Origin of the sequence: Streptomyces orinoci (assembly GCF_003121295.1) — a bacterium.
GTDB lineage: Bacteria > Actinomycetota > Actinomycetes > Streptomycetales > Streptomycetaceae > Streptomyces > Streptomyces orinoci.
Window position 1 is genome coordinate 1 of the sequence record NZ_PHNC01000042.1, and the last position, 56,454, is coordinate 56,454.

The 56,454-nt window shown below is 68.7% G+C and carries 52 protein-coding genes and 7 pseudogenes; 18 read left to right on the forward strand and 41 right to left on the reverse strand.

Going from position 1 to position 56,454, the window contains the following annotated elements:
- A pseudogene (locus CV755_RS33005) lies at window positions 1-432 on the reverse strand (hypothetical protein); the annotation flags it as partial.
- A gap of 826 nt (window positions 433-1,258) precedes the next feature.
- Here CV755_RS33005 and CV755_RS33015 point away from each other — a divergent pair.
- Window positions 1,259-2,101 (forward strand): glycine-rich domain-containing protein, encoded by an 843-nt coding sequence (locus CV755_RS33015; RefSeq protein WP_109284548.1) that lies wholly within the window; start codon window positions 1,259-1,261, stop codon window positions 2,099-2,101.
- A gap of 236 nt (window positions 2,102-2,337) precedes the next feature.
- On the opposite strand, the gene CV755_RS33020 is transcribed toward CV755_RS33015, so the two are convergent.
- Complete coding sequence (locus tag CV755_RS33020) at window positions 2,338-2,784, reverse strand: MarR family winged helix-turn-helix transcriptional regulator (RefSeq protein ID WP_109284545.1); 447 nt, start codon at window positions 2,782-2,784, stop codon at window positions 2,338-2,340.
- Window positions 2,785-2,883: 99 nt separating this feature from the next.
- Between CV755_RS33020 and CV755_RS33025 the strand changes: the two genes are divergently transcribed.
- Window positions 2,884-3,423, forward strand: coding sequence for a phenolic acid decarboxylase (locus CV755_RS33025; RefSeq protein WP_109284550.1), 540 nt, complete (start codon window positions 2,884-2,886; stop codon window positions 3,421-3,423).
- Between the two features lie 1,153 nt (window positions 3,424-4,576).
- A complete protein-coding gene (locus CV755_RS33035) occupies window positions 4,577-5,509 on the forward strand; it encodes a Tat pathway signal protein (RefSeq protein ID WP_109280276.1) in 933 nt (310 codons plus the stop codon).
- Window positions 5,510-5,542: 33 nt separating this feature from the next.
- Here CV755_RS33035 and CV755_RS33040 read toward each other — a convergent pair whose 3' ends face one another.
- From CV755_RS33040 to CV755_RS33065, 4 genes and pseudogenes are all read right to left on the reverse strand, one after another.
- Window positions 5,543-6,850, reverse strand: a complete 1,308-nt coding sequence (locus tag CV755_RS33040) for an MFS transporter (protein WP_109280275.1) — start codon at window positions 6,848-6,850, stop codon at window positions 5,543-5,545.
- Window positions 6,851-7,673: 823 nt separating this feature from the next.
- Entirely contained in the window at window positions 7,674-8,561 is an 888-nt protein-coding gene (locus CV755_RS33050) for a TIGR03619 family F420-dependent LLM class oxidoreductase (RefSeq protein ID WP_109284552.1), read from the reverse strand.
- A 193-nt stretch (window positions 8,562-8,754) separates the two neighbouring features.
- Window positions 8,755-9,596, reverse strand: a pseudogene (locus CV755_RS36495) (IS5 family transposase); the annotation flags it as partial.
- Between the two features lie 73 nt (window positions 9,597-9,669).
- The gene (locus tag CV755_RS33065; protein WP_109284558.1) at window positions 9,670-10,248 is read right to left on the reverse strand and encodes a TetR/AcrR family transcriptional regulator; all 579 of its coding nucleotides are present in this window, start codon (window positions 10,246-10,248) and stop codon (window positions 9,670-9,672) included.
- Window positions 10,249-10,391: 143 nt separating this feature from the next.
- Here CV755_RS33065 and CV755_RS33070 point away from each other — a divergent pair, with 143 nt between their 5' ends.
- Window positions 10,392-11,153, forward strand: a complete 762-nt coding sequence (locus tag CV755_RS33070; RefSeq protein WP_109284560.1) for an SDR family NAD(P)-dependent oxidoreductase — start codon at window positions 10,392-10,394, stop codon at window positions 11,151-11,153.
- Window positions 11,154-11,623: 470 nt separating this feature from the next.
- Here CV755_RS33070 and CV755_RS33075 read toward each other — a convergent pair whose 3' ends face one another.
- Entirely contained in the window at window positions 11,624-13,096 is a 1,473-nt protein-coding gene (locus tag CV755_RS33075; protein ID WP_109284814.1) for an FAD-dependent monooxygenase, read from the reverse strand.
- A gap of 101 nt (window positions 13,097-13,197) precedes the next feature.
- Window positions 13,198-13,590 carry a nuclear transport factor 2 family protein gene (locus CV755_RS33080; RefSeq protein ID WP_109284562.1) on the reverse strand — a complete coding sequence of 131 codons (393 nt, stop codon included), beginning with the start codon at window positions 13,588-13,590 and terminating at the stop codon, window positions 13,198-13,200.
- 119 nt (window positions 13,591-13,709) lie between these two features.
- On the opposite strand from CV755_RS33080, the gene CV755_RS33085 reads away from it, so the two are divergent.
- On the forward strand, window positions 13,710-14,165 hold the full coding sequence (locus tag CV755_RS33085) for a MarR family winged helix-turn-helix transcriptional regulator (RefSeq protein ID WP_109284564.1): 456 nt from the start codon (window positions 13,710-13,712) through the stop codon (window positions 14,163-14,165).
- A gap of 169 nt (window positions 14,166-14,334) precedes the next feature.
- Here CV755_RS33085 and CV755_RS37300 read toward each other — a convergent pair whose 3' ends face one another.
- From CV755_RS37300 to CV755_RS33150, 11 genes and pseudogenes are all read right to left on the reverse strand, one after another.
- The gene (locus CV755_RS37300; RefSeq protein WP_422070631.1) at window positions 14,335-14,916 is read right to left on the reverse strand and encodes a Vgb family protein; all 582 of its coding nucleotides are present in this window, start codon (window positions 14,914-14,916) and stop codon (window positions 14,335-14,337) included.
- 77 nt (window positions 14,917-14,993) lie between these two features.
- Window positions 14,994-15,183, reverse strand: a pseudogene (locus CV755_RS37305) (DapH/DapD/GlmU-related protein); the annotation flags it as partial.
- Window positions 15,184-15,558: 375 nt separating this feature from the next.
- Window positions 15,559-15,834: an ArsR/SmtB family transcription factor gene (locus tag CV755_RS33105; protein ID WP_109284565.1), complete on the reverse strand. Its 276-nt coding sequence runs from the start codon at window positions 15,832-15,834 to the stop codon at window positions 15,559-15,561.
- A gap of 108 nt (window positions 15,835-15,942) precedes the next feature.
- Window positions 15,943-16,812, reverse strand: a complete 870-nt coding sequence (locus CV755_RS33110; RefSeq protein ID WP_161968788.1) for an IS3 family transposase — start codon at window positions 16,810-16,812, stop codon at window positions 15,943-15,945.
- A complete protein-coding gene (locus CV755_RS33115) occupies window positions 16,809-17,108 on the reverse strand; it encodes a transposase (protein WP_161968789.1) in 300 nt (99 codons plus the stop codon). Before CV755_RS33115 ends, CV755_RS33110 begins: the two co-directional genes overlap by 4 nt.
- A 135-nt stretch (window positions 17,109-17,243) precedes the next feature.
- Entirely contained in the window at window positions 17,244-17,816 is a 573-nt protein-coding gene (locus tag CV755_RS33120; RefSeq protein WP_109284569.1) for a transcriptional regulator, read from the reverse strand.
- Window positions 17,816-19,468, reverse strand: a complete 1,653-nt coding sequence (locus tag CV755_RS33125; protein ID WP_109284571.1) for a helix-turn-helix domain-containing protein — start codon at window positions 19,466-19,468, stop codon at window positions 17,816-17,818. The genes CV755_RS33120 and CV755_RS33125 overlap by 1 nt, the downstream gene beginning before the upstream one ends.
- Window positions 19,465-19,749 (reverse strand): helix-turn-helix domain-containing protein, encoded by a 285-nt coding sequence (locus tag CV755_RS33130; protein WP_109284818.1) that lies wholly within the window; start codon window positions 19,747-19,749, stop codon window positions 19,465-19,467. Before CV755_RS33130 ends, CV755_RS33125 begins: the two co-directional genes overlap by 4 nt.
- A gap of 819 nt (window positions 19,750-20,568) precedes the next feature.
- A complete protein-coding gene (locus tag CV755_RS33135; protein ID WP_109284573.1) occupies window positions 20,569-21,384 on the reverse strand; it encodes an SDR family NAD(P)-dependent oxidoreductase in 816 nt (271 codons plus the stop codon).
- A 473-nt stretch (window positions 21,385-21,857) separates the two neighbouring features.
- Window positions 21,858-22,052, reverse strand: a pseudogene (locus CV755_RS37310) (hypothetical protein); the annotation flags it as partial.
- Window positions 22,053-22,656: 604 nt separating this feature from the next.
- Window positions 22,657-23,193 carry a winged helix-turn-helix domain-containing protein gene (locus CV755_RS33150; RefSeq protein ID WP_277751891.1) on the reverse strand — a complete coding sequence of 179 codons (537 nt, stop codon included), beginning with the start codon at window positions 23,191-23,193 and terminating at the stop codon, window positions 22,657-22,659.
- Window positions 23,194-23,497: 304 nt separating this feature from the next.
- Between CV755_RS33150 and CV755_RS33155 the strand changes: the two genes are divergently transcribed.
- On the forward strand, window positions 23,498-24,211 hold the full coding sequence (locus tag CV755_RS33155) for a DUF6215 domain-containing protein (RefSeq protein WP_109284575.1): 714 nt from the start codon (window positions 23,498-23,500) through the stop codon (window positions 24,209-24,211).
- Between the two features lie 631 nt (window positions 24,212-24,842).
- On the opposite strand, the gene CV755_RS33160 is transcribed toward CV755_RS33155, so the two are convergent.
- Complete coding sequence (locus tag CV755_RS33160; protein ID WP_109284577.1) at window positions 24,843-25,487, reverse strand: LysE family translocator; 645 nt, start codon at window positions 25,485-25,487, stop codon at window positions 24,843-24,845.
- A gap of 324 nt (window positions 25,488-25,811) precedes the next feature.
- Here CV755_RS33160 and CV755_RS33165 point away from each other — a divergent pair, with 324 nt between their 5' ends.
- Window positions 25,812-26,261, forward strand: coding sequence for a nuclear transport factor 2 family protein (locus CV755_RS33165; protein ID WP_161968790.1), 450 nt, complete (start codon window positions 25,812-25,814; stop codon window positions 26,259-26,261).
- A gap of 6 nt (window positions 26,262-26,267) precedes the next feature.
- Here CV755_RS33165 and CV755_RS33170 read toward each other — a convergent pair.
- Window positions 26,268-27,154, reverse strand: a pseudogene (locus CV755_RS33170) (IS5 family transposase); the annotation flags it as partial.
- Window positions 27,136-27,267: a hypothetical protein gene (locus CV755_RS36840; RefSeq protein WP_277751892.1), complete on the reverse strand. Its 132-nt coding sequence runs from the start codon at window positions 27,265-27,267 to the stop codon at window positions 27,136-27,138. The pseudogene CV755_RS33170 and the gene CV755_RS36840, both read right to left, overlap by 19 nt.
- A gap of 175 nt (window positions 27,268-27,442) precedes the next feature.
- Here CV755_RS36840 and CV755_RS33175 point away from each other — a divergent pair, with 175 nt between their 5' ends.
- Window positions 27,443-30,511, forward strand: coding sequence for a spherulation-specific family 4 protein (locus tag CV755_RS33175; protein ID WP_153068787.1), 3,069 nt, complete (start codon window positions 27,443-27,445; stop codon window positions 30,509-30,511).
- 474 nt (window positions 30,512-30,985) lie between these two features.
- On the opposite strand, the gene CV755_RS33180 is transcribed toward CV755_RS33175, so the two are convergent.
- Window positions 30,986-31,189 carry a hypothetical protein gene (locus CV755_RS33180; protein WP_241561569.1) on the reverse strand — a complete coding sequence of 68 codons (204 nt, stop codon included), beginning with the start codon at window positions 31,187-31,189 and terminating at the stop codon, window positions 30,986-30,988.
- Between the two features lie 592 nt (window positions 31,190-31,781).
- Here CV755_RS33180 and CV755_RS33185 point away from each other — a divergent pair.
- The gene (locus CV755_RS33185; protein ID WP_109284580.1) at window positions 31,782-32,570 is read left to right on the forward strand and encodes a calcium-binding protein; all 789 of its coding nucleotides are present in this window, start codon (window positions 31,782-31,784) and stop codon (window positions 32,568-32,570) included.
- A gap of 337 nt (window positions 32,571-32,907) precedes the next feature.
- Here CV755_RS33185 and CV755_RS33190 read toward each other — a convergent pair whose 3' ends face one another.
- From CV755_RS33190 to CV755_RS37015, 3 genes and pseudogenes are all read right to left on the reverse strand, one after another.
- On the reverse strand, window positions 32,908-33,339 hold the full coding sequence (locus CV755_RS33190; RefSeq protein ID WP_109284582.1) for a hypothetical protein: 432 nt from the start codon (window positions 33,337-33,339) through the stop codon (window positions 32,908-32,910).
- Between the two features lie 180 nt (window positions 33,340-33,519).
- Window positions 33,520-34,026, reverse strand: a complete 507-nt coding sequence (locus CV755_RS33195; RefSeq protein WP_109284584.1) for an HD domain-containing protein — start codon at window positions 34,024-34,026, stop codon at window positions 33,520-33,522.
- Window positions 34,027-34,152: 126 nt separating this feature from the next.
- A pseudogene (locus CV755_RS37015) lies at window positions 34,153-34,281 on the reverse strand (SOS response-associated peptidase family protein); the annotation flags it as partial.
- 218 nt (window positions 34,282-34,499) lie between these two features.
- Between CV755_RS37015 and CV755_RS33200 the strand changes: the two are divergent.
- A complete protein-coding gene (locus tag CV755_RS33200) occupies window positions 34,500-35,624 on the forward strand; it encodes a hypothetical protein (RefSeq protein WP_109284586.1) in 1,125 nt (374 codons plus the stop codon).
- A 148-nt stretch (window positions 35,625-35,772) separates the two neighbouring features.
- On the opposite strand, the pseudogene CV755_RS33205 reads toward CV755_RS33200, so the two are convergent.
- Window positions 35,773-36,423: pseudogene (locus tag CV755_RS33205) on the reverse strand (G1 family glutamic endopeptidase); the annotation flags it as partial.
- A 1,182-nt stretch (window positions 36,424-37,605) separates the two neighbouring features.
- On the opposite strand from CV755_RS33205, the gene CV755_RS33215 reads away from it, so the two are divergent.
- Window positions 37,606-38,184, forward strand: coding sequence for a hypothetical protein (locus CV755_RS33215; RefSeq protein ID WP_109284592.1), 579 nt, complete (start codon window positions 37,606-37,608; stop codon window positions 38,182-38,184).
- 340 nt (window positions 38,185-38,524) lie between these two features.
- On the opposite strand, the gene CV755_RS37315 is transcribed toward CV755_RS33215, so the two are convergent.
- Window positions 38,525-38,968, reverse strand: a complete 444-nt coding sequence (locus CV755_RS37315; RefSeq protein ID WP_109284594.1) for an RDD family protein — start codon at window positions 38,966-38,968, stop codon at window positions 38,525-38,527.
- Between the two features lie 222 nt (window positions 38,969-39,190).
- Window positions 39,191-40,582, reverse strand: coding sequence for an MFS transporter (locus CV755_RS33230; RefSeq protein WP_109284596.1), 1,392 nt, complete (start codon window positions 40,580-40,582; stop codon window positions 39,191-39,193).
- 141 nt (window positions 40,583-40,723) lie between these two features.
- Between CV755_RS33230 and CV755_RS33235 the strand changes: the two genes are divergently transcribed.
- Window positions 40,724-41,905 (forward strand): class I SAM-dependent methyltransferase, encoded by a 1,182-nt coding sequence (locus tag CV755_RS33235; protein ID WP_241561549.1) that lies wholly within the window; start codon window positions 40,724-40,726, stop codon window positions 41,903-41,905.
- A 100-nt stretch (window positions 41,906-42,005) separates the two neighbouring features.
- Here CV755_RS33235 and CV755_RS33240 read toward each other — a convergent pair whose 3' ends face one another.
- Both CV755_RS33240 and CV755_RS33250 read right to left on the reverse strand, forming a co-directional pair.
- The gene (locus CV755_RS33240) at window positions 42,006-42,698 is read right to left on the reverse strand and encodes an integrase core domain-containing protein (RefSeq protein ID WP_153068788.1); all 693 of its coding nucleotides are present in this window, start codon (window positions 42,696-42,698) and stop codon (window positions 42,006-42,008) included.
- Between the two features lie 352 nt (window positions 42,699-43,050).
- The gene (locus CV755_RS33250; RefSeq protein WP_153068789.1) at window positions 43,051-43,650 is read right to left on the reverse strand and encodes a hypothetical protein; all 600 of its coding nucleotides are present in this window, start codon (window positions 43,648-43,650) and stop codon (window positions 43,051-43,053) included.
- 426 nt (window positions 43,651-44,076) lie between these two features.
- On the opposite strand from CV755_RS33250, the gene CV755_RS36845 reads away from it, so the two are divergent.
- The gene (locus CV755_RS36845) at window positions 44,077-44,775 is read left to right on the forward strand and encodes an HNH endonuclease family protein (RefSeq protein ID WP_422070632.1); all 699 of its coding nucleotides are present in this window, start codon (window positions 44,077-44,079) and stop codon (window positions 44,773-44,775) included.
- 133 nt (window positions 44,776-44,908) lie between these two features.
- Here the strand turns inward: CV755_RS36845 and CV755_RS34855 are convergent, their stop codons facing one another.
- From CV755_RS34855 to CV755_RS33285, 7 genes are all read right to left on the reverse strand, one after another.
- Window positions 44,909-45,397 carry a protease inhibitor I42 family protein gene (locus CV755_RS34855; RefSeq protein WP_161968791.1) on the reverse strand — a complete coding sequence of 163 codons (489 nt, stop codon included), beginning with the start codon at window positions 45,395-45,397 and terminating at the stop codon, window positions 44,909-44,911.
- A gap of 13 nt (window positions 45,398-45,410) precedes the next feature.
- Complete coding sequence (locus CV755_RS34860) at window positions 45,411-46,946, reverse strand: cysteine peptidase family C39 domain-containing protein (protein ID WP_161968792.1); 1,536 nt, start codon at window positions 46,944-46,946, stop codon at window positions 45,411-45,413.
- Between the two features lie 198 nt (window positions 46,947-47,144).
- Window positions 47,145-47,534 (reverse strand): hypothetical protein, encoded by a 390-nt coding sequence (locus CV755_RS33265; RefSeq protein WP_109284605.1) that lies wholly within the window; start codon window positions 47,532-47,534, stop codon window positions 47,145-47,147.
- A gap of 1 nt (window position 47,535) precedes the next feature.
- Window positions 47,536-47,931 (reverse strand): WXG100 family type VII secretion target, encoded by a 396-nt coding sequence (locus tag CV755_RS33270; protein ID WP_153068790.1) that lies wholly within the window; start codon window positions 47,929-47,931, stop codon window positions 47,536-47,538.
- Between the two features lie 133 nt (window positions 47,932-48,064).
- The gene (locus CV755_RS36530) at window positions 48,065-48,274 is read right to left on the reverse strand and encodes a hypothetical protein (protein WP_241561550.1); all 210 of its coding nucleotides are present in this window, start codon (window positions 48,272-48,274) and stop codon (window positions 48,065-48,067) included.
- Between the two features lie 437 nt (window positions 48,275-48,711).
- Entirely contained in the window at window positions 48,712-49,560 is an 849-nt protein-coding gene (locus tag CV755_RS33280) for an ABC transporter permease (protein ID WP_109284609.1), read from the reverse strand.
- The gene (locus tag CV755_RS33285; RefSeq protein ID WP_109284611.1) at window positions 49,557-50,468 is read right to left on the reverse strand and encodes an ABC transporter ATP-binding protein; all 912 of its coding nucleotides are present in this window, start codon (window positions 50,466-50,468) and stop codon (window positions 49,557-49,559) included. The genes CV755_RS33280 and CV755_RS33285 overlap by 4 nt, the downstream gene beginning before the upstream one ends.
- Before the next feature lie 132 nt (window positions 50,469-50,600).
- Between CV755_RS33285 and CV755_RS33290 the strand changes: the two genes are divergently transcribed.
- From CV755_RS33290 to CV755_RS34865, 3 genes are all read left to right on the forward strand, one after another.
- Entirely contained in the window at window positions 50,601-51,809 is a 1,209-nt protein-coding gene (locus tag CV755_RS33290; protein WP_193553532.1) for a sensor histidine kinase, read from the forward strand.
- On the forward strand, window positions 51,806-52,462 hold the full coding sequence (locus CV755_RS33295; RefSeq protein ID WP_109284613.1) for a response regulator: 657 nt from the start codon (window positions 51,806-51,808) through the stop codon (window positions 52,460-52,462). The genes CV755_RS33290 and CV755_RS33295 overlap by 4 nt, the downstream gene beginning before the upstream one ends.
- Before the next feature lie 167 nt (window positions 52,463-52,629).
- A complete protein-coding gene (locus tag CV755_RS34865; protein ID WP_161968793.1) occupies window positions 52,630-52,995 on the forward strand; it encodes a hypothetical protein in 366 nt (121 codons plus the stop codon).
- Between the two features lie 407 nt (window positions 52,996-53,402).
- Here the strand turns inward: CV755_RS34865 and CV755_RS33305 are convergent, their stop codons facing one another.
- Window positions 53,403-53,732: a hypothetical protein gene (locus tag CV755_RS33305; protein WP_153068791.1), complete on the reverse strand. Its 330-nt coding sequence runs from the start codon at window positions 53,730-53,732 to the stop codon at window positions 53,403-53,405.
- A gap of 59 nt (window positions 53,733-53,791) precedes the next feature.
- On the opposite strand from CV755_RS33305, the gene CV755_RS37320 reads away from it, so the two are divergent.
- Window positions 53,792-54,271 (forward strand): hypothetical protein, encoded by a 480-nt coding sequence (locus CV755_RS37320; protein ID WP_161968794.1) that lies wholly within the window; start codon window positions 53,792-53,794, stop codon window positions 54,269-54,271.
- Between the two features lie 354 nt (window positions 54,272-54,625).
- Entirely contained in the window at window positions 54,626-54,865 is a 240-nt protein-coding gene (locus CV755_RS33315) for a hypothetical protein (RefSeq protein ID WP_153068792.1), read from the forward strand.
- A gap of 112 nt (window positions 54,866-54,977) precedes the next feature.
- Here the strand turns inward: CV755_RS33315 and CV755_RS33320 are convergent, their stop codons facing one another.
- The gene (locus CV755_RS33320) at window positions 54,978-55,856 is read right to left on the reverse strand and encodes a hypothetical protein (protein ID WP_109284621.1); all 879 of its coding nucleotides are present in this window, start codon (window positions 55,854-55,856) and stop codon (window positions 54,978-54,980) included.
- The gene (locus tag CV755_RS33325; RefSeq protein WP_153068793.1) at window positions 55,853-56,359 is read right to left on the reverse strand and encodes a hypothetical protein; all 507 of its coding nucleotides are present in this window, start codon (window positions 56,357-56,359) and stop codon (window positions 55,853-55,855) included. Before CV755_RS33325 ends, CV755_RS33320 begins: the two co-directional genes overlap by 4 nt.
- Window positions 56,360-56,454: the final 95 nt, after the last annotated feature.

The window sequence follows — 56,454 nt, forward strand, 5'->3', positions numbered from 1 at the left end:
GCCGTTGATGTCGAGCGCGGTCACCTCGTGACGGCCGGGCGGGAGTTCGTGCGGCGGTGACACCGCCCGGCCAACGATGAACGCTGGAGAACCCTCGTCTTGATGTGCCGTCAGGCTGACTCGTCCGCGCCGATGCCGCTCAGACGGACGCTCCGCCCGCCGCACCCCAGCCTCCAAGGAAGTCGGCCAAGGCGCGGCGCTGTTCTTCTTCGCGGGCGATCTGCTGTGCGAGGACCTGGCGGTCGATGTACGGGCGACGGCGGCGAGGACCAGGCGCTGCAGCTCGTCCGGCTCCAGGGCTTCGACTCCCACTGCACAGGGTGGCGGGTCGAAGTCGTAACGGCGTGCGAAGGCCTGCCACCGAGGGTCGCCGCGCTTGCCCTCGGCCGCCGGCAGCTCGTACTCGACGGTCTGCTCGCGGGTCAGGAGCACCCGGCGCACCTCGCCCCAGCAGTCCCGGTGCGCCGGACCCAGTCCCGTTCGATCTCGGCACCGCTCGCGTCGAAGTCCGCGGCGGTTCTCCCGGGCCCGGCCAGGGTGCGGGTTGGTGTTTCGGAGGCCAGGAGCGGGCCCGAGCGGTGTAGGCGATGCAGCACATGTGGTGCACGGGCCTACTGGTTCTCGTGGTCTTCGGTGGTCGGCTCGCCTGTGTGCGCGACGAACGGTCTTCTTCGGCGTCTCTTACAACGGGGCTGAGCAGTCCAGGTACAGGAAGTCCCGGTGAAATTGATCTTGCTGGGTTTCGCCTGCTTCGCGGGGCTTCGAGTGGGGCGGGGATGCGGCCGGCCCGCTCACGGACGTCGTGTGAGCCGCTCCGCCGCCGGTGATCACAGGCCAACGCTTCACCCCGGGCCGCATGTCGCGTGGTTCGCTGTTCGCTTCCGGCAGCAATCCCGGGTCGGACGGCGTGCGTGTGTCCTTGAGCGCCTGGCCTGGCTCTTGTGCGTCCCCGGGCGCGTGTATCAACGGATGACCGGAAGAGCAGCTTCCCGGGCACAGCGCGGCCGCCCGGGCCGCCGTCTTTCTCGGAGGTCACCATCAACAGCATCCGTCGTGCCGCCGCTGCCGCCGCTGCGGGCATCGTCCTGGCTCTGGCCGGGGTCGCTCTGGCCGCCCCGGCCCATGCCGCCGGGCCCGTCCAGACGCTGGTCTGCGACACGGTCGGGGAGGTCAGTGACCAGCTCGTCCCGCCCGTGTGCGGGAACTAGCGGGCGGAAGGGACAGGAAACCTGACCAGCGGATACCCGGGAGGTCGTTGATGGGACTGCTCGCCCCCTTGCGGTCGTGGCGCGCGGTGCTGGTGTGCGCGGCGGCTGTGCCACTTGTTGCGGTGCCGGGCCCGGCGTCGGCGGCGCCGGAACCGGTTGTCAAGGCGTACACCACCGGCGGCCGGTACGAATTCACCGTGCCGGCCGGTGTCACCCGTATCCACGTGACCGCCGTGGGCTCCGGTGGCGGAGGCGGAGGCGGGGGCGGCAACAACGACGGCCCGCTGAGCGGTGCCGGCGGCGGAGGCGGCTCCAGCGGAGCGGTGGAGGCGTGCACCATCAAGGTCGATCCCGGGGAGAGGATCGTCATGGTTGTCGGCCGGGGCGGCGAGGGTGGCGCGGGCGGCTCGGGCAAGGGCCACAACGGCAAGCCCCGCAACGACGGGCACGGCACCGGGGTCGCCGTGTTCCCCGCCGGCGAGGGGAGATGGCCGAGGCTGGGGGCCAATGTCCAGCACGGCCGGGGCGGGCGGGGCGGCGAAGCGTCAGGAACCTGGGGAAGCGGCACCGCGGGCGCCGGCGGTCACGGCACCACCGGCGGGAGGAACCTCTGCAAGGGCTCCGACCACGTCCGCCAAGAGGGCTCCGCCGGCTACCGCGGAGTCGACGGCGTCCGCGCGCGCCGCGGRGCGGGCGGAGCAGGAGCAGCGAGCGCGGCCCCACCGGAATGCTCCCCCGCGCAGGGCGGCCCCCCAGGGCCCCGCCTTCCCGCCGGGAAGGGCGGCGAGGGAGGCATCGGCGCCGGCCGCGACCTGTGGACCAACGACCAGTACCCCTCCGCGGCCGGCGAGAACGGCGCCGACGGCTGCGTGGCACTGACCTACACCCCATAAACAGCGGTCACCTGAGATTCCCCGGGTACGGCCACTTACCGGGTGGCCATGGGTAACCATCTTCGGCATGGAGGTCTGAGGATGCGCCCCTCGCCCGAGAGCTCGTACCCGTGGGTTTGGCCAGGTGAGACGGAATATCCGCCCCGCTGGTCCATGAGCTGCTCGCCGGCAGGCCCCTTGCGTACCCGAGGCGGGGACCGTGCCGGCACGGCGACGGTGCCGGCGGCCCGCAGGAGTCAGGGCTTTGGTGTGTGTGATTCCAGTGCGGTGAGGAGCCGGGCGAGGACGGGGAGCGAGGCGGTGAGGGTGTCGCGGTCGTTCGCGGGCAACTCGCCGATGGCGTGGGCCAATGCGGCCGAACTGGTGCGGTCGTAGCGGTCGAGCAGTTCGAGGGCGGCGGGGGAGGCGGTGAGGACGGCCGCGCGCTGGTCGCCCGGTGCGGGCTCGCGGTTCACCAGGCCCGCTGCCTTCATGCTTTTGACGAGGTTGCTGACCGTGGAGGTTGCGACGCCGATCCGGCGGGCGGCGGCTTGCGGGCTGAGCGGTCCGTCGGCGGCGAGTGCGCGCAGGAGCTCGATCTGGGCCTCGGGCAGGTCGGGAAGCCCCTCGGCGCTGCGGGTCGCCCGGAGCACGGCCCGGCGTAGCGGCCCGAGCAGCCGGCTGAGCTCGGATGCGGTGTCCATGAAGTCATTTTGCCCGACAGTTCATTTTGTGACAAAATAGTTTTGTTGCAAAAATGAACTGCGCCGTCGAACCGGCGACCGAGCAGAAGGGCACCGCAGATGACCTCCGACGCCACGCACCGGACCACCGTCGCCAACCCCGTTCCCCCGCAGGACCTGTCCGGCATCGTCGGCCACCGCCTCATCTACACCTACGCCAACGGCTGGCAGTACGAGATGTACGTGAAGAACGACCACACCATCGACTACCGCATCCACAGCGGCCATGTCGGCGGCCGCTGGGTCAAGGACCAGGAGGTCGACCTGGTCATGCTCACCCGGGGCGTCTACAAGGTCTCCTGGAACGAACCGACCGGCACATCGGTCGTGGTCAACATCATCCCCGGCGAGCGCGTCCTGCACGGGGTCATCTTCTTCCCCGACTGGGTCAAGACCCATGGCGAACGCACCGTGCTGTTCCAGAACGACCACCTCGACCAGATGCACGCCCACCGGGACGCCGGCCCCACCTACCCGCTGTACGTCGTCCCCGAGTTCGCCAAGATCACCCTCTTCGAAAACGCCGGCCAGGACAATGACGAGATCATCTCCGTCGCCCCCGGCGACCTCCCCTCCGGCTGGTCCGACCGCACCAACTAAGGACCACCCCGGGACAGCGAGCAACCTGGCACCGGACCCCAAGATCACAGCCGGATCACCCCCACCGGCATGACGAACGAACCACCCCAGGCCACCGATGGGCACTGACCAACCAGTGCGACAACCCCTGTCACATGCGCAGCCGGACAACTCCCCGCCACCCGGCCACGAGCGGACAAGCGGAACCGGCCACCAACACAGCAGTGACGGCAGCCATACCCGGCACCCCCAACAGCACCCCGGAACCTGAGCAGTCCCTCCGGCCACCGCCCGCAGAACAGACCACCACCGCTCCAGCGGAGCCCGGCACACCCCGCACTCAGCCCACCGCTCAGACCATGCCAAACGGACTGAACACGACGAACCACCAGCAACCACCAACACCCCGGCACACGACACCGGCAGTCACGCCCGACCCGCACAACANCCCCCCACCAAGACCGGACAACTTCAACAACCCAACCCGTGACCAACAACACAACCTCGACACCAGCCAGCACAAGCCAAGAGACAACAACAAACCACCCACCGGCCACGACAACCCCACCAACCCCCCGGCACAACACCTCGACACCCACGACAACCCCACCCGCCGACATGCACGTCTGTGTGGCGCAGCTAATACACCGTGCGGGTGTCGGGGCGTAGCGGAAGGTCGGGGCATACGCGGGTGCGGGGGCGGAACACGGAGCCGCGGGTATAGGTCACGCCCTCGATCGCGCCTTCCTTGCAGACCGGTCCGACGAGATTGCCGTTTTCGTCCCGGATTCCGATGCGTGTTCTCTCCGTCCACTTGGCGCGGCGCCAAGTGCCGTATACCAGGCCGCTCCGGGGGTGCTCGCCGTGTCGGCTGCGGGSGGGGTTCGGCGGGGGGCGGGGTGTAGTCGAGAAGGTTCATGCGGTGCAGGGCTCCGGCGCGGGCGTCCGGATGCTTAGCCAGCCGCTTGGGGGCTTCGCTGAGCCGGGCTTGCCGCGCTCCTGGGCAGGCGGCGCAGGGGATTTGCGCCACTTGGCGAAGGCCAGTCGGGCAGCGTAGGAGTACAGCAGCCGCCCGGCGCTCGGGATCCGACCGGGGAGTGCGGAAGCACAGGCCGTTGACGCGCCGGCCGATGGGGAAGCACGGGTGCGAAGCACAACACCCCAGGAGCGCGCCATGACCTATCTGCCCCGACCGGTGACCGACGCCATGGCCGCCCGGGCGATGCGTATGCATCACATGCTGTGGCACACCGCACGCAACGAGTGGGCCAATTTCTCCCCCGACCAGCGGCAGGTGTTCCGCGACCATGGCTGGGACCCGCCCCGGCCGGCCCTCACGGGCGGGGATTCTCCCCGACCCGAGCTCGACAACGGGTCGGGTGAGGACTTCCTCTCTATGCACCGGCAGATAATCGCTGATGTCAATGCGATCCTTGCCCAGTTGGGGGACCCCCGTTATCCCCGCGTGGAGGGATGGCAGAGCGTCCCGGCGCCCGGAGACAGTGCATACCCGGTCCCGCCGCCCTTCGGCATTCCGGATGACCCGGGCACCACCGAGGCCGTGAACAGCGCCAAGAGCGCGGCGTCATTCCATCAAATCCGGCGCTGGCAGGCCGAGTTCACCGATCCCTCCGCGCTGCGCGGTATGACACTCGGACGCCTGGGAGCGAGCATCGAGTTCACCATCCACAACCGGATGCATCTGCGCTGGGCGGCTCCGATGCCGGCGTACCGCCCGGACGGCGACCCCTTTGACGTCGATCCCCGATGGGACCACCCCGCTTACAACTGGCTCGCCGACTTCTACTCGTCCCATGTCAACCCGGTCTTCTGGAAACTCCACGGCTGGGTGGACGCACGGATCGGCGACTGGCTGACCGCCCATGGACGAACCGGCCCCGTACCGTGGAGCTTTGACCCGCCATGGAGCGGCCCCATGCCGCGCATCCGGCAGTCGGTGACAAGCCTGGCCCTGCGGGCCCGCCCGGGGAACGCGGAGGCCGATGCGCTGGAAGCGCATCTGAGCGACCTGGAAAGCACCGTTGAGGCCCTCAAGCAGGCGGGCGTGCGCCTGCCCGCACGCTCCTTCCCGGTGATCGGTGTCTGATAAAGGCCCCCCATAAGGGACACGACCAGCGCCCTACCGCCCCGGCGCACCACGGCCGTCCGCCCGGCCCTCCGCCGTGGCCACGGCCGTGCGCACAACCGCCTGCGCCGGCAGCTCCCGCCGGGTGCGGACCGGGGAGAGGACGACGGGCAGGAAGGAGAGCGCCAGACAACAGGCGCCCGTCCAGAGCGCCATACGCACTCCGACGAACTCACCGAGCAGACCGGCCACGGCGGAGCCCACGGCGAGCGCGCCGGTGAGCATGAAACGGAAGGTCGCGTTCATGCGGCCCAGGAGCGGACCGGGGGTCAGCCGCTGACGAAGGGTGACACCCAGCACATTGTTGACGCCCGTCCTGAGTGTGGCCAGTAGCCAGCCCGCCCCGGCAAGCCAGAGCCAGGGGCCGCGGTCGACAAGCGGAATGACCAGCGCCGCCGGTGCCACCAGGAGACCGGCCAGCCCCAGCGCATGCCCGTATCCCCAGCGCCGGGCCCAGGGGGCGGCGCACCGGGCGCCGAGGAACATGCCGACGCCACCGACGGCCCAGTAGAGGCCCAGCGCGCCTGCGGGCAGCCCGAGTTCCCGGGCGAACAAGACCGGGAGCAGGGTGTTGATGATCTGCGAACCGAGGTTGGTGAGGGAGGCGGAGAACGCTAGGGCGCGCAGTTCGCTGCTGCCCAGTACATGTCGGAGCCCCTCGGCGATCTGGGTGCTCAGGCGTACCGGCCGCTGCCCGGCGCGCGGGCCGGGGCCGGGCAGCGGGTCATGCCGGATGCCGATGAGCCGCAGCGCCGACGCCAGGTGGAGAACTGCCGTACCGGCGACGGCGGTCGGCGCCGTGAGCAGTTGTACCAGTGCACCGCCCGCGCCCCGGCCGGTCACATTGCCCGCCGCCTGAAGGGTCACCACGGCCGAGTTCGCCCGGATCAGCCCGTCCCGGCCGACCAGTTGGGGCAGCACACTCTGCGAGCCCACATCGAAGAACACGGTGGCACAGCCGGCCAGCAGGACCACCACGAACAGCTGCCCAAGGGACAGCACGCCCAGTGCCGAGGCCACCGGCACCGAGGCGAAGAGGACGGCCCGCGTCAGGTCCGCGGCTATCAGCAGCCGGCGCTGTCGCATCCGGTCCACCCAGGCCCCGGCGGGTAGGCCGACCAGCAGGAAGGCGGCGGTGCTCAGGGTGGCCAGCAGCCCGACCTGGCCGGGGCTCGCGTCGAGCGTGGACACCGCGATCAGCGGTACGGCGACATAGCCGGCATTGGTGCCCAGCTGGCTGAGCACGGTGGCCGTGAAGAGGGTGCGGAAGTCAGGGCTCCGCCAAGGGTTTTCGCAGGACATGACCGGCACGCTGCCGAACGCCGGCGCCCTTACCCAATGATTTAGCCTGTGCTGAATGGTGATGCACAAGCAGCGGTCTCCTGGGCGGGGCGGTCCGCTGGCGGTGGAGTTCTCGGCGGAGGACGTGGCCCGTACCCGGTTCGCCGTGTCCCCGTTGTGGGAAGTGGTGGCCGGCGCACGTGTGTTGAAGGGAGCGGACGCCCAGGGCACCCACAACTGCTGGGCCGAGCAGGTGCGTCCCCGGATCGCCGCCGCCGGGCTGGACCTCTCGCCGCTGGCCCGGCTGCTCCCCGTGCCGGGCGGCGTTCCGGGCTTTCTGGTGCCGCCGCCCACCACTCCCCAGCCCTCGCTCGAAGTGGAACTGGCGGTGCTGCGCGCCACACCGCCGCAGGAACTGACCACGACGATCGCCGAGGCCCAGCCGGCGGTTGCCGCGCTGCGCGAGGAAGGGGAACGCGGCCTGGCCCGGCTGGCCGAGGTGACTGCCGCGTACTGGGAGGTGGCCCTCGCCCCGTACTGGCCACGCGTACTGTCCCTGTCGGAGGGCGACACCCTGCACCGGGCCAGACGCTTCGCGGAAGGCGGTGCCGCACTGCTCTTCGAGGACCTGGACCCCCAACTCTCCTGGGATACCGACACCTTGCGGCTGACCGGCCGCTGTATACACGGCACCCGTCGTCTGGACGGTCGTGGACTGCTGCTCGTCCCCTCGGCCTTTGTCTGGCCCCGCGTCTTCTCCACACTCGGCAGCGAGGAGTGGCAGCCGCCGGGGCGGACGCCCCCTCGCCGCAGCAGCCTGACCGAACCACGCGAAACCCCCGTATCAGGCGAGCTGCGGCATGACCTCGGACGCGATCCACTCCATCGCCTTCTCCATGTGTTCAGCTGCAACGGGCACCCACAGGGTAGAGACCGTGAGTCCGGCCTCAGTGAGCTCTCCGAGAGCCTCAGCAACACTCGCTGCGGTAGGCGAACCGCCTCCCAGTGGCCGTCCTGGAGCCGGGACCGCCACGGGGATTCCGGGTGGCGTGAGGAAAGCGGCCGAAGCAAGCGTCAGACGTTCGGCCCGCTCTTCGCTGGTGGCGAGTTCACGCAAGCGGCGCTTCACATCGATGACTTCCGCGGCATCGGCGCCAGTGCCGTACCAGCCGTCGCCCAAGCAAAGCGCGCGGCGCAACGCGGCGTCGCTGTGGCCTCCAACCCACACCGGCGGACCACCACGCGTGACCGGCGGCACTCCCAGGTGAGCGGCACGCAGTTTCGTGAACGGCCCCTCGAAGTCAGCGGGCCGTGTCGTCCACAGGGCCTTGGCAGCAGCGAGATGGTCATCGGTGCGGGCACCCCGTTCCCGGGAGGGTACGCCGACGGCTTCGAACTCGTCAGGGTTCCAACCAGTGCCGATTCCCAGGACCAGACGGCCGCCGGACACGACGTCCAGCGTGGCTGCCTGGTTCGCGAGCACCAGCGCCGGATAGTACGGCGCAACGAGCACGGAGGTCAGCAACCGCAGGCGTGTCGTTGCACCCGCGATTGCAGAGAGCAGAACGAGAGGATCGGTGTCGAGGCCGAATCCACTGTCCAAGAGGCGGTTGCCAACCGCCACATGATCGAAGCCCAGTTGCTCGGCATGCACGGCGGCGCGGAGCACGGAGGCCCCATCCTCGACCGGCCAGCGCGGCTGAAGGGAGACACCAAGGCGCAGCAGGGACATGGGGCGAAGCCTTTCAGTCGCGGACCGGTAGCGGCAGGACGGCTTCCGAACCGCCCGACACCACACCCAACTCCCCGACGGCGCCGATTCATCCACCCAGAGCAGCGCACGTCCCGTCCAGCCCGGCCAAGAGCCTCGATAGAGCTGGCGCCATACCACGGACGGTGAACCTTCCCAGTTCACAGCTCCAGGGCCTGTCCGGCAAACGTTCGGGAGCAGGTTGGCAGAGCCAAAGGAAGAGTGAGGTGATGTGGAATCCGGCCCCGTAGCAGGTTGCCGGCTTGTCGAAGCACGTTGCGCCGGCCCGCAATTGTTCAAGACGGTTCAAAAAAACAGCGCTCGACCACGTTGCGGGCTTTGCACAGCCCGGGGTCCAAAGCCGGTGGCCTACCACCGGCTCTGCCGCGGCGCCAGCGATCGGCTCGTTGGCCCGCCCGCTCCGGGACGACTGCACGGACGCCCCCACGCCGCAGGTCCTGCCGGACCTCCCATGACGAATACGCCTTGTCCACCATGACCGTGTCAGGCCTTCGCCGCAGCCACCCGGCACCTTCCCAAGACACCCACACACATTCCAACACCGCTTCGAACACGGTGCACTTGCTGACGTTGCCAGGGGTAAGGACGACAGCCAGGGGCAAGCCCCGCGCCGCCGCAGGCGAGACGGACTTTGGCGGTCAGCCCGCCACGGGAGCGGCCCAGCACCTGGTCAGCCGCGCACATGCCGAACCTTCCAGCCCGCCGTTAGCGCCCCCCTTTTTTTTCCGGGCACCGGCCGCGTGCTGGTGGGAGCGGTCGATGGTGGAGTCCACCGATATCGTCTATTCCACCGCTCCGGCGGAGTCGTCCCGCACCTGAAATCTGCTCCAGCAGGCAGGCCCGGGTCCCGTCCCGCTCCCAACGGGCGAACCGCTCATAAACCATCTGCCACGGCCCCTGGCGTTCCGGCAGGTCACGCCAGGAAGCACCTGTTCGCAGCCGCCATAACACGCCATTGATTACCTGCCGGTGATCGCGCCACAGACGGCCTGGTCCAAACGCAGCCGCTCGACACGTGACGCGATGAGAATCCGGCGGCTTTCGTTTTCCGACTCTTCCGGGGGCGGCATCAGTCCGCTGTGCCGTACCTGAGTCCGTCGAGGGTGAGGTCGAGGAGGCGTTCGGCCTGTCCGCGCTGTTCGGGTTTTCCTGAGGCGAGGGCGACGCCGGTGAGGGCGGCGAACATGTCGGCTGGGCTGATGTCCGATCGGATGCTCTTGGTGGCGGTCGCGGCGTCCAGGAGCGAGGTGAGGGCGGTCATCATCAACTCCCGGCTGTGGGCGTAGGGGTTGACGCCGGAGTCGACGACGGCGCGGAGGGCCTCGGCCATCCCCAGTTTCGCGGTGGCGTAGTCGATGAAGCGCCCCATCCAGGCGCGAAGCGCCTCGCGTGGCGGCATGGCCGCCAGGAGTTCGGGGGCGGCCTCGCACAGTCGGCTCAGTTCGTTGCGGTAGGCGGCTTCGATCAGGAGTTCCCGGGTCGGGAAGTTGCGGTAGAGCGTTCCGGTCCCGACTCCCGCCTCCTTGGCGATGTATTCCAGGTGTGCGTTCAGTCCCTGCTCCGCGAAGACACGCGCCGCGGTGGAGAGGATTTTCTCCCGGTTGCGCCGCGCATCGGCCCGCAGCGGCCGGCCGGTCTCTGTGGTCATTGGAGGGCTCTTTCCTCGAAGAGTTGCTAAGTGGCGGCGCCTCCGGTTAGCGTGCCGTAAGTGGCGGCGCCTCCACTTACGAGTGTAGGGCACACGCCGCCGTCGTCCGCATAGTGCGGGCAAGCGCATCAGAGGGGAAAACGATGAGCCTCCCGCTTGAAGGCAAGGTCGCCGTAATCACCGGTGGCGCGTCCGGTGTCGGCCTGGGGATCGCCCAGGAGTTCGTGGACCAGGGTGCCCGCGTGGTCATCACCGACCTTCAGCAGGACCAGCTGGACGAGGCGGTCGCCGAGATCGGCCCGAACTCCTCGGGCATCGTGGCCGACGTCACCAAGCTTGCGGACATGGAGGCCGTGTACCAAGAGGTCATCGCACGCCACGGACACCTCGACGCGGTCGTGGCCAACGCCGGCATCGGCGCGCACGCCCCGCTCGGTGCGATCACCGAGGAGCAGTTCGACCGGACCTTCAACGTCAACGCCAAGGGCGTCCTGTTCACCGTCCAGCCGGCGATCGCGCTGCTGCCGCCCGGCGGCACGGTCGTCATCATCGGTTCGACCGCGTCCATCCAGCCCCCAGCAGGCATGGGCCTGTACGGCGGCTCCAAGGCCGCGGTGCGCGCCTTCATCCGGTCCTGGATCCAGGACGTCAAGGGCACCGGCATCCGTATGAACGTCCTCAGCCCCGGAGCCGTGGACACGGAGTCCCTGCGCAGCGCCCTGAGCATGGCGCAGGGCGCCGACGCCGTTGCCGCCGCGGTCCAGAAGATGGGCGCGGGCAATCCGACCGGGCGGATCGCCGACTCTCGCGAGATGGGCAGGGCCGTGGCGTTTCTCTCCAGCGACGCCTCCAGCTTCATCACCGGCGTCGAGCTCTTCGCCGACGGCGGCATGGCACAGGTCTGAGCGGCCAAGCCGTGACGCGCGCTCGGCGCCCAGGCCCGCTGGGCGCGCGTCACCCTCGCCGGCATCCCTTTCCCGGCCTGGCTTCGACCGGGCCGTTCCCGCCGGCACGCACACGCCCGCGATCCCCTCTCCCCCTTCGGGGCCAGAACCGACGAGCCATGCTCATGACCTGTGGATCGGCCTCGGGTTGGACGCGGAGGGCGTACATTCCCGAGTGATCGACTTCTGGTCATCGAGTGGGCCGACGTTGCACTGTCGGTTGGGAAGGCGCGCTCGTGCTGAGCGTAGTGAATGTCGATGGAACGACCGCGACTTGGCTGTCCGGCCCGGGGTCCGGGGGTTCCCCGCCTTGCGATGCACGGATGGATGGGGGTATCCCCCGCCTGGAGGCTGGGGCGCCGCGCGCTGATCCGGACTGATCCGTGAGAGAGGGCCGCCGAGCGGGGCCGGCGGGGCTCGTCGAGCGGCGTTCAGCGGCACAGGGTGCGCAGGGCGGTGAGGCAGCCCGCGGCCCGGCGCTGCGGGTCGGTGTCGGTACTGGCCCACGCGATCCGGGCGTCCGGCCGGATGAGAACAGCGGTGACGTCCCGCCAGACCGGATGCGCCTCCTCGGAGTTGACGGTCCCTGCCCGCTGCTCCAGGCCGTCCGCGGGGCACGGTGTCCGTGTCCCGCCGAGGTCCAGCAGCAGGGGTCGGCCGTGGTGCATCAACGGGTGGGCGGTGGGTATGCCGGCTGTGTCCAGGGCGAGGCCGGCCAGTCGGGTGCCGTTCAGCAGGTGCGCGCCGGGTGTGGTGCCGGCGGGGAGCGGGTCGTCGAATCCGGCGATCCGGCGGGCCCACTGGCGGTTGGTCTGCGGTTCGGTGAGCGCGGCGGACCAGACCTCGCGCAGCGCGATCTGCTCCGGGCTCGCCGCGGCGAACAGGGCCAGCTGCGCGCGGGTGTTGTCGATGACGGCGCGGGCGGCCGGCCGGCGCTCCGTGTCGTAGCTGTCGAGCAGTCCGTCGGGCGCCCGGCCCTGGAGGGTGGCGGCCAGCTTCCAGCCCAGGTTGGTGGCGTCCTGGATGCCGAGGTTCATGCCCTGCCCACCGGCCGGGAAGAACATGTGCGCCGCGTCACCGGCCACCAGTACCCGGCCGGCCCGGTACCGCGCGGCCTGGCGGGTGGCATTGCCATAGCGCGAGAGCCACCGGGGGTTGCGGATGCCCAGGTCCCGTCCCAGCAGCGTGCGGGTCTGCTCGCGCACCTCCTGAAGGGTCAGCGGTTCGCCGGTGCCCTGGTGCATGGTGGCCGTGGAGAGGCCCGCCAGCCGGTGGACTCCGTCGCCGATCGGGGCCGCCAGGAACGAACCGGCCGGCCCGGTGGCGGCGAGCGGCGCGGCGGGCGGATCGTCGAGTTCGACGTCGGCGAGCCACCCGGTCAGGGTGGTGTCCTGGCCGGGGAAGTCGATGCCGGCCGCCTGGCGCACCGCGCTGCGGGTGCCGTCGCAGCCGACCACCCAGCGGGCTTGCACGGTCCGGTGAGTGCCGCCGGCCCGGATCACCACCTCGACGGCGTCCGGCCCCTGGGTGAGGGAGACGGCCTCCTCCCCCCACAGCACCTGGGCGCCCACGGCGAGGGCGTGCTCCTCCAGGAGCTGTTCGGTGACGGACTGACCGAGCGCCAGCATGAACGGATGCACCGCCCCGACGGTGGAGAAGTCCAGCCGGGTGGTCGCCGCGCCGAAGTGGCCGGTCGGCACCGGTGTGCCGCGTTCGATGAACCGCTCCGCGAGGCCGCGGGTGGCGAAGGTGTCCAGCGTGCCGGCCTGTATGCCGACCGCGCGCGACCGTCCGTCCGGTGCCGCCCGGCGTTCCACGACGGTCACCTCCACCCCGTGCAGGCGCAACTCCGCGGCGAGCCAGAGCCCCACCGGCCCGGCCCCTGCGATGAGCACATCGAGCACGACAACCACTTCCTCTCATTTTTCGGATGATGCGCCGTGACGGCGGCGCACCGATGCACCGGGGCAGCGGCGGCCGCGTGGCGTCAGGTGGGCGGTGCGGCTCAGCGGGCGCTGCCGAGGTTCCGGTCGGCGTCGGTGCCTTCGAGCATGAGGGTGGTCTCCTCGATGCGGCGGAAGCGGCCGTCAGGGGCGAACTCGCCGAAGAGGTAGACCTCCATGCGGACGGTGGAACCGTCGGTCTTGATGACCTCCATCGTGTGGCGGTCGGCGTAGCGGTCGCCGGAGAAGAGCTCGTCGTGGACCTCGACCGAGCCGCCGGCGACGACCGTGCGCAGGTGGGCGATGTGGGCGAGGAACTCGGTGCGGTTGTCCCAGCTTCCGTCGGTGCGCTGGCGGTAGTCGGGGGCGAAGTGCCGGTCGGCGGCCTCGTCGAGGCCGAGGCCCGGGGTGAGGAGCAGGTCGGTGAGGGCGGTGCGGACGTCGGTGCGGTTCATGGGGATTCCTTCGGTTGAATGCGGGAGTGATCCGCCGTACATCGGATCAAAGATGCGTGCCTTGAGCACGCTTATTACCGTACAGGAAAAGCGTGCGCTGCGCACGCTAATCTGGAGGGGTGAAGAACTCGACGGGACACGACATCGCCGATGCACTGGGCCTGCTCCTGCGGCGGAGCACCCGCGCCCGCCTCTACACCCGGCTGACCGAGGGACTGGGGGAAGCGGTCGACGACCTCACCTACCCGGTCCTCAGCGGCCTGGCCCGGACCGGGACGTGCAGCGCCGCCGACCTGGGCCGCGAGATCGGACTGGACCGCACCACCGTGACCCGCCGCGCCGACCGACTGGAACAGGCCGGCCTGCTCCAGCGCCAGCCCGACCCGGCCGACGGCCGCGCGACCCTCCTCGCACTCACCGAACAGGGCCACAACATCGTGTCGGTCACCAGACAGCGACTGGCGGCCGGCATCGAGTCCTCACTCGCCACCTGGCCCCAAGAGGACGCCCAAGCCTTCGCACGCCAGCTACGCCGCTTCGTCGACGAGGGCCCGTTCACCGCCGAACCCCACTGACAGCCACCGGCGCACCGGGCCGGCCGGTTCGGCGCGCAAGCTCAGCATTCATGCGCGATCCGGCGGTACTTCACGCCGGCAGGGACATGCGGTTGCCGTTCCCCTTGGGCACCTGCCCTGCAACGAGGACGACGCAGGTTCCTGTCGGCACCAAGGGATGGACGCAGCCCTACAGACCATCAATCCATCCCCCGACGTTGGGTAAGTGCTCTTCGGTGAACCACACGGTGCCCCGTCCATCGACGGTGACGGCATGCGGCCAGGCGGCCCGGCCGGGCAACGGGAACTCGGTGATCCGCCCATCGGAAGTGATCCGATCGATCTGTCCGGCGCCGATCTCGGTGAACCACAGTGTTCCGTCGTGGCCTGCGGCGATCCCCGCCGGCCCTGCCGACTCGGTCGGCAGGAGGTGGACGGTGACCGCGCCGTCCATGTCGATCCGCCCGACGGTATTGCCCTGGTTGAGGGTGAACCACATCCCTCCGTCGTCACCGGCGGTGATCGCGGACGGGAACGCGCCTGTGACGGGGAGCGGGAACTCGATGATGCTGCCATCGACGGTGATCCGCCCGCTCCGGTCCGCCCGAGGAACCACAAGACGCCGTCCGGTCCCGTGGTAAGGGCATAGGGTTCGGCCGCGTGCTCGGCCACCGTGCGCTCTCCGATGGATACCTGGGGCACATGGTTCAAAGAGAGTCCCCCTGTCCATGCTCGGTGGCGATGCCTCGATGCCGACCGGGGTTCCGGCCATGATGGTGCGGGCGTGTTCGGTGACCAGGTCGGCGAGCCAGTCCCACCAGGCTGCCTACTGCAGCCGCTGGACGTCGGCGTCGTCGAAGCGCTGCCGGATCGGTCTGGCCGCGTTGCCGCCGACGATCGTGTAGGGCGGGACGTCGGCGGCGACCACGGCGCCAGCCGCGATGATGGCGCCGTCGCCGATCCATACGCCTGGCATGACGGTCACCCGGTACCCGAACCAGACATCGTTGCCGACCACTATGTCACCGCGGCTGGGCATGGCGGTGACGATGTCCATTGCGGTGCTCGAAGTCCGTGGCGCCGTCCCAGAGGGCCCCGGCCATGTCCCCGTGCCGGTGACCTGGAAGTAGCGTTTCGCCCAGGGGCCCTCGACAGCGGCATGGGGATGTCGACGCTCTCGGCGCGCAGCTGCTTCTCCTGGCCAAGACGGTTGTTATGGTCAACGGCTGTTTGCGGAACGATGCGGCGCCACGGAGCCTTCCGCGGGCTTGGACCTGGCCAGCCACGGGCCGGTGAACACGGCGGTGGCCAAAGTGACGGTGCCGGCAGCGGGAAGGCGCTGTCGAGGCCGGCCTCGAAGGAGGCGGGAGCGCCGGAGCCGGCGACCAATGGCGCAGGGCACACGCCTGGTTGGTCAGGCCGGCGTGTGCCTCTGGCAGAGGGAGGTGCCCAGGGCCGTGATGATGTGCAGCACGGTGTTTCGATCGCGGTGGCTGGTGATGAGCCCGGCGTCGCGAAGGATGGCGGTGTGGCGGCTGGCGGTCGACAGGGGCGTCTTGGCGCGGCGGGCGAGTTCGCTGCTGGTGCACGTCCCTTTGGCGATGGTGCGCAGCACGCGTGCTCTGGTGGTGCCCAGCAGGGCGGCCAGCGGGTCCCCGTACGGACGGCTGAGGAGCTCGGTGGTGGCCATCCAGTTGAATGCGTGGTCGATTGTGTAGACCAGAACGGGTGTGAGGTCTTCGTCGATCAGTGTGGTGATGAGCTTGTTCCGCTTTGACGGACACCCTCGGTGTGGTGGTCAGGCCGCGAGAGCGGCTTCGTAGCCGGCGGGACTGCGATGACCGAGACTGCTGTGCATCCTGCGGAGGTTGTACCAGCTCTCGATCCACTCAAAGATCGCGGCGCGCGCAGCCGCCCGGCTGGGCCAGGGCCGGTCGCAGGGAAGTTCGCTCTTCAGGGTGGCGAAGAACGACTCGGCGAGGGCATTGTCCCAGCACTGGCCGGTGCGGCCGACCGATAGCCGGATGCCGAACTCGCGGGCCGGCGAGGCGAATTCACGGCTGGTGTACTGACACCCGCGATCGGAATGGAAGATCATCCTGGATGCCGGGCGGCGCTGGGTGCAGGCCGCGCGCAGTGCGTCGGTGACCAGTTCGGTGCGCAGGTGGCCGGCGGTGGCCCAGCCGACGACGCGCCGGGAGGCGATGTCGATGACGGTGGCCAGGTAGAGCCAGCCTTCCTCGGTCGCGATGTAGGTGATGTCGCCGCACCAGCGTGTGTCGCTGGCCGGTCCGGGCTGGAAGTCGCGGGCCACGAGGTCAGGCCTGGCGGCTGCCTGCGGGTCGGGGATCGTGGTGCGGTGGTACCGCCTGGGGCAGCGGCCCTGCAGGCCGGCGGCCCTTATGAGCCGGGCGACACGCCTGCGGCCGCAGACGGTGCCCTCGTGCCGGAGGGCGGCGTGGACACGCGGGGCACCGTAAGTGCCGCGGGACATCTGGTGAACTTCGCTGATTTTCTCGGCGAGTTCCGCATCGCGGGCCGCGCGGGGGCCCAGGGTGCCGGTGCGGCGCGCACAGTAGGCGGCCCGGGCGACCTTGAGCAGTTCACAGGCGCGTTTGACGCTGTGACCTGCCTGCTTCTCCGCCTCGATGAACGGGTGCACGTTCACCCGGTCTCCACAGCGAAGAAAGCCGTCGCACGCTTGAGAATCTCCACGTCCTCCCGAAGCCTGCGGTTCTCCCACCTCAGCCGGGCCAGTTCTTCCTTCTCGGCACTGGTCAGCCCGTCCCGCTCGCCAGCATCGTTCTGGGCCTGCTGGACCCAGAAGCGCACGGCGGTCTCTGTCAGGTCGAAGTCCTTGGCGACCTGGCCGACCGGCCGGTCGCCACGCCGGCAGAGCTCGACAACCTCGGCCCTGAACTCCGGCGTGAACGAGCGGCGAGGACGCGGCTTCTTCTTCCCCATGCTCTCCATGGTGGACATCCTTCCGGGGCCAGAGCCCCTGATATCGGATGTCCGTCAAACCGAATCAAGCCCACCCAACCACGGGATCAAACACGAATCAGAGGGCGAAACACTCAGTAAGAACCCACAGCTCTTCTACGCGGCGAAGCCGACGTTGGTGACGTACTCGTACTGGCCCCACTGCGAGCCCAGGTCCACGATCGTGTCGTCCCAGGCAGCATCAAGGCCCTGGTAGTCACCAGCCGCCCAGGAGCCAACGATGCGGTCCCAGCGGCGCACGTTCAGCGTCCGGTACTCCACCACCCGCTGCAGCGGCCGGGCGACCTGGGACTGATCGAGCGGGTGGATCTCCACCCGCGTCCCGCGGCCCTCACGGTTCAGCCGCTTGAGGAGGTGGCGGGCGACGTTCTGCCGGCGCACCGCCCGGTACGCGGCGTCGATCCTGGCCAGGTTCGCCTTCGACGGCGACCGCTTACCCTCCAGCCATGCCTTCAGCGTCCGGTCGGTGACCGTCAGCCCGGCGTCCTGTGCGGCCTGGCGGCTCTTGCCCGACCTCGTCAGGTAGTGCAGACGCGCTATCCAGCCGCGCTTGACGTCCACCGGGGTAGCGATGCCCCCGGCGAGCTCGTCGAGCTTGCGGGCGACGGCCTCACTGCCCTTGACGCCCCGCGCGCCGAACTTCCCGAAGTCGAGGTTCTTCCCCGGCATTACCCCTCCTCCCCTTCCGTCCCTGTGTGCTCAGTGGCGTCGATCCCGGCGGTGTAGGTGTCCTTGACCTTCACCTCGGTAACGCCCCGGCCTTCAGGGAAGACACCGCGCCAGTCGCCGATGACGTGGAGTTCGTCGGTGCCCATCGCGCGCACGACCGTCAGGCCCTCGTCATGGGCCTTGAGCGCCTTCAACCACAGGTTGGAGAACGCCTGCGAGCGGATGATGTGCATCCAGTCCGGGCGGTACAGCTCCCTGTTATAGTTCGACTCCCCCATCGTCGAAACGAACTTCGAGTACATCGCCTTCACATACTCCAAAGTGACCTCATCGCCCTCGGCGATCGCGGTGTCGCGGGCATCCTTCAGGGCGATGCGGAACTTCTCCAGCAGATTCTCCGTGGCACCGGAGGTGTAGGACTCGTGAATCTCCGGCGGCGCGCACAACCCGTACTTCGGGCCCGACAGGCGCAGCAGGAGGCGCAAGGTCGGCTCAGTCACCCACAGCGGGCCTGGCTCGTCCCGCTGGCCGATCGGGTTGGGCAGAACCGCCTCGTGCTCCCAGACGGGCGGGGTGATCAGATGGACACCGGCGCGGCGGCGGTCGTGAGGAAGGCCGGCGGAGTGCTCCAGCTGGCCGAGAGGGAGGTGGGTTTTGAGGGCGGAAAGGTAGGCACCGTTGATGTCCAGCGCGGTCACCTCGTGACGGCCGGGCGGGAGTTCGTGGCGGGTCCACTTGGGGCGGGCCTCCCAGATCTCGTCCGCACCGCGGGAAGTCCGCTTCTTCAGGATGTCGGGAATCCAGGGGTGGGCGATCACGTCGTAGCGGGCGCCCTTGCGGGTCTCGTCCAGCAGCCGCATCGCATCCGGGATCGCCCGCTTCAGCAGCATGGCCGTCGCCGCCTCAACGTCACCATGGTGCTCGGCCAGCGCGGCCTTGACCGCCTCGCTGATCAAGTCGGCGGGGCCGGACGGCTCCTGAAACGCACGCCGGGACAGGCCCTGGGAACGCCCGGAAGGACGCGCCGACGTACGCGGGGTGCGCGACGCCGGCTTCCCGACCGGAACGGCCTCGGGCCGAGCGGGCGCTGTGGCGGGCTGGGCAGGCGGCGCGGCAACGGTGGCCTGACAGTCGGCCGCATCCAGGTGCTGGGCGAAGCCCGCCACCCGAGTCCCAGCCGGATACCCACACAACACACACGGCTCGGGCACCGCGAGCACCTCCTCCGCCTCGTCACCCTCACCGGGCGCCGGGGCGGAAGACGCAAGAACCTCCGCTGCAGCACCGGCCTGCCTCACAGCCGACCCGGCAACAGACGGCACCGCCGGGGCGGCGTCGGTGCCGGTGCCAGTATCGATGCCAGCACCAGAGGCGGTGCCGGCGCCAGTGCCGGTGGCAGTATCAGTGCCGGTGGTGAATTTGGCGGCCAGACCGTCCAGCAGGTACGCGTACTTGGCCCGCACCTCACCGACCGGATCCCGGCCGGACTCCCACCCGGCAACCGTGGACGGACTCACCCCCAGTGCCCGGGCCACCTGGGCCTTGGACAACCGCGCCCGCTCCCGCAGCTCCCGGCGGACCTGGAGAGAGGGGAGTTCGGCTTCCGGGCCTACGCCTGCGAGCAGCGAGTCGATCGCGTCGAAGCCGCTCACCGGGCCACTCCCTTCCCGGCGCCTGCGGTACGGCGCCGAGCGGCGGGCAGCGCCTCGCACGCCCGGGTCGGACCCGCCAGCAAATCCAGCGCAGCAATCTCGTAGTGCCCGGCCAGAACATCGACATCACGCAAAGTCCATGACGTAGCCCCGGACTGCCGACGCGAAACCTGCGTCTGCGTCAACCCAAGCACCCCAGCAAGCACCCGCTGCGAATCACCCGTCGCCTGCATCAACGCAGCCACCGCCAACCGCAACGACTCCTCCAAACCCAAACCCACCACCCCACCCTATCCGAGAGCGATGCAAATAACGCATCACACTGGCGGGTCAGATCACAGAAATGCGCCTGCCGACTGACCACCACACCAACAGGACACGGAACTCCCGACAAGGCCCCGCATCCCATCCCGACCAGCAGCCAGCACTCCGAGCCCCGCACCCCGAAGGCGACTGGACACAAAAACGCCCAGCTGAAGAAGGACACGAAGGAGCCGGCCATGGAGCGTGACGGTGCTCAAACGTTGCATGGTCCACTGGGTGAAGCAGCTGGGACGGACCCGGCGGCTCTCGTCGGGGTGATCAGCGACCAGAAGACCGTGCACCGTGTTCCGTACCGCACCTTCTGCCGGGCGCTCGGGGATTCGGAAGCCTGGTTCCACACGTGGCGGCGCCGTCCGTTCCAGCCGACGCAACACGAGATCAGGCGGGTCGGCCTCGGCCGAGAGGGTCCGCTGTTTCTTCGACCACTGGGGCCGGACGGGCCATGATGTCGGCAACATCTGCCAGCCCCTCCTCGCACAAGTCCAGCGTGATCCTCGGGTGAGCCGTAGTACGGCGCACGTTCGACGCCGTCGCGCCCGACATGTTGTGGTGGGGCGGCATGACGCAGGTCGGCACCGGAGCATCTCCCCAGGTCTCACAAGCGGGGCGCCCCAAGAGGCCGTTGACAATGGGGCCATGCCGCCGGCATCGAAATCCCCGGCGACGAGCACGGCTGCCGCTGGGCTCCGTCCCGGCCCAGCCTCTTTGTGGGGCCCTGGCCCCGCCCTGGGGCCAAGCCCCGCCAGACCTGTGGAACGGGCCTGTCCGGTGGGCCGTTACAGGCGCGGGGTGCGCGCCTCGATCCGGTAGTCGAAGGCGACACCGCTGACGCTGGATGTGGCCACCCCGCCGTCGACGGTGAGGACGGCCCCGTTGACGTAGGACGCGGCGGGCGACAGCAGCCAGTCGATCGCCTCGGCGACCTCCTCCGGCTCACCCGGCCGCCTGGCGGGGGACAGCCGGTTCGCCTCCTCGTACGCCGCCTCGGCGCCGCCCGCCAGCCCCGCCTCCGCCGCGAACCGCGCCATCCGCCGGTCGGCCATCTCCGTCCGCACCCAACCCGGGCACACCGCATTGGCCCGCAGCCCCTGCGGCCCGTAGTCGACGGCGAGGGAGCGGCAGAGGTGGAGCAGACCCGCCTTGGACGTCGCATAGCCAGCGTTGCCGACGCTGTTGCGGAGCGCGGCGACCGAGGCAACCGCGACCACCGCCCCGCGGGCCGCCAGCAGATGCGGCAGCGCGGCACGCAGCAGCAGGAACGGGCCGGTGAGGTTGGTCCGTATCAGCTCTTCCCAGTCCTCGACCGCGATATCGCCGACCGCGCCGGCCCGCCCGATTCCGGCGTTGAGCACCACACCGTCGAGTCTCCCGTAGGCCGTCACCGTCGTCTCGACGAGCTCACGCACGGCCTCGGGGTCGGCGGCGTCGGAAGGGTGTGCCAGTGCTCCGGTCTCCTCGGCCACCCGGTGCAGTGGCCCGGGCCGCCGCCCGGAGATCACGACCTGGTGCCCGGCGGTGCGCAGCAGCCGGGCGGTGGCGGCCCCGATTCCCGTTCCCCCGCCCGTCACCAGGACAACACGCTGTTCCGACATGGTCGTTCGCCTCCGAAGGTGGTCAACTACCCGGTCCCCGCACCGCGAGCATACGAAGCGCCGACATCGCCGGGCCGAGCGGGTGCCGCTGCCGTCGGCACACGGCTGGGTGCGAGGCGAGGAACGACTGCGGCGAAGGGCAGCGGCGTACAAAGCGGCGAGTAATCGGTGCGACGGTGTGACGGCGGAGGCCTGTGGCAGAAGCACACCGCATCGACACGGTCCTGCTCCCGAACCCGGCACTCAGCACTGGTGAGCGGCAGAACGATCAGTCCGTGCCGACCGTGTCAGCTCAGCTCGTGTGGTTTCTGATGCTTCTTCACCCATCCCCGTTCCCTTGTGCGGGACACTCGTCGTCGATCTATGCGGCCGGTGCGAAGGTCGCCGGGAAGCGCATGGTCTTCGGGGTGGACGGCTGTTGTACGCCGACACCAGGCGTCAAAGGTCCGGGCAGGTGGGTTCGCCGCTACCGCAAGGATTCCGTCGGGGTATTGGTCGATCCAGGCCAGGCCGCCGAAGTCGAGGCGGTTGCGGGTACGGGTGACGGCAACGTAGGCGAGCCGGGCTTCGGCGCCGGTGCCGTGGGTGTCGAGATGGACGAACGGCTGCAGGTCACGGCCGGCCGGGGCGTGGGCGGCGCAGTCCTGCAGTTCTCACCAGGAGGGGAAGCGGAACTGCACCCAGGGACGGGCGGACCACATCTCGTCTGCGTTCCACTGCACCACCCGCACCCCTCCCCTTCAGGCATCTTCCGCACGGTCTGCCGTCCTGGCGCATCCGGCCTGCCACGCCCGTGCCGACGCACTGCCCGGACATCTGCGCACCTGTCAGTGCCGGGCGCAGGAGTGCCGTTGGCATCCGCAGCACCGGGGCTGCCCGCGGCCGGTGTTGCTCGCCCTGGCCCGCGACCGGGGCGGCCGCACCTGGCGGCTGGCCGACGCGTGTGCGGCCTGCACCGCGACGCCTTCACCAGGGCTTCGGCTTCACCGCGTGAGCGGGACCGGAGGCAGCGAGAGCGGCACCAGTGAGAACGAGCGCGGCCACGACACACCAGGAGAAGTATGAATGAGCTTCAGGTCAAAACAGGTCACTACGGCATCGCACGGCCACCACAATCCCCGCCACCAAAGCCGTCAACCACCAAGACCAACCGCATGGCGCACCGCGGGAAATCCTGATCTCCAAGATCCCCGACAGCGTCACGAACTGACACCGTTTCTCGCGCACGATCCGGATGTCGGCGGACCCGGAGCACGATGTTGCTGATCTTGTTCAGGAATCGGTCGATTCATGAACTGCGCCTTCGCTAGGGGTAGTTGGCCGTGACGGCTCCTCGTGGGTGTGAGCGCGCGGCGTCTCCCGCATGGGAAAGGCCATCAGGGTGACGCCTACGGGCATCGTCCCGGGCGAGTGCGCAGGGCGGGCGGCGTCGTGGAGTTGCGCCGCGATGTCGGCGAGCTTCTGCCGGGCCTGGTCCCATGCCTCCGGCTCCATCCACAGTTCCGCATCGACCGTCACCCCCCGGCCTTCCGGGTGCCGGTGCACGGCACGCTCCCTGAGCGTGTGGGCCAAGGCCGCTCCCAGCAGCTGCGCCCCGTCGTTCCGGTCGGACAGCGGTGATCCCTGGACGGTGCGGTAGCGGCGTTCCCTGCCTCCCCGGCGGGTGCGCTCCCCGGCCAGTTCGACCAAGCCGACAGCGTGCAGGCTCCGAAGGTGCCGACTGGCCAGGGCGTGGGAGATGCCCAGCTCGCGGGAGAGTTCGGCGGCGGACATCGGTCCGGGCCACATCGTGAGCATCCGCAGCCGCACCGGATGGGCTAGCTGTCGGGATTGCTTCCACGACCGCCCTCGACCAGGAACGAGATGCGTACGTGGTGCCCTCAGGCGCCGGATCAGCCCGCTGTGCCTACATGCAGTTCGGAGTCCTTCGTCAAGGATGGTCTACGGATGCGCTCCAGCGCGGCGGTGGCCTGGCGGGGTATGCGACAGCCTTCGCGATCAATCAGATGGCGCGCCGGTAGGCCAACTGGTGACGGTCATCATCCTTGTCTAGCTGGTGATCACGGGTTAGGGTCCCCACGGCACGTACCGGGGGCTCAGGCCAGGCGGGGGAATGGCGGACGATACCGGCGCGCCCAGGAAGGGCGCGGGCATGTGGGGACAGGCCGTCGCGGCCGTGGCGGTGGTAGCGGCGCTCTGTGTCGGCCTGTGGATGTTCGGGAAGACATCGTCCTCGGACAGTGACCTGCGGCCTGCCACATGCTCGGGCGGGGATTCCGAGAAGGCGCCAGGTGAGCCCGGGAAGGCGCCCCGGCACGTCTCCGGGGCGCAACTGTGCGAGGCGCTGAACCGGCCCGACCTCGCTGAACTGCTGGGCGCGCCGGGGAAGACCGCGAAGACCGCCGCTGGCAGCGCCGGCTCCGTCAAACTGGCCAACGGCGAGGAGATCGCCACTCCCTCGGCCCAGGTCGAGTTAGGGACCTACACCGTGGCGCTGTCGGCCTCCTACGACCGTCTTCCCGTGGCTGGGTCCACTGCGCTTGTGAGAGAGGGCACGCGGCAGCAGACGGTTCTGGGCCGCCCGGCGGTCTTTTACTCGGACCGCACCCTCAGCATCAGGTTCCGCCTCGATGGGAGCGATACCGGCAGTGGTCCCGGCGTCCCGGCCCGCGCCCTCACCGTGGCCCGGGAGGCCAAGGACAGCGGCGGCTCCTTCGAGGTGGTCCTGTGGCGCGCGGATGGCGAGGTGCCGGACGACGCGGTACTGCTCCGCGTCGCAGAGAAGGTATTGCCGACGGTCCCGGGATGGGCCGCGGCCAGCAGGTGACGGCCTCTGGCAGCCCCGGCATCCGGCGTTCTCGCCGGGCCAGGCTCACGGGCTGCCTGTCGGCAACTCCCTTGTCCGTCACGACCGATCGGAACCCACCGAGAGCGGCATCAACCCGATTCACCTCCGAGCGTGGCTGACTGGCGAACACTCGCTCGGCCTCTGCTGTGATCGCCGCACGGATCCGCTCCGCCTGCGCCTCGTCCACTCCCGGCCAGGCGAACTGATTGTTGCTGATACGGCCGACGTACAAGAGCGCCCCGTGCAGCCGCCGATGGGGCTCGGCCGGATCCAGATGCGGATCCTGCTTCTCCATCGCCTTCCGCAGCACCTGATCGGTCAGCTTGCCAAACGCAACCTGGCCCCAGTGCTCCTGCCGCGCCGCCAAGTCGACGTAATCACGGGGATCCAGGCGGGACTGCACGCTCTGGAGAGTCTGCACGGACAGGGTGGGCATGGAACTGATCCCGCAGCCCCTCCTGCACGTCAGCGCAATCCAGCAGTAGACGCTCTGGTTCTGGCGCCGGGTGCTGTTGATGAGAACAGCCAGATCACGCGTTCGCGTCGGCGATCTCCATGACGTGTTCGGCTGTTCCCAGCAGGACCGGTGTCACCGGCGCGCGGGCATCGCTCAGGCCGAGACAGGCGTACGGGACAGGGCGGTGCGCAGCGCGAAGACGCCGAGCAAGCTGCCTGACGCGAACCGCTGAGCAGTCATCACGCGGGGCCGGGCGGCCAGAAACCCCGACACCCGTGCTGCGCCCAGCATGATCAGAGCGTTCACTGAGATCCCCACGATGATCTGCACACCACCGAGCTGGAGCAGTTGAGCCCAGTCCGGGCCCGCCTGCGGATCCATGAACTGGGGCAGAAGAGCGGCGTACATGAGAGCGATCTTGGGGTTGAGCAGGTTGGTCAGGAGCCCCATCGAGAACAGGCGGATGTCAGAGACCGGAGGCAGGGCCTGGGCCGGGGCGAAGGGCGAGCGGCCACCAGGCTTGAGCATGGCCCAGGCCAGGTAGGCGAGGTAGACGGCCCCGGCGAGCTTGACCACCATGAACGCCAGCGGGACGGCGGCGAACAACGCGGACAGGCCCAAGGCCGCAGCCAGCAGGTAGCACAGGAATCCCACGGCAGTCCCGCTCAGGCTGACCAGGCCCGCCCTGCGGCCCTGGGTGATCGCGCGAGAGGCGAGGTGGATCATGTTCGGTCCCGGAGTCAGGGCCATGCCCAGTTCGACCAGGGCCACTCCCCCCACTGCGGCCAGACTGATCACCGGTCAACTCCTGATCGTTTGCCGGGTACCTGGTACCCGGAGTGGGGCGGCGCCCGGCTGCGACGGGCGGCTGCGACGCATCGGCAGTGCCTGCATCACCTGCCTCAGGATACGGTCCTGCCATTCGGTGTCTCCGTGCACCCTGACTCCAGCCGGTCGACGACATCAACGACTGCAGACGCATCGCCCACGATCGCATCGGCGATCTCCGCATGACCGGCCGGACAGGTTCCAGGGCCTGTTGGGAAAGTGCTGGCACTGTGCGGGGATATCGGTGTCTGATTGCCGCCAGCGGGGTCTGCCCCTACTGATCACACTGGCGGCATGACGATGTCATCCACTACAGACTCGGTTACTGTCCTCACTGGCATGTATGCGGCTGAGGCGGAGTACCTGGCGGCCGGAGGCCCTGGCGAGGCTTCATTCGACCTGCTCGCCCCCTTCTTCGCGCCGGATGTCGTGCTGCATCAGGCCGAGACTCTGCCCTATGGCGGCACCTGGCGTGAGCACTCGGGCATGACGCAGTTCTTCCTTGCAATGGGTGCCGTTTGGGAGTCATTCGACATGGTGGAGCAGGAGTTCCTCGCCACTGGCGAGACTGCGGTAGTACTCACCCAGGTCCATGCTCGTGCCCGTGCGACAGGCCGCGAACTCTCCTTTCCGATCCTGCAGACGATCACAGTCAAGGACGGGCGGATCACCGAGATCCGTCCGTTCTACTGGGACACACGGGTCATCGCCGACGCCTGCGCAGAGCCGAGGGCGGCCGGCTGACGCGGACGGTGAGTCCGCTGGTCGCAGCCACTCGTTGATGGCCGCGACCAGCACGGTTGCCTCATAGCGGACCGCGGGCTTGTCGTACCGTGTTGCCATTGCGCGGTGTCTTTTGAGGCGGTTAATCCCGCATTCCACTGCGTGACGCTGCTTGTAGTCTTCCCGGTCGAACTTCGGCGGCCTGCCTCCGCGGGAGCCGAGGTTCTTGCGGTTGCGGACCTGGTCCGTCTTCTCCGGAATAGTGCAGGAGATCCGACGTCTGCGCAGGTAGGCGCGGTTCGCGCGGGAACCGTAAGCCTTGTCGCCCCGGACCTTGTGGGGCCTGGTACGCGGCCGACCGGGCCCGGGGCGCGTAACCCGGATCTTCTCCAGGACCGGCCGAAGTAAGGGCTGTCGTGCCGGTGTCCGGCAGTGATGTGCAACGACAGCGGCTTCTGGCCCTGCTCGGTGGCGAGGTGGATTTCGTGGTCAGGCCGCCGCGGGAACGTCCCAGCCCGTGGTCGTCGGGCTCGGTATCGACGCCCCCGGGCGGTTCCTTCTGCAGGTCCCCTTTTTACGGGCTCCGGCGGCGTGCTGGTGAGCACGGCAGACGGTGGAGTCCACGCTGACGTCCCAGGTGATCAGACCTTTCACGTCAGCGTCGGCCTGCAGCTGTTCCAGGATCCGCTGCCACGTGCCATGGCGCTGCCGCCTGCGGAACAGGTCATACACGCGATCCCATGGGCCGTACCGTTCAGGCACGTCCCGCCACGGCGTTCCTGCCCGCGTCCGCCACCGTACCCGTCGATGAGCTGCCGCCTTGTCCATATCGGCGGCCTCCCCGGCTTCTTCCCCTTGGGCAACAGCAGCTCCAGCCTGGCCCACTGTGTGTCTGTCAGATCTCCACGCGCCACAGCGCCCGATCATCACCGAGCGAGATCCACTTTTGCAACAGACCCTGGAGCGGTTCTTCTTCCTCGACGATGACGGCCGCGATCTGATCGCGCTGCGTCGTACGGGCGCGCACCGACTGGGCATGGCAATGCAGATCTGAGCTCCAGGTCGACGGCGTGCTGTTCGAGGGTGGTGATGCGGGCCTTCCGGCCGGTGGCTTCCGGGCGGGTGGACTGTGCGCCGCGGGATGCCGTAGGCCGCTCGATCGTGCAGATCGCATAGATGTAAATGCCATTAGTCTTGCTGTGGTGAACTTAAACAAACACCTCACCGGTGCACTGGCCCGGCTGCGTCTGGTGACCAGACCCAGGGCGGCACTGGTAACGCTATCGATTCTGGGTACGGCACTCGTCGTGGCGCCAGGAGTTTCCCCCGCCGCCGCGGCGCCGTTGCGGCAGACGTCCATCATCACCAACAACATCCAGGGCGAGGGCGACGGGAAGGCCAGCAAGTGGACCTCGCAGGTCGAGAACTACGCCAGGGACGCCGAGATCGTCCTGATCCAGGAAGCCGGGCCCCAGGGCCCGAGCCACGGCACCCAACAGCCGGACGTCACCACCGCGGACGGTGACACCGTCCGGCACTCGACCTGGCAACCGTTCACCAGCCGGGTGCAGCCCAGCCCGTACCACGTCTTCTTCATCCAGACCGACGACAACGGCGGCCGGGGCCAAGGCGGCCGGGTGAACCTGGCGACCATCACCCATAACCAGCCCGACGAGGTACGCGTCGTCACCAACCCGATCGCGCGGGGCCGGGCCGCGCTGGGCGTCCGGTTCGGAGACGACTGGTACTTCAACGTGCACGGCCTGTCGGGCGGCGGCGGTGACTCCAACACCCTGCTGACGGCGATCCGCGACTCCGTCCGCTCCTGGGGCGCGCAGTACCGCTGGACGGCCGGCGGCGATTTCAACGTCGACCCGGAGACGCTGCAACACCGCGGCACCTTCCCGGTCGGCGCCCACGTCTACAACTCCGGAGAGAGCACCCACCAGACCGGCGGCGAGCTGGACTACTTCGTCAGTTCCGACGACAACGCCGGCGACGCCACCGCGAGCCGTATGCCCGGAGGCAGCAGCGACCACTACCCCGTGTGGTGGGGCGGCATGCGGGCGGCGGCGGAACCGCCGGAGCTGAAGGTGATGCCGCTGGGCGACTCGACCATCGGCACCGCCGAGAAGATAGGCTACGGCGCCACCCTGGCCGGCTCGCTCTATGCCCTGATCTCGCTCGTCTCCAAAAAGCGGGACGTGCCGGTGGACTTCGTCGGCTCCGGCTCCACGGGGAAGGGGGCCCCCGCCTACGAGGGCGCTCCCGGCGAGCAGATCAGCGCCATCGCCAAGCGGTCCACGACCGCCCTGCCGAAGTACCGGCCCAACATCGTGACGCTGCAGGCCGGCACGTACGACATGCGGGACGGCAAGCAGGACGGCGCCGCGCAGCGGCTGAAGGACCTGGTCGACCAGATCCAGAAGGACAACCCGGGCACGGTCGTGGCACTCGCCACCCTGGGTCCCGCGACCGACCCCGCCGTCCAGGCCCGGATCACCGCCTACAACGCCGAGATTCGCAAGATGGTCGGCGCCTGGCAGAGCGCGGGACGGCACGTCGTCCTGGCCGACACCGACGCCATGACCACCGCGGACCTGTCCGGTGACGGACTGACACCGAACGACTCCGGCAACAAGAAGATCGCCAAGGCGTTCGAGGACGCCATCCGCTGGGCCCTCGTCATGGACTGGGTCGCGGAACCACAAGCCGGCGACAGCGGCACCGACGACGGCTTCGGCCAGCAGATCGCGGTGGCCGCCTACACCAGCCCCGTCGGTGATCCCAAGGCGTGGGACCGGATGATCGGTGCCTCCTCGGACAAGATGAGCGTGCTGGTCGCCAACGTCCTCAACGGCCCCGGCTCCGAGCGCGTCGAGGAATGGCGCAAGGTCATCGACCGGGCGCATGCCTCCGGCAAGCGGGTCCTGGGATACGTGGACACCGGCTACTTCGGCCGGGCGGACAACCGCCGCACCCGGCTCGGCTCGCTCGACCCGGCCGACTGGGTCGCCCAGATCGAGCAGGACGTCAACACCTGGTACAAGCTCTACGGCTCCAGCATCGACGGCATCTTCTTCGACGACGGCTTCAACGAGTGCGGCGCGAACAACGAGTTCCCCGCCCTGTACAGCGAGGTCAACGACTACGTCAAGGGCATGCACCGCGGTGCGCTGACGGTGTTGAATCCCGGCACCATCGTGCCCCAGTGCTACGAGGGCAGCGCCGACATCCTGCTGACCTACGAAGGCAGCTACGCCGGCTACTTCGGCAAGGCCGACAATCCCGAGCTGAACTACAAGCCACTGGGTTGGACGCCCAAGAGCTCCTCGGAGATCTGGCACATCATCTACGACGTCCCCGCCGACGGCATCGACCGCACGGCCAAGGCCTCCAGGGAACGCGGCGCCGGATACATACAGATCACCGACGACGTCATGCCCAACCCCTATGACCAGCAGCCCAGCACCGACTACCTGACCACACTGCAGGCCGCCGTCCCCGGGGGCACGCCCAGGGCGGCGACCAAGGACTATCCCCGCCCCGAAGGCCCCGCCCCCGCGGCCCCCGGCGCCCTGCAGGCCACCAGCACCGACTACAGCTCCACCACCATCGACTGGCAACCGGTCGCCGACGCCACCCACTACGTGGTCCGCGTCAACGGCGACATCGCGGCGGTCCTGCCCCCCTCCATGCACAAGACGACCCTGGGCGGTCTGGAACCCGGCGGCACCTCCTACACCCTGTCCGTCAACGCGCAGAACTCCAACGGCCAGGAATCGGCTGCCAGCAACAGCGTCACGGTCAAGACCAAGTCCCTGCCCGGCGGCCGAACCGTCGGCAACGTCAAGTTCAAGGCCACAGCGGACTCCACCACCGTGTCAGCGGACTTCTACGTCCCCTACTCCTTCCGCCGCATCTACATCTGGCCGGACGACGGCTGGAACCACGACACCAGACTTCCGTGCTGGCCCATCAACTACAACCAATGGGGCTACGTCTGCGCCGCGTACATGCTGGAGAACAACACCCTGATGGCCTACACCGGCACCCACGGCGAATGGTCCTGGTCATCGCCCCTGGGAAGTGCGACGCCCACCGTCGACGGCTACACCTACACCTGGACACTCCCGATCGGAAACGCCAAGGCCCCGACCAACCACCTGGTGATCCAGGCGGAGGGCTACGGGCCGCGTGCCGAGGTCTTCACGCCCTGCCCCACAACCGCCGGAGGCCCGGACGGCAACGGCCGCTACTGCGCCGGATAACCTGATCGACCCCCACACACGGAAAGAGGCGGTCGGCGCCCTGGAAACCCCGGGCGCGACCGCCTCGGCCATTCCACCCGCCTCCCCGGATCGCCGACCGCCTTGGCATACCGACTGACGGCAGGCACGTTTGGCTCTGCCCCGACGACCAGGACCCGCCAAGGCCCCGACCGACCGGGTCAGCACGCTCGCGCTGACGGGACCATGACCGTTCTCACCGGGATTTCCTGTACCCCAACTACTCACGCCCGGAGAGGCCCGCGAGTTCGCGGAAACTGAAGGTTCTTCGGCATGAACCCGAGGGTGGATTGACCTGATTCTGGGAGGATGAACCCGTGGGTTCGTGGTCAACTCGCTGGGCCGGTCTCGGCGGCCGGCACCAGGTCGGCACCGAGCGGGCACGAAGTCGGACCGGGGTCCAGCCGTTGGCGTACGCCGCCGGAGACGCAGCCGTCACGAGTGCGTCCGGCGGGGTCAGGAGCGAACAAATCCCTTTGGGTCGGCGAGGTAGCGGTCGAGGTCCGCGTCTTCGTGGAGCGCGTAGAACTCGTCGTGAATCTGCCATGCCGGGCCGAGTTCGGCGCGAAGGCGGCCGAGCGCTTGGCGTACCGCCTCGTTGAAGTCGTGGCACTCCGCTTCCCGCCACGGCCCCGGGTCCGAGGGGGAATCCCAGTTCAACGACGTATCGTAGCGAGCTATCAGCCTGCGCAGGCGTGATGGCCTCGATCCACCGGCGGCTGTCACTTGGCCGTACCCAGACGCGGGAGACGTCATAGGGGTCGTAGTGGACCTCCCACAGGTCCTGCTTGGCCGTTATGCCGGAGGGTTGCCGCCGTAGCCGGTTGAGTTCGGGGCTGTCGTGGTGCGGTAGTTGACCTTGATGCCGTAGTCGTTGACGGCCCTCCAGACGGCGGGCAGCAGTTCGATGTAATCCTCCGCCGACAGGGCAACGGGCAAGTATCCGGCGCGGGCGACAGCAAGGGCGTACGACTCGTTCGGTGAGAGCGTCCGCCCCGGCAGGTAGGGGTGCGCAACCCCTCGTGAGGGCGCCGCTCGGTGGTACGGGGGCCCGGGGATAGGCGAGCGAGCTCATCAGGACCGCGGCCGGAATTGGGGGTGAGCCGCGCGCTTGCCCTGGCAGCCGTGTGATCGATGGGCAACCATTCCTGCGATCTGGTGGTCATGTCCGTGCCGCCCGCGTACCGGGTGGGCATTGTCATCCCGGCCTCGGGACGTTCCTGAGGCGCTGGAACGTGGGGGGAACGCTTTCATGCATCACCGCACCGCCGTGGCGGGTTTCGCCGGGGCTCTCGCTCTGTCTGCGCTCGTGATTCCGGGGGCTGCCCAGGCAGATGAGGTCTCGGGCGATATCAGGATTACGAAGGTGGTCGTCAACGGAGGCAAGGACATCGTCCTGGGGACCACGGATGTGAAGACGTTCACCATCGCGGTGACCGCAACGGACGACTCGGGAATCCTGGTTGGAAGGACCTTCCCGGTCCTGTGGCGCACGGCCCTGCCGAACGGCGACTCCTACGGTCTCCTGATGCCCGACGACATCGTGGGCAAGTGCGTGCGCCAGAGCTTCACCACGACCACCTGCACCTACACGATGGAAATGAACCCGCGCATCCATCCCCAGGACAACACCACGGCCGGGACCTGGAACGTGAGAGCCAGCGCCCTGGCCAACGACGGTGATTACATCACCAAGGATCCCGCCGCGACGGCAAAGGTCCTGCGCAACTCCCGACTGACGGTCCATGTGTCACCGGAACCGGTGAAGAAGAACAAGACGATCACCGTCACGGGCGCCCTGACCCGCGCCAGCTGGCAGACCTACAAATACGAGGGCTACGCCAAGCAGCCGGTGCAGCTTCAGTTCAAGAAGAAGGGCACCAGCACCTACAAGACCCTCAAGACCATCACAACGGACAGCAAGGGCAACCTGAGGACGACAATGAAGGCCACGGCGGACGGCTACTTCCGCTATTCCTTCGCCGGCACGTCCACTACCCCGGCGGTTGCCTCCACAGCGGTCTACGTCGGCGTGAAGTAACTCGCAGAGGGTCTTCACCCCTCCAGCAAGCGCAGAAGGCTCAGACCGGAGGCCTTTCGGTCTGAGCGTTCTTGGCATCCGGCAGGAGATCACTCTGCCGGTCCGCTCCGAGTGCCCGGTGCGGACTGCGGCCATACGGTCAAAAGTGCCGTACGACAGGACGCGGCACGGCGGCCCTCTGCCCGATCGCACGTCGCACCGGGCCGCCACCCCCGCACGCGGGGAGGAAAATCCAGGTGCCCCTCTCAACAGGCCGGTCTCCCGGGTCGCCGGGTCACCTGGCCTCACGTCTTCCAGGAGCCCACGACTCCTGACGCCTCCCTGCAGGCTGCTGCGCTCAGCTCCCCACGAAGATCGGCAGTCGGGGCTGATGGAAGTAGCCGACTCGCCTGGCGTCGGCGATGGCGGCCGCGGCCGGGCTGTCGGCGTCGGCGGGGATGTGCGGGTAGACGCAGTCGACCAGGTCGTACTCCTGGGCGTCGTCGCAGCCGGCGCCGAGCACGCAGACCGGGCGGCAGTATCCGCCGGCCTCGGTCCACACCGCCGGCCAGTCGGGGTGCTGCTCGGTCACGTGCACATCGCAGTGCCGGCACTGGACCTTCTGCTCCTTGCCCGTTAGCTTCCCGGCCGGGCGGGCCTGGGCGGCATCGAGGACGTGGCCGACGCACTGCAGGGACTCGCCCCCGAGGCGCGAACGTTCGCACACCGGCCCGTGCTCGCTCTCCACGCTAACCAGCACGCCCGGCCAGTGCGGATGCCGGTCGGTCACCGGCGCACCGCAGTCGGCGCATTTGCGGGCGGTCAGGCCGTGCGCCCGGAACGAGAGTGAAAAGATCCCAGGACCGTGCAGTCGGAACTCCGCGGGCCCGAGGCCAGCGCTTACAAGCAGTGCGAGACCCTTGAACTCGAAGACCTCCCGGCATCGCCCTTGTCCTCGGAGTCGGTGTGATCAGTGATGGGCGTCCAACTCACCGAGCAGCGACGGGTTGACGATGCGGATGATGGCTTCGACGTCGCCCCGCCTCGCAGCGGGCCACAGCTCAGCGCGCGCGGAGCGGTACTTCGCTGCCAGGCGATCCCGCTTGTCGGCGGGAAGCTGCGCCGCCCGGTCAGGATGGGAGTTGTGTGCATTGTCCGCGATCTTTACAAGTGTTGCCTGAGGATCAGCGGTGATACGGCGGATCTTCTCGTCGTATGTCATCCCCGCCTGGTTGGTCACCGCCACGACGATCTCAACGACCCGGTCAGGCACGCCCCTCTGGCGCAGACGCTCAGCGGTCCAGGCAGTGTCTTCCAAAAGGTCGTGCAACAGGCCCGCCATGACAAGCTCGTCGCCGAACGGGCTCAGCCCGGCGGCCACTTCCCGGACATGCTCGATGTACGGGACTCCGATCTTGTCGATCTGCCCGGCATGCGCGCCGTCAGCCAGAATCTCGACCTCACGGACAGAGATCACTTTCACTCCTTCGTCAGTCTTTTGTAGCGCGGCATTAGCAACCCTGCTGCGGCCGGTATTGCGCCGTGAGGCGGCGCCGTGCTTTCGCAGGACCTCGCCGATGGCGGGGTCCTGGCCGTCCAGGACGGACCATTCGTTGTTGGTGGGGGCTACGTTCCAGTTCGGGGCGAGTGCTTCCTGCGGGTCCCAGGAGGTCACGCGGAACAGCCCTGCCAGGTCCTGCGGTTTACGGGTGGAGGCGTATCGGCCGCACATGCGGTCACCCTACGGCCGGCCCGGCTTTCCGGGCCGAGTCCTTCCCGGCCGGCCCTGTCGGTAGGGACTGGGATGCTCGCGGAGGACCCAAGCGGGCGCCGGCCGGGGTTGCGGCCCCTGGCAGTGCCACTGAACGCGCGGGCAACCATCGGGCCCGGCAACCCCTCTTATGCGGTGACAAAAAGGGGGGTGGCGCAATGAACCGCACGCGAACGGTCATGATCCTGGCTGCAACCGGTGCGCTGCTATTGACGAGTGGCGTCACCGCGGCCGCGGACGGCGGCGACAACACACATGCGCAGGTCACCGGGGGAGACTTCCTACGGCCCGGAGAACTGGTGGACGTCCGGGTGGAGGACATCACGGGCGACGAGGCGGAGGTCTCCTCTCCGGCCTTTGACCACCCGGTACGGCTGACCGGACGGCCCCTTGAGGGCATCCATGGCCGGGTGCCGATCGCGATGAGGACCAAGCCCGGGTCGTACCCGCTCACCGCCAGCGTGGGAGGCCGGGTGGTGGCCAAGGCGCGGCTGGGTGTGACGGAGGCCCAGCGGCCGGTCTTCCATGTGACCACCCCGGATGATGTGATCCGCCCGGGCGAGCAGTTGGGCATCTCCTTCGATGACCTGTACCCGGGCGAGACCGGTTCCTCCTTCTCGGTGACCTCCCCGGCCTTCCCCTCCCCGATACGGCTGACGCACGACGCCAACGGCAGCGACTGGAACAACCCCCGGCTGTTCGAGGCCCTGGTGACCGTGCCGCGTACCGCCAAGGACGGCACCTACACGGTCACCCTCAACGGCCCGCACGGCCGAGCCATCGACCAGAAGCCACTGAAGATCGCGGCCGCGCGGCCCGGTGACAACGACTACCTGGGCAAGGTCCAGGGTCCGGCCTTCTTCGGCCCGTCGGACAGCCCCGAACAGGCCCGTGCCCAGCGCACGGTGGGCGCCGGCGGAACCGTCCAGGTGCTCTGGCACGACGCCAACCCCGACCCCGGCGAGGAGGATCAGCTGACCGCGACCTCACCCGCCTTCGAACACCCGGTGCGGCTGAAGCGGGACGACAGCAAGGCCGGTGACGGCGATGACCCGCGCTACTTCGCACCCGCACGGATCCGCCGGGACGCGAGCCAGGGCAGCTACCCCGTCACCGTGATCAGCCACCACGGCCGGATCAAGCGAACCGAGCACCTTCAGATCACAGCCGCCCCGGGCGGCGGCGATTCCTCGGATTCCTCCGGTTCCGCCATGCTGACCACCACGGCCGGGGTGGGGGCCGCAGCAGTGGCCGCGCTCGGCGGCGCGGTGCTATGGCGGCGACGGCGCACAGCCGGTAAGTGACGCAACCGCATCTTCTCCGAACTACGCCTGAGTAGATGCCCAGATGCCCCTCACCGCCCGAGAGGTCGCCGAGCGGCTGAGCCTCGCCACTGGCCGCATCGTCGACGAGCTTCTGGCCGCAGGGGGCCCTGGCAGCCGTCGGGCAAATTCAGCACGGATACACATACGTGCAGCTCACCGTGTTACCAGTGTGCCATTCTCCGCGGGCGATTAGCTGATTCGCGGAGTCCTGGGTGCGGATATCGAACCCGTCGATAAACAAGTTCTCCAGACCCTTGGCGTTGCATTGGATGAACTTTTCCCTGCGGAAGTTCAGAACCTTATCGGGCGTCTCGTTCCCGTTGGCCTTTGGTGGTTCCACGATCCATTCAGCGGAGTTTCCCACCAGGCGCTGTCCCCGCGGAGCATGCACCGTGTACGAGAAAGTGGGGTCAGGGCCAGGGCCGGGGTGACGTGTCATGTAGACCCACCCTGTCTCGCCACTCTTCCCCGCAAGAATGAAGCAGTGCACGGACTCGTTTGGCGAAATAGGGAAGTTGTCTATCTTCGCCCATTTTTCTGGAAACCATTCCCAGACTGCGTAGTCCTGCCGCGTTAGTTCCCCGAAGCAGCTCTTGAACTCCACCACCGTGCCAGCTTGGAGCACGTCAGGGCTACCGTAGCCGTCTATTCCGACCCAGCTGAAGAGGTGCTCGGTTTCGCATTCAACGGGTCCGCTGCAAGGGGGTCCGACGTCGACCGGTGTGACCCAGGAGCCGGCGACCCAGGTGATGTTGCCACCCGGGTCCTTTGCGGCCGCGCCGCACCAAAAGGGCCGCCGACTCCGCCCCCTCCAGGCTCCGTTGGTCTATATGGGTGAGTCTGAAGACCCAATGGCTGAAATGTCGGCTCTATATATCTGTGCGGCCTTCTGGGTATTTTCGCCCATGCGTTGCGCAGCTCGTCATCTTCGGCGAACGCGGGCGGAAATCCGTACTCGGCCAATTCATTCTTGCTGGCTTCGAGCGGGCTAAATTCCTCGGGCGGGTGTCGATGCGTCTCTACTGTGACGCCGCCCGGCAACTCTGTGACCGGCATGTCGACTCCTTGGGAATCTCTCCGCCGTGCATCGCAGTTTCACTGACCTGCGACTGACTGGATCAGCGTGTATGTGAACCAGCAACATTCTAGGATATATCCACCTACCGCAGTATCTATCATAGCCAAAGGGTCAGGCCATGGCGAGGGTCGGCCGTTTCTTCCTTATTCAAGCGTCTGGGGAGAGTTTCAGGGGTGCTCGTTGGCAAGCTCTTAGGGTCGGACCTTCGAACGCGCTCAGAACACCCTTGAAGGGGTCAGCTGCTGAGGTCTGTGAGTCCCCCGCAGGTCCCCGTCAGCCAGGGCCTGAACTTGGTAGCCTTCAGGCCCTGTTGAGTGGAAGAACTCCTGGTGGCCCAGGTAGTACGCCTCGAAGTCCAGCGGCAGCGGCAGCGGCCCATCCAGCGGCTGTGGCTGTTTGGAGGCTGGAGTGCCTGGCTCCAGGAGGTGCTCGTGGTTGGTCATCGTGTCCCTGTCGCGTGCCGGGGGCCTTGGAGCGACCCGGCCGGGGCAGTTCAGAGCCGGCCGACTCTGGTCTCCACGATGGCGAGTTGTGCGCCCGCTCACTCACGCAACCCCCGAAAAAAATCACTCCATGATCATGTGCGAGCACGCAACGTTGTCGGCAGGGAAGGCGAGCTGCCCGGCAGGAGGCCGCCTGGCCTGCATAATCGGCCGTCTCACCACGGGCGAGACCAGAAGTCCCTGACCCGCAAGTGGCCTTTGTCACAGGCCAGTTGGGTTCGCTGCCCCAACTGCCTGCACAGCACACCGCCGCATCATCGGTCCGGCCCCGCGGCTTCACGCCCCACGGTGGTCACCGGTTCGGACGTTCGGCTGCCAGCAGCCCCCAGGCTCCGGCATGCTCAGCGCTCCCAGCACGCTGGACGAAACGGAGGAAGAAATGGACTGGGAGACGGAAGAGTTCGGCGCGGCTCACCAGGGCCGGGCCGGCGCGGTCCTGGCCGACGGCAGCGAACCCAAGCCCGTCTACCTCGACACGGGCAGCGGCGGTTCCATGCACGCCTCGACCAACTGGTGGCTCTACGACGGAACTTTCGGCACCCCGAAGGCCACCCACCTGCGCGGCATCTGCTCATGCGGCTGGCGCGGCACCCACCTCATCCCAGTCAACTGGACGCTGGCCGCTGACGGGCCGGAGACCACCGACACCTCCGCCGTCCACGATGACTGGGTACACCACATCGCCGACGTCCAGCAGCAGACGGTCCCGCTGCCCACCGGACTGCCCGACCTGCTCGAGCAGCTGGACGCCAAGCTCACCGGCCTGGCCGTCGAAGCGCCACTGGCCGCGCTCAGGGCACTCTCCGTTCTCGAGCGCACCGTTGCACGGACCGGGCACACGGCCATCACCTGCACCCAGGCAGACGGCACATCCGACGAGCAGCTGGCACGGGCCCTGGGCGTGACAGAGAAGGACGCCGAAAAGATCGTCTCCCGCTACCTGTTCACCCGACGGTGACCCAACACCACTGCGTCAACGACCGCTCAGGTGACGCGCCGGACCATAACGAGGCCGGGGCCGGTTTCCCGGGCCGGGTTCTTCCCGGCCAGCCCTGCCTTACCACAAGGGGCTGACCGGGGCGATGGACCACCGCTCGCACAGCGCGCCGACGGCCGGGAGCAGCCGGGCTCGCCCGGTGACCAGCGCGCTGATCGCCGCCACAAGGTTCCACGGCTCCCGCCCGTCCCGGAGCACCTTGCCGGACGGGGCCTTCCCACCCTCCCCGGAAGGTCGCCGAAGTCGGTCTTGTGGTCCCCGTAACCACCGACGGGGACTTCCACCGCTTGTTTGGTAACCATCACTCCTCCCAGGGGCGAGCCGGACCCCTCTCAAGTCTGCTCGCGCCGATGCCCGTTCTCCACTCCGGCCGTGGTTCGGGATCTTCATGGCCGGGCGACCGCTCATAGTCAGTAGCACTACCGCCGGCGCTTCGGACGTCCCTGCTGTGCCGCCACTGCTCCATGACCGTCTGGAAGGTTTCGCTCCCATGCAGCTGAGCTGCGGTTTCTGGGACATCAGGCCACCGCCCCTGCGAGTTCCTGGGCCCGGTGGCGGGCGCACACGCTGCGGCTCGGCAGAGGAGTACGGACCGCCCGGGCCCCAGCGGCTGGCCGGTCTCCTCGCACACCGTACGGATACCCATGAGCCGCTGGCCCAGGGACTGACCGGTCTGCCCTCGCAGAGCCCACTGCCAGACAAAAAAAGGCGTCGGCCACGGCCCAGTTGAGCACCCAGAAAACATCGCTCATATCGGTGCCAAGTATCTTCGCCACCGTCTCGATGACCGTCCACACCGGCGAGAACCTCACCAAACTGGCCTGATACGCCGTCGCGATCCCGGCCGCGATGCTGATCTCAATCAAGGTCGCGGACGCCGGCCCGCTACGGGACGGGGCTGGCGGCGGCCGGGGTGCCTGGGTGTACCGGGTGCAGTATGGGCCGGGGTGGGCGTCACGCCTGGCGTTCAGGCCACATGGTCCTCGCAGTTGACCGGCGCGTCGATGATGCGGGAGGCGTGGGTTTTGCGCAGGGAGAGGGTGAGGGCGGCGGCGAGGAGGTAGGCGGTGCCGTCGACGGCCAGGGCCAGGCGGACGCCGTCGCGAGGGGTGGTGGCGGCCGCGATCAGACCTCCCAGCAGAGCCACGGCCACCGAACTGCCCATCTGCCGCGCGGTGTTGTTCAGGCCGGAGGCCAGCCCTGCGGCGTCGGCCGGGGCGGCGGCGACCGCGGCGGCGACGAGGGCGGACATGCCGACGCCCACCCCGGCCCCGCAGGTCAGGAGTGCCACCGTCATGACTGGCCGGTTACCGAGAGACGCGGCGACGCACCAGGTCGAGGCCGCGGCTAGTGCGCATCCGACGGCCGTGACGATCCGGCTGCCCCAGCGTTTCTGGAGGGTGCCCGAGAACGGGCTGGCCAGCCCGTGGGCCACGAAGAGCGGGACGATGGAGAGTCCGGCGGCGGTGGCCGAGCCGACGGCGATCTGCACCATATAGGCGCTGATGAGGAAGAGCAGCCCCATCGTGCCGAAACTCACCAGCGCGGCGGCCAGGTTGGTGGCGGCGAACCGGTGGGAGCGGAAGAGGTGCAGGGGTACCAGCGGGGCGGTGGAGCGGGACTCGACCAGGACGAAGGCCCCGGCCAGGAGCGGCGCCAGGGTGAGGAGGAGCAGGGGGAGCGGGCGGGTCCAGCCGGAGCCGGCGCCCGTGGTGATGCCCCAGGTGAGGGAGGCGAGCGCGGCGGCGGCCAGGAGCTGCCCCCGCCAGTCCAGGGGGCGTCGGGGGCCGTACGACTCGCGGAGCGTCCGCGGGCCCAGGGCGAGGCCGAGTAGTGCGACGGGGGCGTGCAGCCAGAAGACCCAACGCCAGCCGAGGCCGTCGACGATCACGCCGCCGAGCACGGGCCCGACGGCCAGGGAGATGCCCGCGACCGCCGCCCACCAGCCGATGACCCGGGGCCGGTCCTCGGCGGCGAACCAGTCGAGCAGCACCGCGAGCGAGGTGACCAGAACGCAGGCCGCCGCGACGCCTTGACCTGCACGCAGTGCGATGAGCCAGCCGATGCCCGGCACCAGGGTGCAGCCAGCGGAGGTCGCGGCGAAGAGAGCGAGGCCGGTGAGATACGTACGCTTCCTGCCGAGCCGGTCGCCCAGGACACCAAGGCCCAGCAGGCTGGCCGCGAAGGTAACGAGATAGGCATCGACGACCCAGGTCACGGTGGTGGTGGGAGCGGAAAACTCCGATTTCACCGCTCCCAGCGCCACATTGACAAGGGTGGAGTCCAGCTGGGTCATAAACATGCCCGCGCAGGCGACGCCCAGTATCGCGCGACCGCGGGCCGGGCTTCCGGTTGCCATGGGTCCCCTCACACTCGACAAGAGTGGTGGGCCTCAGGCTTCCGGTCAAGATCGGATATCGGGCCATGCATGTCCGAAATCGGCCCTTGGATGCCTCGAAGGATTCTGAATAGGCTGGCCCTCAATTCACGTGTCATATGCGTGACGGAGGGGAGAGAGACGGCGCGTTCCGCCGTCCATCTCAACTTGCCTCCGGCGCCGACCTTTTCGTTCGCCATTTTCTGTCGCAACGAATGCGATAAGGACTGCCCATTAATCCGCGCACAGACACGTCCGCTGCCGGCGCACGGCAGCCAGCGGGGAGGCAAAGTGAGTACGACAACCGAGACGACCGGGACGTCCGAGCGGCAGGTCGCGCATATCTATAATGCGGCGGTCGCCGCGTCCGCGATCAGTGCGGCCTGGGACATCGGCCTACTCGACGAACTGCGTGACCAGGGGACCGTCGACGCCGAAGAGTACGCGGACCGGCGCGATCTCGACGCCGATTCCACCGTGGGGCTGCTGCGTGCCCTCGCCTCGGTGGACATCGTGCGGCGGGACGGCGCACGCGCCGAACCCGCGGCACTCTTCGACGAGGTGTACCGCACGCGCTCGTTCTTCCACTGGCTGATGCGTGGCAGCGGCGGTCTGTTCCGGGAGGCCCCCGAGGCCATGCGGAACGAGAACCGATCCGGCTCCTTTTACCAGCGGGATTCCGCCGCGATCGCCCGCGCATGCCGTGAGATCAGCAAGTTCTGCTACGACCCGTGGTTCCACCGGGCCGTCAACGGCCTGGACTTCCCGCTCACCACGGTGGCGGACCTCGGGTGCGGGAGCGGCGAGCGGATCATGCAGGTGTTGCGGCAGTTCCCGGAAGCCCGGGGAATAGGGATCGACGTGGCCGAACCGGCGCTGGCGGACGCGACCGAGGACGCGGCCCGGGCCGGGCTCTCGGACCGGCTCTTATTCCTTCACGCGGACGTTCTGGAAATGGCGGCCCACCCCTCGTTCGCAGAAGTCCAGCTCGTCACCTGCTTCATGATGGGACACGACTTCTGGCCACGGGAAAACTGCATTCGCCAACTGCGGAGGATCCGGGCCCTGTTCCCCGCGGTACGGCGCTTGATCCTCGGCGACGCCACCCGGTCCGTCGGCACCCCCGACCGCGAACTTCGCACCTTCACACTCGGGTTCGAGCTCGCACATGACCTGATGGGAACCTTCATCCCCACGGTGACGGACTGGGAGTCCGTATTCGAAGAGGGGGGCTGGACACTGCGCTGGAAACACATGATCGACATCGCCGTCGGAGAGGTCGTCTTCGAACTCGACCCGGCGTGACGTTCGGGCCCGTTAGGCACTCGCCGCCGGAGTAGTACCGGATCACGGCCTCGTGAGCGTGCCGCGCTGTGCAACTAGATGTGGTGTTTCGGGACGTTGGTTACACGAAGTCCTCGAACGTGAGCTGTTGAGGGATGTCCACGAGTGGTTCGGGGGCCTGGTCGAAGACGAGCCGGTAGTCGCTCCCGGCGGTCCGGCTGATGGGTGGTCGGCCGCCGAGCGCGGCGTGCGGCCGATCATGGTTGTAGTAGTTCACGAACTCGGCGAGCGCAACGCGTCGTTCGTGCTCGGACGTGTAGTCGCGGACATACGCCCACTGGCGAGCCAGGGTCCCGTTATAGCGCTCGACCTTCCCATTCGTGCGCGGGGTGTAGGGCCGGGTGCGCTTGTGCTTCGTTCCGGTCGCGGCGAGCGCGTTGGCCCAGGTCGTGGAGCGATAGCAGGAGCCGTTGTCGGTGAGGCAGCGGCGGATCTCGGTGATGTCGTGGGCGGCGAAGAAGGCGACGGCGCGGTGCCAGACCGCGACCGCAGTGGCGGCTTTCTCGTCGTCCAGAGCCTCGGTGTAGGCGAGCCGGGAGTAGTCGTCGAGTGCCGAGTGCAGGTACGTGTACCCGACCTTGCCGCTCCTGGCCTTGGCCTCATCCGAAGTGGACAGAGAGCGCAGTTTCTGGTCATCGGGTCCGTGGGAGCAGGCCCCGGTCGACACCATCAGGGCCAGCGAGAGCAACGCCCCGCATGCCCGTCCGCCGCGCCATTGCCGCCTGCGTATCCTGCGCTGATCGAGTCCTGTCACAGCCGCCCCCCATAGGATCCGTTCTTCTTCCTGCACCAGTTACGTAGTCCCGTCCTCTGCACGTCACTTGCCACCGGTGTCCGCGAGGCCGGCAGCCCGCACCCACGCGGGGCCACCGCCCAGTGCAAGGACAAGACCTGCTCCTGCAGCGCCCGGTTCAGCGGCACCTGCCCCACCACCGCGGCGGGCGCCCGCTACTGGTACAGGTAGGAGCCGGACGTCACCCTGCCGGTCCCGCCCAGCTGCCCGGTGTGGCGTGCGGCCGTACGGTCACAGATGCCGCATCGACAGGACGCGCGGCATGGCGGCCCTCTGCCCCGATTCGCACGTCGCACAGGGCCGCCGCACCTCCTCACCCCCGCACCAATGGCGCCTCCTGTGGCGGCAGCACCGGGTGACCGAGCTGATCCACCTCCGTGCCCGAGGGATATCGGGCACACGGCGAGGACGCGGCGACCTCCAGGCCAGCCGGATACCACTCCAGCGCAACCGTGTCCTCACTGTCGGCCGGCTTGAGCTTCAGCCACAGACTGTCTCCCTCGTTGCGGTACTCGGCCGTTCGCCAGCCCCTGCGCGTCATGACCGTCCGCACCCGTTGCAGCGCGCCTTCGGCCTGGGCCCGGGTGACGCCCTTCAGCCCCCAGGCAGCCCGCACATCCACCACGCCCGGCGCGCTCGTCGGTGAATCCCGCAACCCCTCCGGCCAATGCCGCATTCCGCGCGGCTGGCAGTCGTAGCCGCTGGCTTCGAACTCGCGCCCCGGCCAGCCGCCGTCCACTGCGGCACGGGGCAGCCCCAGCACCTCATACACGGCCTGCGTCCGGGCATCCAGCCGCCGGGCCGCCGCCACCGGGTCTGCCACCGGGTACGGCTCGCCGTCCCACCACCGGTGAACGACCTGGCCCGTGACGAGGGTAAGGCTCACCGCTGCGGCCATGGCCAGGCTGGTCATAATGAGCGGGCGTATCCGGCGCCACGCCAACCCCGTGTGTCGCTGCGTCATATGCCGATCCTGCGGCGGCCACCCGTCAGCGCGCGTGAGTGCGCGTACTCAGCCGGTACTCAGTACCACCCAGCCGACGACCCGCACCGTCAACCCGGCGCCTGCCACCACACCCCAGCAGGGCACGCGCGACCCCCGCCCGGGTGACATCACCCATCACCAGCTAGAACACCGGGTATCGCCCCCGGCCTGTTCTTCTCTCTCACCTGGCAACGAGCAGCCGCCACTGCCGCCGTATGCTGCGCCGCCACCCTCACCATCACTGCGGCCGCCCCAACCTCCACCGCTCACACCGTGTATGACGCCGCACCGGCTCTCGCTGGCCCGGGCCCTCCGCGGGTACCCACCGCCTCCCAGGCTCTGAAGGAACTGCAGGTGCTGCCAGTCGCCGCCCCACGCCCCATGACCGGCTACAGCCGGGCCAAATTCCCGCACTGGGCCATCCAGCACGGCACCTGCGACACCCGCGAGACCGTGCTCGCCCGGGCCGGGCAGGACGTCAAGCAAGACGCCAAGTGCCGGGCTGTCTCCGGCCACTGGCACTCGCCCTACGACAACCTGACGCTCACCTCAGCCTCGCAGGTGGACATCGACCATCTTGTCCCCCTGGCCAACGCCTGGCGCTCGGGAGCCGACCAGTGGACCACTGCCACTCGCAAAGCCTTCGCCAACGACCTGAACCAGCCACAGCTTCTGGCGGTCTCAGCCGCCTCCAACAGGGCCAAGGGCGACCAGTCGCCGGACCAGTGGATGCCGAAGAACCACGACTACTGTCACCACCGTCCTCCACGCCTGCCACCCATGAACGAGCTCCCCCAGCTTGCCAGCCAGGTGACGGCGGGGCCGGGCGGGGTGATGACTGACGAGGTCGGTGTGATCACCGGCGACCTCACCGTGACCACAACCACCCGCCCCGACGGCCGCGCCGACATCACCGTGGAGTACACCGGTGCCGAGGAGCGCTATGTGATGACCGGCAGCCCCTCCCCCATGCCTGCGGGCGGGCTGTCCGACCTGCACGCCACGGTGCTGGACCGTGTCCGCGTCGGCCAAGCAGCCACTGCGCCGGGGTAAGTCGACCGCTCAAGCCGGTCAGCTGAGACGGCCTCCTTGGTGGCGCTCGTCCCTGGGGGCTTGGTTGACGCCGAGCAGGTGCCGCGCCAGTTCCTACGGGTGCGGCATGGCGGCCGGGTTTCTTCGCCGAGGATCAGCGCACGGTGACGCGGTAGGTGACCGTGTTCTGGAGGGTGGGCGAGTAGCAGCCGGTGTTCTTGTGCGTGCCGCAGTAGTTGGTGAAGACGATACGGGCAGTGCCGGGCTTGGCGCCCTGGAAGGTGAAGTACAGGGTGTAGCCTCCGCCTACGGCGTGCTTGTTCCCCGAGGTGTCCTCGGTACTGGTCCCCACCGCTTTGAGGTATCCAGCAGGTTGGGGATCGGAGGCACTCCACTCCAGGCGGGCTGAGGCGTTCTCGAGCATGGCGATGGAGAAGCGCTTGCCGTGCTCGAGAACGATGGGCCCTTCGGTGCGGTTTTGGGGCGCCGGGTGGTCGGGATCGTTGGTGAAGAGCCGGTCGCGGTGGACGGTACCGAGCAACTGGCTCTTCACCGAGGTGCCGCCGTCACTGTCGCAGCTGGTCAGTGCCAGCAGTACGGTCGCGCAAACAAGGAGCCGGAATGGGGTGGGTACGGATCGCATGGGGGCGTTCAGCTCACTGTGGCAGTCGGTATTCGTAGGCTTCGGGCAGCCGTGCGTCCGATGCCTTGTCCAAGTGATTGTTGATGAAGTCGTCTTCGGAGACCCAGACGGTGTGACCCCAGGGGTTGTAGATCTGCAGCTTGTCCCCGTCATGCGCCACGATGAGCATCGCGTGGCCGATCCACTTCCCTTTCTCGTCATGGCCCTGCACATTGACCGGGACTGGCCTGCCCTCGTCCACCGCGGCTTCGATGTCCGGCAGGGCATCATGGCGGTCCTGTGCACTGGACGGTGAGAACGTCCGATAGTTGCTGTCGGAGTACGGCGAAACCTCTTTGCGCAGGATCGCGTCCTCGCCCTTGCCGTCCATGCTTCCTTCGGGAAGTTCGCCTCCATGGCCTTCTTCATGTACCCGGTGCTGCTCGTCCAGCAGGCGCTTGCGAAATGCCTCCGGGCTGTCGCTGTTCGGGTCTCCTGGGCGTCCGCCCGTGGTGAGCCGCAGCGCGTACAGCGGGTCGGCCATGGCACGGGCCGTGATGGTGGAAGAGGCCACACACGTGCCCTCTTGGTCATCCTGCTTCCAGGGCGCGCCGGAGAAGTCGGCGGGTGTGTTGACGCCGAGGGTGGTGCTGTCGGTGTGAAGCGGTGAGAGGTGCTGGGCCAGCCAGTAAGGGTTATGGCCGCGGATGGCCCGGGCGTAGGGGCGGATGTCGGCCATGTCGTGGCCGGCGGACAGTGCCTTCATCAGGTACGCCCGTTCCTCGGGGGACTGGGCCTGGGCCAGCAGATGGTCGAATTCCTCACGGTCGGCGTCGTTGAGCCGGTCGCGGAACTGGGAGGAGCGCTGAAGGTCGCTGGCGGAGAGGATGTCGTTGAGGTCGCGCGGCCCTGAGGGATTGGCGGCGTCAGCGAGCACCAGCCGGTCGGTGTCGGTCAGTCCGCGTCCGCCGACCTTTCCCGCGCGGGCTTCGGAGGCCATTTTGTGGAGCGTCTTTTCGGCGCGCTGGCCGGCATCTTCCGCGCAGGTGGCGGCTTGCAGGAGCTGGCCGATGCCGTCGAGGGCGATGCTGCGCACGCGCACCAGGTTGTCCGCGCTGGGGTCGGAGTGCTCGGCGAGGAGGGACAGGGCACTGTCCAAAGCCAGTTGGCCATTGGTGTGCTGGGCCTGGGCCTGTCGGATGCCGTCGGCGAGGTGGAACAGCACGGGGGCCACCTCATCGAACGTCTTGGCCATACGCTCCGCATCGCGTGCCGCAGCACCTACCGCCTCGGCGGCGCTTTCCCCCGCGTGCCCGGTCCATGAACCCGGCAGGCCCACCCGGGCGATGCCGCCGACGTTGACGGAGACGGTATCGACGGTAACGGCGGCCTGCCGGTAATTCCCGGAGACGGTCTCGATGTGCTCAGGGTCGCCCAGCGGGGGCTTGTGCCCCTTCGCCTTGGCAATGGCGTTGGCCAGCTCAAGCTGAATCTCCAGCAGGTTCCAGCCGGAAAGTTTCGCTACATGCTCGTGCAGTTCCGCCAGTTCCCGCACAGGGCTCTTCGTCATGCTCTCCCGCGCTCCCCCACCCAACTGTCCAGCCGTAGGGGATCGCCTATGCCGGCGCCCGACGCCATGCACTCCCCCGGAGAAAACCTGCGGTGTGACAGGTCCACGCCGGAAAGAGAGCCTACCGGAGGGCCAGGACCGCAAAGATCGGCATGGACAGCACGTATGAGGGCGGGCTCATGGCCGCTCTGCCTGGGGCTAGGAGCGCCGGCCGAACTCCGAAGCCCGCAAGACGAGCACCGTAGCGACGGCCTCCAGCCAGCGGGCCATGGTCTCGTCGTCATCGATGCCCTTGGCCACCGAGGCGGCAGTGGCCAGCCACTCCTGGGCCATCACCGATGCTCCACGCCCCGGAAGCGGCTCCGGAAGGCCCGACGCCGTTCGCAGGCCCGCACGGCGCACCACCTCGCCGAGATACCGCAAGGAGCGGGGCAGGACCCCTTCCCGCTCGGCGGCCAGGGCGGCGGCGACGGCCCCGTCGCCGAACAGTGCGGTGCGGTGCGCGCCGCCGAAAAGCACCCCGTAACGGATCATCAGCGGCACATCGAGGGCGATGAGTTCGGCGTCGGACAGGTTCTGATGGGTCACCTCAGGATTGTCCCCGCTGGGTGTAGGACACGGTCTCCAGATCGCCCTTGATCTTGCCGTCGGTGTGCCGGTAACTACGGTTGCTGACACTCAGCCCGCCCTGCAGCTCACGCAACGCGCCCTCCAAAGCGGCACACTCGGCGTTCCACGCCTGCGCGAAGGCATGGAACGCCCCACCCGCGTACTCCCCGAACTGGCTGAAGGCCACCGCCCCCTCGAGCATGCCGACCACATCCAATGGCCCGCCGCCGTGACCGCCCCCGAGGGCCTTGTTGACGCCCGCCAGGTCCTCAGCCGCCTGGTGCAGCCGGTCACCCTGATCGCGCACCCCACCGTGGTCCACCTTCAGGCCCGGCACCGCGCCGCCGCCCCCGTCCATATCGAACTTCCCCTTCACACAAACAGCGTGACCCGTTCACGCCAAAGAGGCAGCGTAGTCAAGGAAACCACGCAAGATCACCCGGCCCAGGGGCGTCACACCCGAAGACTTCGTCGCGGTGTTCCCACCGCTCATCGTCCGGCGCCCACGATCATGATCGAGACCCAACGGTGCGATGCCCACTGCTGACACCACACGGCTTCGCGGAACACGGTTGCCAGCGGCGCGGTTCCTTGTTGAGCTCGCGGTGCCAGGAGGTGCGGCGGGGCACGTACTCGTCGGGCTCTGCTCCGAGCGCAATCACCTGGTCGGTGATCTCGTAGGTGTTCCGGTAGGCCAGGACCTGGGTGGCGAAGTCCATCCGCTCCTGCGTCCTGTGGGCCGACGGCACAGGACCGAGCACGGTCACGAACCACTGGGCAGCAGGGCACGGTCGCGGATCGCATCGGCCAGCGGCCGCACAGCAGCAAGTTGAGCTTCTTTTCCTCCTTGTCGCCCTGCTCGATGGCCTGCGCCAACGACCGGGCCGGACGGCAGGCGGCCCAGATCCGACACTGGAGCACAAGCTCGCCGAGTTGCTCGGCGAGCAGGTCTGGCACGAAACCGGAGTCGGAGCCCCGCAGACATCGAACAACTACACCGCCGCATCACGGCCCTGGAGCAGCAGCTTGAGGAGCTCGAAGCCGCACGGGCGGCCAACCGCGAGCTGATGACCAGGCTGAACACCCGGTCCCACCAGCCGACCTGGTGCACCAGCCCGGAGGCTGACGACGACAGGCGTCCCTACGCGAGTTCCTCTCACATGTCGCGGCGGCGTACGACGAGCGTGGCGACGGGGACCGCGACCAGGGGCCAGGCGGCGAGTGCGATCCATGCCTCGGTGGCCGTCGACGGGTAGTGGATGCCCGGGGGGAAGCCGAGTTCGTCGAGCCGCCACAGGCGCTGCCAGGCCAGGTAGGGCATGGTGTGCGCGATGGCGGCTGTCCAGTGGTGCCGCTCGTCGAAGAACTCGGGGACCAGTAGGAGCAGGGCTGCCGTGGTCACCATGGTGGTTGCCGTGTGCCGCAGGATGGCGCCGATGCTCATGCCGATCAGCGCACACACCGGTGCGAGCAGGGCGGAGGCCAGGACGGCGCGCAGTGCGCCGGGGTGGCCGATCGACAGGTTGATGTGCCGGCCGGACAGAACGGCCTGCGCGACGGTGAACGAGGCCGCGGCGACCAGCGCGCCGTAGGCGAAGGTGGCGGCGGCCACGACCAGCGCCTTGGCGGCCATCAGGGAACCTCGGGCGGGGACAGCCGTGAAGGTCGTGCGAGCCAGGCCGCTGGCGTACTCGCCGACGACGGTGATCGCGCCGATGCTGCCGGTGACGAGCATGAGGACCATCGCCGCGCCGGGGACGAAGATGTCCTCATAACCCGCCGCCGGATAGCTTGCCCGCAGCTGGGGCGAATTGCTGGGCCAGTTGCGGTAGTCGGCGAGCACCCCGTTAGTGGTGAACAGGATGAGGGCTGCCGCGCTAAGGGCGAAGGTCCACCGGATCGAGCGCAGCGACCACAGTTTGACCCATTCGGCGGCGAGCAGGTCGCGGAATTGTGGGCGGGGCTCGGGCGCGGTGGCTCGGACGGTCGTCGTGGGTGTGGTCATCGGGATTCTCCGGCGCGGTATTCGACGTGATCGGCGGTCAGGTCCATGAACGCCTGCTCCAGGGAGGCGCTCCGTGTGGTCAGCTCACTCAGCGGGATGCCGTGTTGGAAGGCGAGTTCGCCGATCCGGGCCGCGTTCAGGCCGGCGACGTTGAGCGTTCCCTCACCGTCCGGGCGCACCAGGGCGTCGTGCGCGGTGACCAGTGCTGCCAGGGCGTCGGGTTCGTGCGTCCGTACCGTCACGCTCGCGCCGGTGCCGCGGGCGGCGAACTCGGTCAGGCTCTCGGCGGCGATCAGTTCGCCCCGGCCGATCACGATCAACTGGTCGGCGGTGTTCTCCATCTCGCTCATCAGGTGGCTGGAGACCAGGACCGTGCGGCCTTCGGCGGCCAGGCGGCGGAACAGGCCACGTACCCAGAGCACGCCCTCGGGGTCGAGGCCGTTGAGCGGCTCGTCGAAGAGCAGCACCGGCGGGTCGCCGAGCAGGGCGGTGGCGATGCCGAGCCGCTGCTTCATCCCGAGCGAGTACCCGCCGATCCGCCGACGCGCCGCGTTGGCCAGTCCGACCTCCTGCAGCACTTCGTCCACCTGGTGGCGAGGGATGCGATTGCTGCGGGCCAGGGCCCACAGGTGGGCGTACGCGCTGCGCCCGCCGTGAACGGCTGTGGCGTCGAGCAGGGCACCGACATGGCGCAGCCCGCGCGGATGGTCGCGAAACTGGCGCCCGCTGACCGTGGCGGTGCCGCTCGTCGGCCGGTTCAGCCCGAGGATCATGCGCAGGGTGGTGCTCTTGCCCGCTCCGTTGGGGCCGAGGAAGCCGGTGACGTGTCCCGGCCGCACGGTGAAGGTGAGGGCGTTGACGGCCGTGGTGCTGCCGTAGCGCTTCGTCAGTTCGTTTACTTCGATCACGGGGCCAACGGTGCCGGGGACGGCCCGCCTTCGGCGTCGGACCGGTGTCCGCTCTTGTGGCCGCCGGTCAAGCCGGCGTCGTAGGACCGTGGTCTGACGCCCTTACGGAGAGGCGTGGCTACGATCGGGCGCATGTCCGAATCGCGGGGCCTGTCCCTGCTCACACGTGTGCCGCCGGGTGTCTTCACGGGGCTGACCTGGTGCGCGGCGATGGTGTACGTGCTGGCTGTGTACGCCACGTTCCCGGGCCGGTCCCGACCGATCGACTACCCCCAGGCGGGCACCAGCCCCTCGATCTCGGGCTGGCTGACCCTGGCGGCGGCCACCGCCGTGACGCTGGCCGGCAGCACCCTGCTGCACCGCAGGCCGCTGCCGGCCTTCGCCCTGCTGCTCGGCGGCGCGTTCGCCGCCTCGATGGCGCTGAACATGGAGCAGATCCCGCTGCTGCTGTTCCTCGCGGCCGACGTGGCGCTGGGCTTCCTCGCCGCCGCCCGTCCTCATGGGACCTCGCTCGCTGCGGCAGCCACGGCACTCGGCGCGCTGGTCGGCTACCCGAGCGTGCGACTGCTGCTGGCAGAGTCGGTCAGCGCCACGGCAGAACTGGCCGACGCCCTGTCCGTCGCGGTCGCCTGGCTGATCGGCAACACGGTACGCCAGGCCCGCGACCACACCCGCACATCACGTGCCCAGACCGCGGCTCAAGCCGTCACCGCCGAGCGGCTGGGGATCGCGCGCGAGCTGCACGACCTGGTCGCACACAACATCGGCATCATCGCCCTCCAAGCAGGCGCGGCACGCATGTTGATCAACATCGATCCGCCGAGCGCGAGCGAGGCGATGACCGCCGTCGAAACCGCCGGCCGGGAAACCCTGGCGGGACTGCGCCGCATGCTCGGCGCGCTGCGTCAGGCCGAACCCGATGATGCCTCCGGATCCGCGCCGCTGGGTCCGGCACCAGGCCTGGCGGATGTCGAACGGCTGGCCGCGGCGACGGCCGCGGCCGGTGTCCAGGTAGAAGTGCGGTGGCTGGGCGAGCGGCGACCACTCCCTCCGGAGATCGACCTCTCGGCCTTCCGGATCGTCCAGGAGTCGATCACCAACGTGGTCCGCCATGCCGGTGCCGGCTCGTGCCAGGTGTCCATCGACCAGCGCCCCGAAGAGCTGTCCGTCGAGGTTCTCGACGACGGGCGCGGATGCGCCGCCGCTGCGGGCACCGGTTACGGTCTGATCGGAATGCGCGAACGAGTAGCCCTGCTGCACGGCGAGTTCTCCGCCGCGCCCCGCCCCGAAGGAGGCTTCCGCGTGACTGCCTGCCTTCCCCTGCCGACAGGGATCCGATGACCCTGCGCATCGTCCTCGCCGACGATCAACCGCTGGTGCGTGCCGCCCTGCGGATGGCCACCGCCACCAATCCGGACATCGAGGTCGTGGGAGAGGCCGGCAACGGCGCCGAGGCGGTCCGACTCTGCGAAACCGCCCAGCCCGACGTCGTGGTGATGGACATCCGCATGCCCGGCACGGACGGCATCGAAGCCACCCGCCAGATCACCTCAGGCCCCACTACAGCACGCATCGTCGTCCTGACCACCTTCGACGACGACGAGTACGTCTACGCCGCACTTCGCGCCGGCGCCTCAGGCTTCCTCGTCAAGGACATGGCACTGGAGGACATCCTCGCGGCGATCCGCGTCGTCGCCGCCAGCGACGCCCTGATCGCACCGAGCGTCACCCGCCGCCTGATCGCGCATCACACGTGCCGCGCCGAGCCGCCCGCCGCGCGCCAGTCGCTCGACGGCATCACCGAACGCGAACGCGAGGTACTGGCCCTCGTCGGGCGTGGCCTCTCCAACACCGAAATCGCCGCCCAACTCACCATCAGCATGGCCACCGTCAAGACGCACATGACCCGCCTGCTCGCCAAGCTCAACGCCCGCGACCGCGCCCAACTCGTCATCACCGCCTACGAGACGGGTCTGGTGTCAGTGCATCCCTGATCAACGCGATGCTGCCGACCGGGGCCCGCGCCCTTGTATCACTCCGACAGGTGCCTATACCGACCCAAGCCGTCCGCACCAGCCGAGAGACAAGCCATCACAGCTCGCATCCCACGGACGTCTGCTGGTGAGCCAGCGGAAGCCGCAGTCGGTAATGATCGCAGCTGGTGGTGGCGCAAGCAGCCCGAAGGGGTGGCCGAGCGGGTAATCGCTCGACCACCCCTTCGCCGTGTCCGCCGGTCGGCTTCTCCGCCCGCGGCCGCCTCTGGCACATCGCGGTCGAGCCGGACAGCCCGACCGTTTCCCTCCCGGAGCGGGACCGGCTGGCCGAGGTCACGGTCCCGGAGTTCACCCGCTTCCTCGCGGAACTGGCCGGCGGGGGCTTCCCGGTGACCGCGTGCGAGCCGTTCGTCCCGGGCGACACCTGGCTGCGCGTCGAGCACTCCGGCGTCCTGATCCAGGGCAGCCCGGACGACGGCCTGACGGCCCTGCACCATTCAGTGCGGGAGATCGCCGAACGGGACCACGCGTAGTCGGCTGCGTCCCCTTCCTCACAGTGCCCCACCGACCGCTGTCGGCGGGGCACCGCTCTGCTGCTTCCTGCTGTCGCGCCAGGCCCAGTGATCCCGAGGACTCCGTGACCACCTTCGCGTGCCCCACGGCCGCGTATGCCAGGTCCCGGGAAACGATGATGTTCGCGGTGCACCCGGCGATCTGGCAGGCGTCGGACAACAGCACCAGGGCCCACTCCTCCTCCCCCGCCGCCCGGTTGCGGACCGTCACCGCGGTGTCCGCGAAATCCGCGACGAACGTGCCACTCTCCCGCCCGGCCCTGCATCGCCCGGCTCGAACGACAGCTCCGCGCCACCCAGTAGCACCAGCACGGATTCGGGAGACACCGCGGTCGCTCCTGGGCGACGGTCCCGCACGCAAGGCCCCCTCAGCTGAGACCGTACTGCCCCAGGACGAAAAGGGACAGCGGGACCGTCGTGGTCAGAGCGGCCAGCATGAGCACACGGGCATCGTCCTCCATACGGCGAACCGCTGGCAGCCGCGAGATCCCGAAGATCACTGCCGAACCCACGGCGACAGTGATGGGCGGGACCAGTAGGTAGACCAGTCCCGGCACACCCGCCGCAGCAGCGAAGACGGCCAGCATCCAGAACATCAGGGTGAGGAGGGCAACGGAGGCGGAGCTGGCCAACCAGAGCATGGCGGCGAGGATGGCTATCAACGGCCGGTGCCGCTGAACTGCTGAGCTGTTCTGCATGGGACCAGCGTGCAGCGCGAGCGACCGGGCGGGCATGAGTGCAACTACTCAACTCAGGGATGTGGAGCCGGACCGGCAACATCGGCGCGCTTGCACTGGACGACCAGGCGCCTGCCGTCGGACAGCATGCCGGTGACATCCGCGCCCAGGTCGCAGGCGCCGCCCACCCTCTTGACGTCCGTACAGCCGTCGCGGCGGCACAACTTCGTACCAACTCCTCGAACTGGCGGCCGTCCATCTTCCAGGTCGCGTCCATCGACTGGCGCGGCGAGGCGCGCCCGTTCGGCCAGACGGGTCTTCTCCGCTCCGGACTCGCGCCGCCCGGCCTTCCCCAGACCCGCGACGACGACGGCCCCGGCCGTCATGGCAAGACGACCACCAACAGCACCGCACCCATGTCGTGTTCCCTCCCGGCCCGGCTCTCCCCCGCCGCCCTGTTGCTCCCCAGCAGCGCGCCGTCCTACGCGGTGAGGGTGGCGGAACAGAGGGCCCCATCCCTTGAAGCCGCCGCCCGCCCCCGGCGACTGTTCTCGAGTTAGCTCGGGGGCACTTGACGAGATCCCGTCCGATCTGATTGATCGGGCGGGATCTTGGCGTTTCCGGGGTTTGTTCGAGGTGGTTTGCGAACTCGGTGGCTCTGGGGGCGGGTGCTCGGCTGGCCGGTGGTGCGGGTTCGGGGGTGGTTCCGGGTGCGGAGGGCATGCCGGGATATCCGCTGGCCGGGACGCGGGCAGCGGCGGCATGGGGCGTTCTTCAGGAATTCTTTGTTGTGGTGTTCAACGCGGCGGAGGAATACCGCTATTCGTCGGCTGGGCCAGTGTGATGCGGTGGTTGTCCGGGCTTGGGCTGTCGTCGGTGGAGTGCGGCGGGGTGCCGGTAGTGAGGTGCCAGTCGTGGAGGATCTGCAGGTTGACGGTGCAGATCATCAGGGCGACGAGGATGGTCTGGGCGACGCGGCCGTGCGCGAGGCGCTTGCTGGCGTCGGTGAGGTTGATGCGGTGGCTCTTCGCGCGCCCGTTGAGTCCCTCGTTGTTGGCCCGGATCGGCTTGTAGACGTCCTGCCAAGGCCCGCTGAGGTAGCGGAACTCCTGCCGGAACTTATCGCGCTGGCCAAGGTCGCCTGGGTGGTGTAGTCGAGGGCGAGCTGGTAGCCGAGTTGGCGTGCGGGCTGGGCGAAGTGGGCGGTGGTCTGGCCGGTGTAGGCGCGGTCGGCGGCCAGCACGCCGGTCGGCAGGCCGAGCGGGGTCAGGGCCTTGAGCGCGTGGATTGCGTTGGGGCCGATGCGCCTGCCCGGGGTGTCCAACACGAAGGCGAGCGCGAGTTGGGGATGGGAGCTGACACGCTGACCCTCGCGCGGGTGACCTGCGGGGGGCGGCGGCTGGCGGCGACGAGAAGGGTCGCGCTGTGCCCGAAGACGCCCTCGGTGGAGCCCGCGCTGAAATGCCAGCCGGCAGTGACCTCAACAGAGGCCAGGTCGCGCCGTGTGCTGGGCGGGTGGTGCCAGGCGGGGATGGCGGTGGTGTCGACGCCGATGTCGCCCTTCCAGCCTTTGAACAGGCGGCGTTTGAGGGCCAGGCGGACGGTGACCTGGACCAGGTGGTCACTGATCTCCTGCAGCAGGCTCCGGCGTCGGGTGTGTTCTGCGTCCGTGTCCTCCCAGGCCGCGGCGTGCTCGGCTGCCTCTTCAGGTGGCAGGCGGCGGCGCCTGTCGCACCGGCGTGGATCGAGAGTGCTGGTCAGCCTGTCGAAGGTGCGGTAGACGCGTCGGGAGAACGCGATCCGGAAGTGGGGGTCGTGCCTGTCTGCGTCGCTGACGCCGAGCCAGTTCTGGGCGGTGGGGGTGAGCTCGTCGAGCAGGACTCGGCAGGCATCGGCCAGGGTGGCGCTGTGGTGGTAGTGCAGGGACAGCAGCAGGCCCACCAGCACCGTCCGCACCGGCAGCCCGCCCGGGCCGGGGCGGCTGGCCAGCTCGGCATCGATGAGGCCAAGGACGCCGCTGTTGTGCAGCAGCGCATCGAGCTGGCCGACTTTGGAGTCGGGTATCCGGGCTGGTGCGTTGGTCGCCGGACGTGGCCGGCAGTGCCTGATCTTCTTGCTGTCCCGCCAGGAGCGGGGGACGGTCACGGCCTGGAGCCTCGCAGAAGCCGGGCCGCGGTGTCGTCATCGAGAGGCGGCACATGATGCTGATAGCGGGCCAGGGAAGCGGCCGAGGCAAGCCCTGCGGCCTTGGCGATGAGGTCGTGGCCGAGCCCGGTGGCCATCAGCCGCACGATCCATGTCGCCCGCAGGCGCCCTGCCGAGACCTTTGGCAGACCGTCCGGCGGGCGGTGCAGAAGGGACCAGGAGCCGATGAGGTTCTTGGCGTACTCGACCGTGCGACGGGGCCGGAACAAGTACCCGCTGCCGGCCTGACAGGCCAGTTCCTCCAGGGTCTCCTCCCATCCGGCATGAACGGCCAGAGGATGCTCGCGGATGACCCCGGTGTGCACCAAAGGCCCGTCCTGTTCACCGCGGCGCCGCAAATCGCAGCCGAGGCTGGATGCGATCTCCTTCGGCTGCAGACCGCACCCCGCCCCCAGCCCCAGCAAGGCCAGAGCGTCCGAACGCTGCTGCCCGCGAAGATGCACAGCCCAATGCCGCAGACCCGCCAACTCGGCTTGGCCGTAAGGCGGGTGGGGTTGGTGTCGGCGTGCAGGCGGGCGGGCGCGGTTTCCCCGCGCTC

What these genes read in the sequence shown, in the direction of transcription:
- CV755_RS33200 (WP_109284586.1), top strand. Translation starts at nt 34,500, where the DNA reads ATGATCCTGGCTGCAACCGGTGCGCTGCTATTGACGAGTGGCGTCACC.
- CV755_RS37315 (WP_109284594.1), bottom strand. Translation starts at nt 38,968, where the DNA reads ATGTTTTCTGGGTGCTCAACTGGGCCGTGGCCGACGCCTTTTTTTGTC.
- CV755_RS33295 (WP_109284613.1), top strand. Translation starts at nt 51,806, where the DNA reads ATGACCCTGCGCATCGTCCTCGCCGACGATCAACCGCTGGTGCGTGCC.
- CV755_RS33020 (WP_109284545.1), bottom strand. Translation starts at nt 2,784, where the DNA reads ATGGACACCGCATCCGAGCTCAGCCGGCTGCTCGGGCCGCTACGCCGG.
- CV755_RS33290 (WP_193553532.1), top strand. Translation starts at nt 50,601, where the DNA reads ATGTCCGAATCGCGGGGCCTGTCCCTGCTCACACGTGTGCCGCCGGGT.
- CV755_RS33185 (WP_109284580.1), top strand. Translation starts at nt 31,782, where the DNA reads ATGCATCACCGCACCGCCGTGGCGGGTTTCGCCGGGGCTCTCGCTCTG.
- CV755_RS33115 (WP_161968789.1), bottom strand. Translation starts at nt 17,108, where the DNA reads ATGGGGAAGAAGAAGCCGCGTCCTCGCCGCTCGTTCACGCCGGAGTTC.
- CV755_RS36530 (WP_241561550.1), bottom strand. Translation starts at nt 48,274, where the DNA reads ATGGACTTCGCCACCCAGGTCCTGGCCTACCGGAACACCTACGAGATC.
- CV755_RS33105 (WP_109284565.1), bottom strand. Translation starts at nt 15,834, where the DNA reads ATGGCCACCACCGAGCTCCTCAGCCGTCCGTACGGGGACCCGCTGGCC.
- CV755_RS33155 (WP_109284575.1), top strand. Translation starts at nt 23,498, where the DNA reads ATGGCGGACGATACCGGCGCGCCCAGGAAGGGCGCGGGCATGTGGGGA.
- CV755_RS33215 (WP_109284592.1), top strand. Translation starts at nt 37,606, where the DNA reads ATGGACTGGGAGACGGAAGAGTTCGGCGCGGCTCACCAGGGCCGGGCC.
- CV755_RS33230 (WP_109284596.1), bottom strand. Translation starts at nt 40,582, where the DNA reads ATGGCAACCGGAAGCCCGGCCCGCGGTCGCGCGATACTGGGCGTCGCC.
- CV755_RS33250 (WP_153068789.1), bottom strand. Translation starts at nt 43,650, where the DNA reads ATGACCAGCCTGGCCATGGCCGCAGCGGTGAGCCTTACCCTCGTCACG.
- CV755_RS33305 (WP_153068791.1), bottom strand. Translation starts at nt 53,732, where the DNA reads ATGCAGAACAGCTCAGCAGTTCAGCGGCACCGGCCGTTGATAGCCATC.
- CV755_RS34860 (WP_161968792.1), bottom strand. Translation starts at nt 46,946, where the DNA reads ATGACGAAGAGCCCTGTGCGGGAACTGGCGGAACTGCACGAGCATGTA.
- CV755_RS33065 (WP_109284558.1), bottom strand. Translation starts at nt 10,248, where the DNA reads ATGACCACAGAGACCGGCCGGCCGCTGCGGGCCGATGCGCGGCGCAAC.
- CV755_RS37320 (WP_161968794.1), top strand. Translation starts at nt 53,792, where the DNA reads ATGTGGAGCCGGACCGGCAACATCGGCGCGCTTGCACTGGACGACCAG.
- CV755_RS33025 (WP_109284550.1), top strand. Translation starts at nt 2,884, where the DNA reads ATGACCTCCGACGCCACGCACCGGACCACCGTCGCCAACCCCGTTCCC.
- CV755_RS33080 (WP_109284562.1), bottom strand. Translation starts at nt 13,590, where the DNA reads ATGAACCGCACCGACGTCCGCACCGCCCTCACCGACCTGCTCCTCACC.
- CV755_RS37300 (WP_422070631.1), bottom strand. Translation starts at nt 14,916, where the DNA reads ATGGCCGGAACCCCGGTCGGCATCGAGGCATCGCCACCGAGCATGGAC.
- CV755_RS33070 (WP_109284560.1), top strand. Translation starts at nt 10,392, where the DNA reads ATGAGCCTCCCGCTTGAAGGCAAGGTCGCCGTAATCACCGGTGGCGCG.
- CV755_RS33135 (WP_109284573.1), bottom strand. Translation starts at nt 21,384, where the DNA reads ATGTCGGAACAGCGTGTTGTCCTGGTGACGGGCGGGGGAACGGGAATC.
- CV755_RS34855 (WP_161968791.1), bottom strand. Translation starts at nt 45,397, where the DNA reads ATGCGATCCGTACCCACCCCATTCCGGCTCCTTGTTTGCGCGACCGTA.
- CV755_RS33050 (WP_109284552.1), bottom strand. Translation starts at nt 8,561, where the DNA reads ATGTCCCTGCTGCGCCTTGGTGTCTCCCTTCAGCCGCGCTGGCCGGTC.
- CV755_RS33120 (WP_109284569.1), bottom strand. Translation starts at nt 17,816, where the DNA reads ATGCCGGGGAAGAACCTCGACTTCGGGAAGTTCGGCGCGCGGGGCGTC.
- CV755_RS33035 (WP_109280276.1), top strand. Translation starts at nt 4,577, where the DNA reads ATGACCTATCTGCCCCGACCGGTGACCGACGCCATGGCCGCCCGGGCG.
- CV755_RS33040 (WP_109280275.1), bottom strand. Translation starts at nt 6,850, where the DNA reads ATGTCCTGCGAAAACCCTTGGCGGAGCCCTGACTTCCGCACCCTCTTC.
- CV755_RS33280 (WP_109284609.1), bottom strand. Translation starts at nt 49,560, where the DNA reads ATGACCACACCCACGACGACCGTCCGAGCCACCGCGCCCGAGCCCCGC.
- CV755_RS33165 (WP_161968790.1), top strand. Translation starts at nt 25,812, where the DNA reads ATGACGATGTCATCCACTACAGACTCGGTTACTGTCCTCACTGGCATG.